The sequence below is a fragment of the Paraburkholderia sp. BR13439 genome (assembly GCF_040948805.1).
Classification (GTDB): Bacteria; Pseudomonadota; Gammaproteobacteria; order Burkholderiales; family Burkholderiaceae; genus Paraburkholderia; species Paraburkholderia youngii.
Genome location: NZ_JBFPKN010000013.1, coordinates 230202 through 272541, shown reverse-complemented (window position 1 = coordinate 272541; position 42340 = coordinate 230202). Strand labels below are relative to the sequence as shown.

The window sequence follows — 42340 nt, the reverse complement described above, 5'->3', positions numbered from 1 at the left end:
TTGAGCTGTCTTCTTTGCCTACTTTCTTTGCAGCAGCAAAGAAAGTAGGTGCCGCCCCGCACAGGGGCAACGCTAATAGACCGATAACACAACAAGGAAAGGCCAAAGAAGCCAGAACAACGACAAAAAAGCGCCGCCCCCGCCGGGGCATATAATGTCCCCCGAACTGCGCTCCGCGAAAAAAATGCCTGACCTCCTCTCCAATCTAAACCCCGAACAACACGCCGCCGTAACGCTCCCGAACGAGCCCGCCCTGATCCTGGCGGGCGCCGGCAGCGGCAAAACCCGCGTCCTGATCACCCGCATCGCGTGGCTGATCCAGCAAGGCCTCGCGTCCCCCGCGACCGTCCTCGCGGTGACCTTCACCAACAAAGCCGCCCGCGAAATGATGGCGCGCCTCTCGGCGCTCTTGCCGATCGACACGCGCGGCATGTGGATCGGCACGTTCCACGGCCTGTGCAACCGGATGCTGCGCGCGCATCACCGCGACGCCGGGCTGCCCGCCACGTTCCAGATTCTCGACACCGCAGACCAACTGTCGGCGATCAAGCGTCTGTTGAAGGGCCTCAACATCGACGACGAAAAGTACCCGGCGAAAAATCTCCAGTACTTCATCAACAACGCGAAAGAGCAGGGCCTGCGCCCCAAAGACGTCGACGCCACCGACAACTTCAACCGCAAGTTCGTCGAGCTCTACGAAGCCTACGATCAGCAATGCCAGCGCGAAGGCGTGGTCGACTTTCCCGAACTGCTGCTGCGCTGCTACGAACTGCTCGCGCACAATCCGCCGCTGCGCGCGCATTACCAGGCGCGCTTCAGGCACATCCTGGTGGACGAGTTTCAGGACACCAACAAGCTGCAATACGCGTGGCTCAAGCTGCTCGCGGGTCAGCAAAACGCGATCTTCGCGGTTGGTGACGACGACCAGTCGATCTACGCGTTCCGCGGCGCGAACGTCGGCAACATGCGCGACTTCGAGCACGAGTTCAACGTGCGCAATCTGATCAAGCTCGAACAGAACTACCGCTCGCACGGCCATATTCTCGATGCCGCGAATCAGCTGATCGCGAACAACTCGCGCCGCCTCGGCAAGAATCTGCGCACGGACGCCGGCCACGGCGAACCGGTGCGCGTCTATGAATCGGCGACCGATTCGCAGGAGGCCGGCTGGATCGTCGAAGAGATCCGCGCGCTGATCAACACCGGTCTGTCGCGCAGCGAAATCGCCGTGCTCTACCGCAGCAACGCGCAGTCGCGCACGATCGAGCACACGCTCGTCAACGCGGGCATCGCGTACCGCGTGTACGGCGGCCTGCGCTTTTTCGAGCGTCAGGAAGTCAAGCACGCGCTCGCGTACCTTCGCCTGATCGACAACCCCAACGACGACACCGCGTTCGGCCGCGTCGTCAATTTCCCGACCCGCGGCATCGGCGCGCGTTCGATCGAACAGCTCGCCGACGCGGCGCGTCTGTACAACTGCTCGATGGCCGCGGCGATTCCGTACGTCGCGGGCAAGGCGGGCTCGAGCCTCGCCGCGTTCGCGAACCTGGTCGGCAAGATGCGCGCCGACACGCAGCAGATGAGCCTGCCGGAGACCGTCGAGTACGTGGTCCGCGCGAGCGGTCTCGCCGACTTCTATCAGAACGAGCGCGAAGGCCAGGAGCGGCTCGAGAACTTGCAGGAACTCGTCAACGCGGCCGCCGCGTTCGTCAGCGAGGAAGGCTACGGGCTCGATACGCCCGCGCGTTCGATCCCGCTGCGCCCAGGCGCCAGCGCCGCGCCCGAACTCGCGGTCGCGACCGACGATCCGAACACGGTGGTCCTCGACGCCCCGGGCATCGCCGATCCCGCGCAAAACCCCGACACGATGACGCCGCTCGCGGGCTTCCTGTCGCACGCATCGCTCGAAGCGGGCGACAACCAGGCGCAGGCCGGCCAGGAAGCGGTGCAGCTGATGACGGTGCACGCGGCAAAGGGGCTCGAATTCACCGCGGTGTTCATCACCGGTCTCGAAGAAGGGCTGTTCCCGCACGAGAACAGCGCGATGGAGGCGGACGGCCTCGAAGAAGAGCGGCGTCTCATGTATGTCGCGATCACGCGCGCGAAGGAGCGGCTGTATCTGTCGTTCGCGCAGAGCCGGATGCTGCACGGTCAGACCCGCTACAACATCCGCTCGCGTTTCTTCGACGAATTGCCGCAGGAAACGCTGAAGTGGCTCACGCCGAAGGTCGAGGCGGGCTCGCGCTGGGGCGGTCGCTCGGACAACGCCGGCTACGGGCGCGACTGGTTTGCACGGCCGGGCTACGGCGGCGGTTCGGCGGCGGCGGTGACCTCGGCGCCGGCACCCGCCTTCGCGAACGAGCAGCGCGCGGCCGAAACGGGCTTTCGCGTCGGCCAGCAGGTGTTCCACACGAAGTTCGGCGAAGGCACGATCACCGCACTCGAAGGCAACGGCACCGACGCGAAAGCGCAGGTCCGCTTCAAACGGCACGGCGAAAAGTGGCTGGCGCTGGCGGTAGCTAAATTGCAGGCGGTCGAATGAGCAAGCCCTTGAACGTCAGCCACGGTGCACGGCGTCCCCTCGGCATTCTGGCCGCGTTGCCGCAGGAACTCGGTGACCTGATCGAAGCGATGCGCGCCGAGTCCGGCGTGCGCACGGTCAAGTACGGCCAGCGTGACTACCACGTCGGCACCGTGCACGGCACGCCGTGTGTCGTCACGCTCGCGCGCGTCGGCAAGGTCGCGGCGGCCGCGACGGTCAGCGCGCTGATTCACGCGTTCGATGTCGATGCCGTCGTGTTCACCGGTGTCGCGGGAGGGGTCGGGGTCGATGTGCATGTCGGCGATATCGTCGTCGCGAGCACGCTGATGCAGCACGATGTCGATGCGTCGCCGCTGTTTCCGCGCTTCGAGGTGCCGCTGCTCGGCATGTCGCGCTTCGCCGCCGATACAGCACTCGCCGATCGTCTCATGCTCGCATGCGAGCAGTTCGTCGCCGAAGAGGGCGCGGCATGCGCGGCCCGGTTCGGCACGCGCGAGCCGCGTGTGCATCGCGGCTTGATCGTCAGCGGCGATCAGTTCGTCGCGAGCGCGGCGGCCGTCGCGGCGCTGCGCAACGCGCTGCCCGACGCGCTCGCGGTCGAGATGGAGGGCGCGGCGATCGCGCAAGTCTGCTACGAGTACGGCGTGCTGTGCGCGGTCGTGCGCACGATCTCCGATACCGCCGACGACCACGCGCCCGGATCGTTCATGTCGTTTCTGACCGGCATCGCGGGCACGTATTCGAACGCGATCCTCGCGCGCTTTCTGGGCACGCGCCACGCCGCGGGCTGAGCGCCCGCTGGTTTATTTCTTCGTGCCGTCGCCGAGCGCGTCGCGCACCTGCTGTAGCGCGGCCGGATCTTCGATCGTTGGCAGATCGCCCGGCTCGCGTCCCTCGGCGAGCGCCGCGATAGCGCGGCGCAATAGCTTGCCGGAGCGCGTCTTCGGCAGCATCGATACCATCACCACGCGTGCGGGCCGCGCAATCGAACCGAGATGGCGGTCGACCGTCATCGTCAGCTCGGCCGCCAGCCGCGCTCGCTCGCTCGGGTCGCCTTCACTTTGCGCGCCGCGCAGCACGACGAAGGCCATCGCCGCCTGACCCTTGACCGGATCGGTCACGCCGACCACCGCGACTTCCGCGACGGCCGCGTGGCTCGACAGCGCCTCCTCGATCTCGCGCGTGCCGAGCCGATGGCCCGCGACGTTGATCACATCGTCGGTGCGGCCGAGGATCGTCACATAGCCGTCTTCGTCCTGCACGCCCCAGTCGAACGTCGAATAGACCTGCTGGTTCGGCACGCTCGACCAGTAGGTGCCGACGAAGCGCTTGTCGTCGCCCCACACCGTCGACATGCAGCCCGGCGGCAGCGGATAGTCGAGCGTCAGCACGCCTTTCTCGCCGGGCGCACAGGGCTCGCCGGTCAACTCGTCGCGCACGGTCAGGCTATAGCCGACCGACGGCACGCCCGGCGAGCCGAACTTGGTCGGCAGTACCTCGATGCCACGCGGAATCGCGAGCATCGGCCAGCCGGTTTCGGTCTGCCAGTAGTTGTCTATCACCGGCTTGTTCAGCGCGCTCGAGATCCATTCGGCGGTCGGTTCGTCGAGCGGTTCGCCGGCGAGAAACAGCGTGCGCAGGCTCGACAGATCGGCTGCCTTCATCAGCGCCGGGTCCTGCTTCTTCAGCACGCGTATCGCGGTCGGCGCGGTGAACATCAGGTTGATCTTGTGCTGTTCGACGAGGCGCCACCAGATGCCGCCGTCCGGGCGAATCGGCGTGCCTTCGTACATCACGGTGGTCAGCCCCGCGATCAGCGGCGCGTACACGATGTAGCTGTGGCCGACCACCCAGCCGACGTCGGACGCGGTGAACATTGTGTCGCCGGACTTGCCCTCGAAGATGTATTCCATCGATGCCGCGAGCGCGACCGCATAGCCGCCGACATCGCGCTGCACGCCCTTCGGCTTGCCGGTCGTGCCCGACGTGTATAGCACGTACGACGGCTCGTTCGATTCGAGCCATTCGCACGGCACGTGGGCGTCGAAGAACTGTTCGCGCAGCGGCTCGTAGGCGACGAGGTAGGGCGCATTCAGGCGCTCGGGCGCGAGCTGCCGGTCGATCAGCAGCACGTGCGGCGTCTTGTGCTTCGCGCGCGACAGCGCTTCGTCGACGAGCGGCGTGTAGTCGACCACTTTGCCGCCGCGCGCGCCGGCGTCGGCGGTCACGATCAGCACCGGCTTGGCGTCGTCGATACGCGCGGCGAGGTTCGGCGCCGCGAAGCCGCCGAACACGACCGAGTGGATCGCGCCGAGCCGCGCGCAGGCGAGCATCGCGAACAGCGCCTCGGGGATCATCGGCAGATAGATCAGCACGACGTCGCCGCGCTTCGCGCCCAGCGAACGCATGACCGCGGCCATGCGGTTGATTTCGGCGTACAGCTCGGCGTAAGTGTACTGGCGCTCGATGCCGGTTTCGGTCGATACGTAGACCAGCGCGTTTTGCTGTGCGCGCTCGGCCAGATGGCGGTCGACCGCGTTATGACAGAGGTTCGTGCGGCCGCCGACGAACCAGCGCGCGAATGGCGGCTTCGAGCGGTCGAGCACGGTGCCGAATGGCGTGTGCCAGTGAATCCGCTGGGCTTCTTCGCGCCAGAAGGCTTCGGGGTGTTCGATCGAGCGGCGGTGGAAATCGCGGTAGCGGGTCATCGGCGGCGATCCTCGTGCGGCGGGAGTGGACGGGGGTATGAAACGGCCGTGCAATTTGCGCGCCCGGCGCGGCGCGGGTTATCCGCACAAGCATAGCTACGGGCGGGAGGGTGAGCAAGCTGGTTCGCCGCAAGGGCGAAGAGCAACAGGAAAAAATCGTTGTTCCTCAGATTCATCCGTCGCCCATATCCAGGTTTCTCGATGCCAGGTAGGGTGGAGACGGCCAACGTGGCACATCGCTTTTACCCCAAACATGGAGGTTTGCTTGCCCAATCGATACGCTTCCGAGCGTGGTAGTCCGCGTGTTCCGGCCTGCGCGAGGTCTCAGGTGTTTCTACGCTTTGATGGTCGTTTTTTGATCATGAGTGGTCAGGTTTCCCGCAACTATGCGGCAGTGTCCGGCAGAACGGATAGCAGGGGCAAATCCGATTATTCGTCGATGCGTCAGCGCGAAGAGGGTGTGGGTCCGATTCCGCCCGGTCAATACTGGATTGATCCTTCGCAGATGTGGGAGAACCATTGGTACAACCTTGCTCCGCGTGCCGCATGGGGCGATCATCGGATCACGATTCATGTCTATCCGGGAACTCAGACATTTGGACGCGGAGGGTTCTTTATTCACGGTGGCACGCATGCGGGGAGCGCGGGTTGTGTCAACCTGCATGCTGGGATGGAAACTTTCGTGCGCGACCTGAAGGAGGCGGGGACGCCGTCGCCGCATTGCTACATTCCACTAACGGTCAGGTACTGACATGCGGAAAACCAGATTTGTCCGTGTTTTCGCTGGCGTAGTTTTACTTTCCATTGCAGTTGCTGTCGTCGCGTTCAACGTGGTCAACCTTAACGAAGCGTATGGAAACGGCGAGCCCTACTATTCGCGTACGACGAACATGGACAAGTGGACTGATCCTTTGCCAGTGCTGGGCGTCGTCGACGGTGTTGCGGTTGTCGTAGTTGCCGTGGGTTTTTTTACGTGGAGACGGATGCGGGTCTAAGGCGCGGGTGGTCTTCTTTGCGGTGTTGGCCTTTGCTTGCTGGCTTGTCGGTCTATTGGCGTTGCCCCTGTGCGGGGCGGCACCTACTTTCTTTGCTGCTGCAAAGAAGGTAGGCAAAGAAGACAGCTCAAACCGCTAACTCTTAAGCGGGTCCCTCGGTCCGCGTGAGGTAGTGGTGCATCTGGAATCCGTGCCCCCGCACACTCGACGGCAGTGACAAAGCCGTCATCCATCCCACTCCGCACTTCGTGCGTCGCGGACGGGTCTGCCTGGGGAACCGGCGGGCTTGCCCGCGCAGCGGGAGCCCTCGGCTGCGCCTCGGCGAGGCGCCGAAACAACGAGGGGTTTTGGAGCGGGGATTCGGCGCGCGGAGCGCCGCCGGAAGAATGACTGCCGTGTCACGAACGCGGAATGTGCGGGAGCACGGATTCCAGATGCACCACTACCTCACGCGGACCGAGGGACCCGCTTAAGAGTTAGCGGTTTGAGCTGTCTTCTTTGCCTACTTTCTTTGCAGCAGCAAAGAAAGTAGGTGCCGCCCCGCACAGGGGCAACGCTAATAGACCGATAACAAAGCAAGGAAAGGCCAACACCCTGTGAAGAACGAAAGGCCCATCCCACAGCGATATCACCCCTTCACCCGCTTCTCTTCAACATCCGGCAACAAAACAGTGAGCACCCCAATCAACGGCAAAAACGAACAAACCTTATAAACAAACCCAATACTGGTAGCGTCAGCCAACTGCCCAAGCACCGCGGCGCCAACGCCGCCCAACCCAAACGCAAAACCAAAGAACAACCCGGCAACCATTCCCACCTTCCCAGGAATCAATTCCTGCGCATAAACAAGAATCGCCGAGAACGCGGAAGCGAGCACCACCCCGATCACAACAGTCAGCACCCCGGTCCAGAACAGACTCGCATACGGCAGCAGCAGCGTGAAAGGCGCGACGCCAAGAATCGACACCCAGATCACATATTTACGCCCGATCCTGTCGCCGATCGGCCCGCCGATCACCGTCCCCGCCGCGACCGCCGCGAGGAACACGAACAGATGAATCTGCGCGGCCTGCACCGACAGATGGAACTTGTCGATCAGATAGAACGTGAAATAGCTGTTGATGCTCGCGAGGTAGAAGTACTTGGAGAACACCAGCAGCACCAGCACGCTCATCGCGAGGATGATCTTGTTACGCGGCAGCGCCGCCTGCGCCGCGTGGCCACGCGCCTTCCTGACCGACGGATGCCGCTTGTACCAGCGGCCGATCTGCGTGAGCACGACGATCGCCACGAGCGCCGCCGCCGAGAACCACGCAATGCTGCGCTGGCCATGCGGAATCACGATCAGCGCGGCAAGCAGCGGCCCGAGCGACGAACCCGCATTGCCGCCGACCTGGAACAGCGACTGCGCGAGACCGTGACGGCCGCCCGACGCCATCCGCGCGACCCGCGACGACTCCGGATGAAACACCGACGACCCGCAGCCGACCAGCGCCGCGGCGACCAGCAGCACGCTGAAGTTCGGCGCAACCGACATCAGCAGCAGACCAGCAAGCGTGAAGCCCATGCCGACCGGCAGCGAGTACGGCTTCGGATGCTTGTCGGTATAGCTGCCGACGAGCGGTTGCAGCAGCGACGCGGTGATCTGGTAGGTCAGCGTGATCAGACCGATCTGCCCGAACGACAACGAAAAGTTGTCCTTGAACATCGGGTAGATGGCGAGGATCAGCGACTGGATCATGTCGTTGAGCAGGTGCGAAAAGCTGATTGCACCAAGCACGGAATACACGGTGCGCTGCACCTTGGCGGCCGCCGGCACGGCGGCGGCCGGGGACGCGCTCGCCCCCGTGGCGGATGCGCCGGCGAGGGCGCTTTTATCGAGGCTGGTTTCCATACGCGAGTAGAAGAAAATCAGGCAAATGTGAGAGAAAAAATCGGCGCTGGAACCGGTGCGGCAGCGCGCTTCGTAGGCGCGTTCCGCAAACCGCTGCGTCATTTGGTCGCGGCAACCGGCGTTTTGACTATTCAGCCGAAGTTTAATGTGGCCGGAGCGAATTGTAAGGACAAGTTTTGTCGCGAATCGGACATGGGGCCGGATGACTTCGCTTTCGCTGGCGAATGGCGAATCGTCTGCTCTGCGCTGTCGAGGCATTTGTGGCGGGTTTTTGTCTGCGGTATAAAGCGCTCGCGAATGCGCGGCTCACGAAGCGGCGCGTCGAACATGGGACCGGGAACGGCCGGCGGCGCGCGATCCGTCGCCGTCTGATCGCGCGACATTCAAGATCGCGCGGCAGGCTGCCGTAGACCCGGGAGAGACAAGCGGGGACGCCGGAACCGACCTTTCCGGCGCGTCGACACGTGGGGATTGGGGATTATGGAAGCAGTGGCACACAGCGCGGCGGCAACGAAGTTCAACGGCCTGTCGGTAAAGGCGACGCTGCGGATCGCGTTCGCGATCCTGCTCGCCGGCACACTGCTGATCGGCGTGTTTTCGCTGCTGCAGATCGGCCGGCTGAACGCGTCCGCGCAATCGATCTACGACCAGGGCCACGTCGCGAGCCGCGCCGCCGAGGAAGCGCGCGGCCACATGCTGCGCGCGAGCCGCGCGCAAAAAATGCTACTGACTGCAACCACCGCGAAGGAGCGCGACGAACTCGGCGCCGACATCGAGCGCGGCCTCGCCGGTCTGAACGAACAACTGCGCACGCTGCAGCAGTACGTCGATCCGTCCGACGCGAGGGCGGTCGCCGCGCAGAAGGCGTTCGCCGCGGCGATCGGGACCTGGAGCACCCATCTGCGCGACTTCGTCACGCTCGTGAAAGCGCAGCCGCTCGATCTGTCGCAGATGAACTGGCAGGTCGGCACGCAGGACGTGTCGCTGCTCGTCGAAACCGGCAAGCTCGAAAAGCTCGTCGACGAACTGGTCACCCAGCGCGGCACCGCCGCGAAGGCGACGATCGACGCGTCCGGCTTCATCTACCAGTCGTCGTTCGTGATGATCGCGGTGATGACGCTCGCACTGATCGTGCTCGCGTTCGGCATCGCGGCGTGGGTCGTGCGGCGGCTCACCGCGCAGCTCGGCGGCGAGCCCGCGTACGCGAAGGAAATCGCGCGCCGCATCGCCGCGGGCGATCTGTCGAACCGCATCGCGCTCGGCGGCAAGGACCGTTCGAGCATGCTGTTCGCGCTGTCCGATATGCAAAGCGGACTCGCGACGACGGTCGCCGACATCGCGTCGAGCGCCGATGCGATCGCGACCGCGTCCGGACAGATTTCGATGGGCAACCTGGACCTGTCGCAACGCACCGAGCAGCAGGCGCTCGCGCTGGAGCGCACCGCGAGCAGCATGGAACAGCTGACGTCGACGGTGCGTCAGAACGCCGACAACGCGAAGCAGGCGAGCACACTCGCGAACAACGCGTCGGAGATCGCCGAGCAGGGCGGCGCGGTCGTGAGCCGCGTGGTCGCGACGATGAACGACATCAACGACAGCGCGCACAGCATCGGCGACATCATCGGCGTGATCGAGGGAATCGCATTCCAGACCAACATCCTCGCGCTGAACGCGGCCGTCGAGGCGGCGCGCGCGGGCGAGGAGGGGCGCGGCTTTTCGGTGGTGGCGGCGGAAGTGCGCAATCTCGCCCAACGGAGTGCTGCGGCCGCGAAGGAGATCAAGGGCTTGATCCAGACGTCGGTCGAGCGCGTCGGCAACGGCTCGACGCTGGCCGCGGACGCCGGTCAGACGATGGACGAAGTCGTCAAGGCCGTGAAGCGCGTGACCGACATCATCGGCGAGATTTCGGCGGCGTCGTCCGAGCAGAGCGCCGGTATCGAGGCGATCAATCTCGCGGTCACGCAGATGGACGCGGGCACGCAGCAGAACGCCGCGCTGGTGGAGGAGGCCACCGCCGCGGCCCGCTCGCTCGACGATCAGGCGCGCGGGCTGAAGGCGATGGTGGGGCAGTTCCGGCTGTAAATAGCTGCGCGGTGGGAGCTGGGGGCCGCTCGCGGCCGTACTGCCACCATGCAGGTCGTGCCCGCCGCCAGCATCAGATCGGCCGGCATCGAGTCGATCTTCACGCGCACCGGCACGCGCTGCGCGAGGCGCTTCGGCCGGATCGCTGACGCGCACGAGCGGCAGCCTGGCTTCCTCGAAATAGCCATACACCCAGAACGAGTGACTATCGACGATCGCGAGCTTCGCGGCGCCTGCGGTCGCATAGTCGCAGCGGAACACCGCGAGGTTCGTCGAAAGCTGAGAACATTTTGGGCGGTCGCCCATGTACGGACTGCCTGTCGCACGGTAATTATCTGACTGCTGCCAACCCCGGCAGCGACTTCAGATAGACCAACGACACACCTATGTCCCTGTCCGTATTTGAGATGCACTCCGTGGAGCTGTTCTGCCAGCGGCCACCGGGTGCCTGTTATGTCATCTGCGACGAATGGCGCTATAAAGCGTGCCTCGGCAAGGCCGCAGACCGTCAGAAGGCCAAGGCGGAGACCCGGGAATTTCTTGAGATTGCCGAACTGAATCACAGGAAGTGGGAGGAGGACCGGGAACTGGTCAGGCGGATCCAGAAGAGTGGCTGGCTGTTTTTCCATAGCGCGCGGCACCGTAACCCTGACACCGATGGCTGGTGGGTCATCGTTGCTCTTCTCGAAGAGGTTCGCCGGGGCAAACTGCTTGCCATTCGAGGTCCGCGTAATGGCCTGTTTCCGTCACCTTACCGCAGCACGCCGTTAAGAAATCCCGTAGCGAGGACCGGCAGTCATCCGGACGGCGAACCCATTCGGTCCGTCAAGTATGATCCGGCCACCTGGCAAGCCCAGTTAGCCGCTGCGCGCGCAGCCAGGGCGACATCGCCACACATCGAGATACCACAGGCACTGACCAAGGCGCAGCGGTGGCAGACGCGCAAGGCGCTGATTGCGACGGGCAATGCGGCCATGTCCGGGCGCGTGCGGGCGGCGGCTGAACGGCTCGCGCGCAACAATGTCGCGGTGGAGAAGGCCAGACTCTCCGATCATGTCTACGAGCCGTCCGGGCCGGTGCCGGAAGGGTGGGCGAACCGCAGCGGGGATAGGGAGTTTCTAGATCGGTATGGCTTGAAGCCAAAAGACCTGAAGATCAAGGGCTCGGACTTCAGGGCGCAGCTATACGAACCGGATGCGGCGGTCTTCGGTAACGATATGAAGCCCGCCCTCGCGTTCAAGGGAACCGAAATGACGAGTCTGGCCGACTGGTCGAACAACCTCAGCCAGAGCATGGATATGGAATCGCCCTATTACAACAGAGCCGTCAATATAGGTAAGAATTTAGCCTTCTCAACAGAACCTATCGACATCACAGGTCACTCGCTGGGCGGTGGCCTGTGTTCGGCTGCATCCGTCGCCAGCGGCAAGGAATGCTGGAGCTTCAACGCCGCCGGTCTGCACCCGAAGACGGTCGAACACTACGGCGGCCAGGTCACGCCATCGAACATCAATGCCTACCATGTGAACGGCGACATTCTGACCGTCGCACAGACCTGGACTCCGCTGCCCGGTGCAGCCGGTACTCCCTATCTCCTTCCCGGCAGCGGCTCGCCCGTGTCGCGGCACTTCATCACGCAGGCAATTGACGGCATTGAGCAGCAGAAGGCGGAGGACATCACCGTACTTGAAACACTGTCATAACGAGGCTGAAAGCGATGAAAAGACTCAGCCGAATCCTTATCCTGCCGGTGCTGTTACTGGCGCTATCCCCTGTGGTTCATGCAATGAAAAAATTTCCCGCCACTGATTTTTTTAGCGGCCCGCAACTCGAACTGGCGCAGGCCATCGAACGCGGCGACATGGAGCAGGTCCGGCGACTGGCACCAAAGACGGATCTGAACACGCCCGGACGCAAGAACATGACGATGCTGTTTTTTGCGTTCCAGGAGGCATTGCAGCGCGACCCGCATCGGCTCGCGGTTGCGTCGGAGGTGGTGAAGGCCGGAGCCGATCCCTTGCAGGAAGTGCCGGATTTTGGTGACCCACTCGGAGTCATGCTCAACAGCTCTCACCCGGAATTCCTGCATGCCATGCTGGACGGCGGTGTTGATCCAAATTTGATTTCAGAAGGCACCCCGATAATTTTTGATGTTGCAAAGGAGTCGACATCCGCCTCACTCAAGCTGCTGGTGGAGCGTGGCGCGGATCTGAACCGGCGCGATTCGTTGCGTAATTCAGTGCTATTTGAAGCATTAATGAACAATGCACTCGACCAGATCGACTACCTTCTCGATCACGGCGCGAACCCGTCCACTTACAACATCAACGGCGTATCGTTCCCATTCGCGCTTTCTCATGACATCAACAGAAACGCCCCCGCGCCTGATTCACCGGCCTACAGGAAGCTGGTCGAAATCCGGGATCGCATCATCAGGATGGGCGTGAAATGGCCTCCCGAGACTCCGGAACAGATAAGAGCACGTTGGGGAGCCAATCCTCCGCGCCGGCTCGATGACAGCAAGCTTCCGCTGCCTTGAGGCAGCTTCACGCTGGCGAGAGGGTAGGATTCTTTAAACCGCCTCGCACACGACAAGGCGGATAGGGCTGAAGGCGATGATGAGGCAGTTCCGCCTATAAGAAAGCGGCGCCGGCGTCAGCTCGCATTGGTCGACGGTGAGTGGGAGCCCGAACCCGTCCCCGGCCGCACGACCACCGTGCAGGTCGTGCCCGCCGCCAGCATCACATCGGCCGGCACCGAGTCGATCTTCACGCGCACCGGCACGCGCTGCGCGAGGCGCACCCAGTTGAAGGTCGGATTCACGTCCGCGAGCAGTTCGTGGCTTTGCGGATTGTCGCGGTCGTAGATGCCGCGCGAGATGCTCTCCACGTGGCCTTGCAGCGTGCCGCCGCTCATCAGCCGCACTTCGGCCAGATCGCCGATGCGCACGTGCGGCAGCTTGGTTTCCTCGAAGTAGCCATACACCCAGAACGAGTGACTATCGACGATCGCGAGCTTCGCGGTGCCGGCCGTCGCATAGTCGCCGCGGAACACCGAGAGGTTCGTCACGTAGCCGTCAACCGGCGACACGACGCGCGTGCGCTCGAGGTTCAGCTTCGCGGCGTCGAGCGCGGCGAGTGCCTGCTGATAGGCGGCATCGGCGGCGGACGCGGTATGCGTCGCGTTTTCGCGGGCCTCCTTCGACACCACCTGCGAATCCATGTCGGCACGCCGTTGCGCGTCGTCGCGCTTCATCTGCAATTCGGCCTTGCGCGCGGCCACCGCGGCCTGCGCCTGCTCGACAGCGATCTGATAGTGCGACGGATCGATCTGCATCAGCAGGTCGCCCTTCTTCACGAACTGGTTGTCCTTGACCGGCAGATCGACGATCGCGCCCGACACGTCCGGCGCGACGTTGACGATTTCGGCGCGTACGCGGCCGTCGCGCGTCCACGGTTCGTCCATGTAATGGACCCACAGCACGCGGCCAATCAGGATCGCGACGATGAAAATGACGGCTGTCGCGATGAAGCCCACAAGATTTCGGATGGTCATGTTTCGACTCTGATCAACGATAAGCGGCGAGGCCGAGAAGGCCGCACACGGACACGAGCAAGCTCGCCCGGAACAGGGAGGGATGCCACACCACGCGATAGAGGCCCGTACAGGCGATCACGCGATCGAGTAGCCAGGTCAGCGCGGCGCCCGCGATGAACAGCAGCAGAATGGCCGGCACGTAGGCATCGAGCACGGCGATATCACGCGGCATGAGAAGCTCCTTCTTCTTCTGAGATGTCCGCCCGCGCGCCGATCGCCGAGGCGAGCGGCGACTGCGGATCGAGCAGCGCGGTAAGAATGAAATGCAGTTGACTGAGAATGCGCAGCAGTTGATGGCGTTCTTCGCGCGATGGCGTGAAGCCGGCCATCAGTTGCTGCACTTGTTCGATCGCATCGGCGGTCGCCGCGAGCGCACGCGCGAAGTGCTGTTCCCGCGGCCGCTCGAACAGCGCCGCGAGCGCATCGCGCAGCGAGCGCAGTGCGACGCGCCACGGCGCCGCCTTGTGGTAGCGCGCCTCGTTGGGCAGCGTCGCGATTTCGCGGCGCAGGTCGATCACCGCGTTGCCGACCTCCAGCACCGAAAACAGCCAGCGCAGCGTGTCGCGCTTCGTTTCGGGCTCGTTCTGCGACAGCGAGTTGATCTGGAACATCAGATCGCGCGCGCCGCTCTCGAAGCGCGAGCGCACGCGCGCAAGACTCGCGCGGCCAGCCAGCACCACCTGGCGGCGCAGGTCGACGAGCAGGCGGTTGCGCAGCCACGGCGTGGACGGCGGCAGCAGCACCGCGAAAGCGATCGACGCCACCAGCATCGACAGCACCAGCGCGAGCGCGTCGTTCATGAACGAGCTCGGGTCGTAGTGAATCACGTTGTCGGGGCCGGCGAGGAAGCAGAAGAAGATGCAATAGCCGACGCCGTAGCCCGCGAGCTTCGCACGCGTGGTCATGAACACGCCGAGCAGCAGGAACGGCGTGAGCGCGACGCACAGCATCACGAAGCCGTCGATGTGCGGATACACGCCGAACACCGCGGTCATGCCCATCAGCGTCGCGAGCACCGTGCCACCGGCCATCTGGAAGGCGGTGCGCTTCGGGTCCGGCGACGACGACGCGAGCGCGCACACGGCCGCCGCGTCCAGCGTCAGCGTCGAGCCGCTCGGCCACGCGGTCGCGATCCAGAACGCGCCGAGCACCAGCATCACGATGGCCGCGCGCAGGCCCGCGACGCCAGCGGCGATCGCGTTGGTTTTCGGTTCGTAGCGCTCGATCCAGCGTTCGCGCGCGTGCGTGTCGACCGCGAGCGACGCGTAGGTCGCCGCGTACGCGTGCAGGTCGTCGATGAAGCGGTACAGTAGTTCGGCGCCCGTGTCGAAATCGAGCAACGGCGCGTCGGGATGCGTTTCGAGCTCGTCGCGCGTCGCGCGCACGCGTTTCGGCAATTCGCTCCTGTAGGTGTCGAGCTGCGCCGCGGCGTGCGCGGCGTCGACCGCGCTCAGCACCGGCTCGCCCGACTTCGCGAGCAACGGCGCGATCTCCTTGAAGTACGGCTCGAGCGCGTCGATCGCAATCGACGCGCCGTGGGTGCCGTTCTCGCGCAGACGGTTCATCAGCTGATGCAGCGCGTGAAAGCGCGTCGACGCGGTCATGAACTCGCTGTTCAGACGCGCGAGGCGTCCGCCGCGCATCCGCGAATCGGGACCTTCGAACATGGCGATGCTGCGCGCGGCCTCGAAGCCGACGATGTCGGCGACGAAGCGCGCATTGGTCGCCTCGATCTGCGCGCGGTCGTTGCGGCCGGCCAGCGACGCCGACACGTATTCGACGAAGGCCGAGAAGCGCGCGCGCACGGTGCTGCGCATCTGCTGGCCGGCGAATTGCGGAAACACGAGGCCGCTTACCGCGCCCGCGCAGATGATGCCGATCACGACTTCGGCGACCCGTGTGAGCGCGCTGAGAAACGCGCCGTCCGGATGCTGCCACGCGGGGATGCCGATCAGCGCGGCTGTGTAGCCGGCCAGCACGAAGCCGTACGAACGGAAGTTGCGATTGCGCGCGGCGCCGGCGGTGCAGATGCCGACCCAGATCGCGGTCGTAATCAGAAACAGCTCCGGCTGCTGCGCGAACAGGCCGATCAGCGCGAGCATCACGACCAGACCGACCAGCGTGCCGCAGATCCGGTAGAAGCTCTTCGCGAACACGGCGCCGCTTTGCGGCTGCATCACGATGAACACGGTGGTCATCGCGGTGCGCGGCTGCGGCAGATCGAGTTTCATCGCGATGCCGAGCGCGAGGAAACACGCGGCGAGCGATTTGAACAGGTACATCCACACGAGGCCGTCGGTGCGCGCCCACTGGGCGGCGGCTTCGTAGAGCGCGGGGAACGACGCGGGGCGCGCGGTCGACGGGGAGGGCGACGAGGACATGGCCTTTCTTACTCGGACGCGGGCGCGTTCGGGGCGCGCGAGGCGGTGGTGGCGGTGGTGACTGCGTTCGTGCTGGCGTTGGCGTTCGCATCCGCCTTCGCCTTCGCCGTGCCGTTATCCGCCGAGCCGCGCTTGCCTTCGTTGCTGCCCTTGCCATGCGCCGGCAACGTTTCGTTATCCCGCGGACCGTTGGCCGGATCGTCGAGACCGCCGCCGAGCGCCGTCATCAGCGACGCATGCGCGCCAAGACGCTCGGCCTGCACCTTGGCGACGCCTTCCTGCGCACGCAGCAACTGGTTTTGCGCGACCAGCACGTTCAGATAGTCGGTCAAGCCGCGCCGGAAGCCCTCGCGCGACAGATCGTAGTTCCTGCGCGCGGCAGCGACCGAGCGGTCGGCGTCGTCGGCCTGGGTGGTCAGCGAACGGATGCGGATCACCTGGTCGGAAATGTCCTTCAGCGCGGTGACGATCGACTGGTTGTAGCGCTCGACCGCTTCGTCGTAGCCCGCCGACGCGGCGCCGAGCTGCGAGCGCAGCCGGCCGCCGTCGAAGATCGGCAGCGTCAGCGCGGGGCCCACGCTCCAGCTATGCGACGGACTCTTCAGGAACTGGAACAGCGGCCCCATCGCCGCATAACCGCCGATCGACGCGAGCAGGTTGATGTCCGGATAGAACCCGGCCTTGGCGACGTCGATGCCGCGCGCCTGTGCGGCGACCGTCCAGCGCGCCGCGACCACGTCGGGGCGGTGGCCGATCAGATCCGCGGGCAGCGCGGCCGGCAAACCGGCGGGCGCGGCGAGCGACAACGTCGGGCGCTGGATCGCGTCGCCGGCGCCTGGACCCTTGCCCGCGAGCGCGGCCAACTGATTGCGTCCGAGCGCGATCTTTTCCTGGATCGCGTCGATCTGGCGCTCGTACTCGGGCATCGGCGTTTCGGCCTGGCTCACTTCGAGCTGCGTGCCGATGCCGCCCTTCAGGCGCCGGTTCGCGAGGTCGACGATTTGCTGCTGTTGTTGCAGCGTGGCCTTCGCGATATCGAGCAGCGCGTAGTTCAGCGACATTTCGATATAGGTGCGCACGACGTTCGCTTGCAGCTCGAGCTGCGCGGCGCGCGCGTCGGCGGCGCTCGCGTGTGCGAGGTCGAGCGCGCGCTCGGCGGCGTTCTTGTCTTTGCCCCAAAAGTCGAGGTGATAGGAGAGGCCGAGCGTGCCGGTGTTGTTCCACGACTGCTCGCCAGCTAGCGGCCCCGGCCCGTAGAACACGTTGTCGGGCCACTGCTCGCGCTGGATCGACAGGCTGCCGTTGACTTGCGGCGCGAGCGCCGCGCGCGCGACACCGGCCATCGACGCCGCCTCGCGCACGCGCGCCTGGGCGACCGCGAGACTCGGATTGCCGCCCTGTGCGTCCGCGATCCACCGGTTCAGCTGCGGATCGTCATAGGCGCGCCACCAGTCGGCGGCGGGCCACTGCGCATCGGCGTTGGCGGCGCGAATCGCGTTGCCGGCGTCGAGCGATGAAGGATTGATCGTGCGCGTTTGCGGCGCCACGCCCCCGGGACTTGCGCATCCGGCGATTGTTAATAGGATCGTAAGAACCGAGGCTGCGGCGATCCCTTTGTGTACCGGAGACTGCACGATTTCCTCCAAATTTGACTATAGAACCTTGTGCGCAATTATATTTTTCGATCAATTGCGGAATAACCGGTAAAGATGCAAGGCATTTTTACGAGACATGAGATAATGGCCATTGCTGATCGTGTAACAATCGCTGCCGATTTTTCGCAAATGTGCTGCATGGGATCGGAGCAAGGGCTAGAGCGCCAACTCCGGTCGACAGAGGAAGGTATGGACACGCTTCAAAACATGCGCGTATTCGTCCGCGTCGTCGAAGCGGGCAGCTTCACGGGCGCCGCGCAACATCTGAATACGACGACGGCCTACGCGTCGCGCGCGGTTTCCGATCTGGAAGCGCATCTGCGCACGCGGCTGTTGAACCGGACCACGCGCCGCATCGCGCTGACCGAAGCGGGCGAGCGCTATCTGCAGCGCTGCGAGCAGATCCTCGCGTACGTGGATCAGGCGGAGGCCGAGGCGAGCGACGCGCACGCGCGCCCGTCCGGCAAGCTGAAGGTTCACGCGATGACGAGCTTCGGCCAGCACTACGTGGTGCCGGCCGTGAGCCGTTACCAGCAGCGCTACCCGGACGTGCATGTCGAACTGACGCTCGCGCAGCGCATGCCGGATCTGCTCGACGAAGGCTTCGACGTGTCGCTGACGCTCGCCACCGTCCTGCCGGACTCGGGGCTCGTGTCGCAGCGCATTGGCAGCGCGTTCAGCATTGCGTGCGCGTCGCCTGCGTATCTCGAGCGGCGCGGCGTGCCGCAAACACCCGCGGACCTCGCGCAGCACACCTGCCTGCAGATGGTGACGCCGGTGTACCCGCCCGACAAATGGACCTTCGACGGCCCGAACGGCGAGGAAGTCGTGTCGCTCGGCTCGGCGACGTTCCAGGTGAACGTGGCCGAGGCGATGGTCGTGGCTGTCGCCCAGGGCATGGGCATCGCGCTGATTCCGATCTACTCGGCGATTAGTGGTTTGCGCAGCGGTGAACTGGTGTGGCTGCTGCCCGAGTACACGTCGCAGCAGATGAATCTGTATGCGCTGTATCCGTCGCGGCAGTATCTCGATGCGAAGATCCGCACATGGGTCGAATTCCTGCGCGACGAGTTGCCCTCGACGCTGGCGGCGGATCAGGAAGAATTGCGGCAGTTCGCGCGAACCTGAACGTTCTGCTCGTCAAGCGTTGACGTTCGAAGGGCGCGCGACATGACAGCCTGTTACACACGCGCCGCGTCGCAACATTTCTTTACTTCTGCCGCGCAGTCGATTTGTTAACGTGTCGTTCACGCGTCGCCGCTCTGGCCGGACGCGCTGGATTCGCCGCCGTTCGGCACCTCGCAACCACTGAAGGACGACACATCCATGGATACGCACCTGATGATCGGCTTGGCCGTCATGTTCGGATTGATCGGCGTCGCCGCGTCGCGCGATTTGCTGCGCCGCATGCGTGTACAGCAGCCGCGGCTCGTGCCGGTCGAAGTCGAGTCACAGGATGCGCCGCGGCGAGAGCGGTGAGCGGGCCCGCTAGAACCAGCTAGATCTCGACGACCTTGTCCCACGCAAACAGCGGGTTTTCCCACTCGCGCGTGCGCCGGTCGAAATAGCCGCGCGGATTGCACACCACACGCGTGCCGTCCACCACATAGTCGAACGATGTATGCGTGTGGCCGTGAATCCACAACGCGACAGGCGCGCGCACGAGCTCCGGCAGGTGATTGACGAAGCCCGCCGACACGCGGTCCTCGGCAAAGCGCTCGGCGAGACTCAGCCGATGCGGTGCATGGTGCGTGACCACGATCGTTTGGCCGGCGAATGGTTTGGTCAGCTCGCTTTCGAGCCACGCGCGCGCATGCTGGTGCAGCGCGAGCGAATCGGCCGGCGTGAAGTCGCGCGCGGCATCGCGAGGGTCGTGCGGCCAGTTCATCTCGATCAGCCCGCGATAATCGAGCATGACGCGCCGCGCGGCGACGATCGATTCCTCGATTGCTTCGGGCGTCGCGCCGTACAGCGCAAAGTCTGTCCACAACGTCGTGCCGAGCACGCGCCAGCGTCCCTGGCTATCGACGAGCGTGGCGTTGTTCAGCACGTGCACGTTATCGACCTGTGCGGCCGCGTCGAGCGTCGCGCTCTCCAGCGCGCCGAACTCGCCGTCGTAATACTCGTGATTGCCCGGTACGTAGACGACCGGCACCGTGTCGTCGAACGCCTGCGCGGCCCAGCGCGGGCCGGCCGCGTGGTTGTGAATGTCGCCCGCCAGCACGACCAGATCCGCCTGCGCATGCGGGATCAGTTCAGGCTCGTCGTTTTCCAGATGCAGATCGGACAGCACGCGAATCTTCACGGACGCGACTCCTGCGAAACGCCGCCGCGCCGGATCGCGGTGGCTTCAAACATTAGCGTAGCACCTTGCCCGGATTCATCAGGTTCAGCGGATCGAGCGCCTGCTTGATCGCGCGCATCATCCGCACCTCGACGTCCTGTTTGTAGTGCGCGGCTTCGTCGATCTTCAGCTGGCCAAGTCCGTGTTCCGCGCTGATGCTGCCGCGGTGCCCATTCACGCTGTCGTAGACGATCCGGTTGATCGGGCTCTGGTACTGGCGCAGAAACGCCTTCGCATCGACGCCCTCGGGCGCCTGCACGTTGTAGTGCAGATTGCCGTCGCCGAGATGGCCGAACGTGACCATGCGCGCGCCCGGCGCGGCTTGCGCGATCGCGGCATCGGTCGCTTCGATGAAGTGGCCGATGCGTGAGATCGGCACCGCGATGTCGTGCTTGATGTTCAGGCCTTCCTCGGCCTGCGCGAGCGGAATGTGCTCGCGCAGATTCCAGAACGCGCGCGACTGCGCGAGGTTTTCCGCGACCACGGCGTCTTCGACGAGACCCTGTTCGAGCGCGGTTTCCATCAGCCCCTCGAACAGCCTGCGCGCGTGCTCTTCGCTTTCGCTGTCCGACAGTTCGAGCAGCACGATTTGCGCATGCGGTTCGGCGAACGGATAACGCATCTGTTCGAAATGCCGGCCAACGAGGCGCAGGCAGAAATCCGACATCAGTTCGAAGCCGGTCAGGAGCGGCCCGGCGACGCGTTGCGTGAGCGCGAGAAAATCGAGCGCCGCATGCGGCGATGCGAGCGCGGCGAGCGCGGTCACGCGCGCGGCCGGCTGCGGATGCAGCTTCATCACCGCGGCGGTGATCAGGCCGAGCGTGCCTTCCGCGCCGATGAACAGGTCGCGTAGATCGTAGCCGGTGTTGTCCTTGCGCAGCCCGCGCAGGCCGTCCCACAGGTCGCCTTGCGGCGTCACCACTTCGAGGCCGAGGCACAGCTCGCGCGTGGTGCCATAGCGCAGCACGCCGGTGCCGCCCGCGTTGGTCGACAGATTGCCGCCGATCGTGCAGCTGCCTTCGGCGGCGAGGCTCAGCGCAAACAGACGCCCGGCCGCTTCGGCGTGCTTCTGCACGTCGGCGAGGATCACGCCGGCTTCGACGGTGATCGTGTTGTTGTGCGGATCGATGTCGCGCACGCGATTCAGGCGACGCAGGCTGATGACCGCCTGCGCGCCGCTGGCGTCAGGTGTCGCGCCGCCTGCGAGGCCGGTGTTGCCGCCCTGCGGCACCAGCGCGACGCGATGTTCGACCGCGAGCCTGACGAGCGCGGCGGCTTGCGCGGACGTGGCCGGGCACAGCACCGCGCAGGCCGCGCCGGTGTAGCGGCGGCGCCAGTCGGTCAGAAAGGGAGCGGTGTCGTGCAGATCGGTCAGGACGTGAGCCGCGCCGATGGCGTCGCAGCAGGCGGCGAGAAAAGCGGTGTGTTTCATGTGGATCGGTTGACGGTTTTGAGGCTTGGACGTCAGCGGGGCGGGGTTGGTTCGCCGGTGGTTTGCTTTGCAGCCTGCTTTGCGGCTTGCTTCGCGGCTCGTTTCGCGGCTCGTTTCGCCGCGCGCTTGAACGGCCCGACATACGCGAGCGCGCAGGCGAAGAAGACCACGGCGAGCGCCGCTTGCAGCCAGCCGAGCCGCGCGCCCAAGCCATGATCGCTCCAGCCGCGCACGACGCCTTCGGCGAAATACAGCAGGATCAGCATCGACGCCCATTGCATCGTATAGAGCCGACGTCGCCACACGCCGGGCAACGCGGAGAGCAACGGCAACGCCTTCAGCACGAGCAGCGAGCCGCCAGGCCGCAATGGCGCGAGCCACCATTCCCATGCGACCGCCAGCACGATCATCGCGACCAGTGTGAAAGCGGCGACGAGCGCGGCGGCCGCTTTGGGCTGCACGGGTACGATGGTTGTGGTTGCCGACGTGCTTGCGAATTCCGCGCCGCAGGCGTCCCGACGGGCGTCGTCGCGTTCGGTTGGTTGCGGATGCGGGTCGTTCACGGCTTTGCGCTCACGGCCGTTCGGACATCGACGCCGCCGTGCGCGCAACGCGCGCACCCAGCGCAATGGCCAGCGTCCGTTCGTCGGCGGAGATGCCATGGCCGGCCGTGCCCGCGCGCGCGAAATGCGACGCGCCGTACGGCGTACCACCGGTTTGCGTGGTGGTCAGCGTGCTCTCCGTGTACGGAATGCCGACGATCAGCATGCCGTGATGGAGCAGCGGCAGCATCATCGACAGCAGCGTGGATTCCTGGCCGCCGTGCAGGCTGCCGGTCGACGTGAACACGCAGGCCGGCTTGCCCGACAGCGCGCCGGATAGCCACTGCGGCGTGGTGCCGTCGAGAAAGTATTTGAGCGCGGCCGCCATGTTGCCGAAGCGGGTCGGTGAGCCGAGCGCGAGGCCCGCGCATTCTTCGAGGTCACGCAGCTCGACGTACGGGGGTCCTTCGGCGGGGATGTCCGGCTCGCTCGCCTCGCAGACCGTGGAAACCGCCGGTACGGTGCGCACGCGCGCCTGCATGCCGGGGACGCTGTCGACGCCGTGCGCGATCGCCAGCGCGAGCTCGCGCGTGGCGCCGTGACGGCTGTAATAAAGCACGAGAATGTCTTTCATAGGCCTCATCATTGAACGGGTATTATAGGGGTTCGGTCCGTTGCACAGGCCATTCATAGCCGTTCGGCCAGGAGGTTCGGCCAAACGCCGCAAGGGATTCCCGCAGTCCCGTTCTGACGGTTCAGCAAGCAAGGAGGCAGGTTTGTTGGTTAGGGTGCGTTTCGATCTCGACACGCTCAAACGGCTCGCGCAATTCGCCGCGCAACGCATCGGCGAGGACCGGATTCCGCAGGTCGCGGGCAGCCTGACGTTCACCACGATGCTCGCGCTCGTGCCGCTCGCCACCGTCGCGTTTGCGCTGTTCACCGCGTTTCCGATCTTCAGCTCGTTCCAGGCGTCGCTGCAGTTCTTTCTTGCCGATCACCTGATGCCCGCGCAACTGAACGATCAGATCTTCAAGTATCTGAACCAGTTCGCGTCGAAGGCCAAAGGGCTGACCACGATCGGCATGATCATTCTGTTCGTCACCGCGGTGATGACGATGATGACCGTCGAGTCCGCGTTCAACGTGATCTGGCGCGTGCGCAAGGCGCGGCCCGTCGCGCAGCGCATTCTCGTGTACTGGGCGATCATCACGCTCGGTCCGATCCTGATCGGCGTGAGCCTGTCCATCTCGTCGTATCTGTTCACGCAATCGATGTCGTTTAGCGCCGCGCAGCGCATCACACCGCTGATCGAATGGGCGCTCGCGAGCGCCACGCTGCCGTTCACGATGCTCGCGTTCACGATTCTTTACGTTTATTTGCCGAACTGCCGCGTCGAATGGCGCGACGCTGTGGTCGGCGGCGTGATCGCCGCGGTCGCGTTCGAGCTCGCCAAGCGCGGTTTCGGCTACTACGTGCGCCGTATTCCGACCTATACGGCGGTGTACGGCGCGTTCGCCGCGGTGCCGCTGTTCCTGGTGTGGATGTACCTCTGCTGGTTCATCACGCTGACCGGAGCGATGATCGCATCGGCGTTGCCGGCGATCCGCATCGGTCAGTTTCACCGCCCGGTGTTCTATGGCAGCAATCTGTTCGATTCGCTCGAATTGCTCGCGCGGCTGTGCGAAGCGCGTGAGGGCGGCAGACGTGGCTACACGATGCCCGAGCTTGCGCGCATGCTTCGCCGCGACAAGGATACGACGCTGATGCTGCTGCAGCGTCTCGAGGAGATCGAATGGATCGCGCGGCTGGAGGAGGACCATACCGGCCCGCACTACGTGCTGCTCGCGAACCCGGCGCAGGTGACCGTGCAGCGGCTGTACGACCTGTTCGTGATCGACCGCGCGGAGCTTACGTATCAGCTCGAACTCGACTCCACGCGGGTTGACGGCGGCATGCTGCTCGCCGCGCTCGACAACGACCAGCTGAAGGTGACGCTCGCCGCGCTCCTTGCCTCGCGCGCGGCGGCAAGGGCGGCGCGACCCGGAAACGAGCGCGTGGCGGCTTCGATGCCGCACCAGGCGGCGTGACAGGGCGGCTCGACTTCGAGCCGCGTTGGTAAAACTACAACGAAATCTTCCCCACGCAGATGTCCTTGAACATCACCCAGTCGCCCATCAGGCTGTAAAGGGGATGACGGAAGGTGGCCGGCTTGTTCTTTTCGAAGAAGAAATGGCCGACCCACGCGAAGCCATAGCCGCACACCACGGCCGCCGGCAGCCATACCCAGTTGCCGGTGGCGAGCGCCATCGCGAGAAAGCCAATGACTCCGAGCGAGCCGACGAAATGCAGCCGCCGCGACGCGATGTTGCGATGCTCGCTCAGGTAGTACGGATAAAACTCCGCGAAGCTCGCGAAGTGATCGGTATGTGCTGTATGAGCCATAACGGCCTCCGGAGGCTGAAAAAGACAGCTTCAATCATTCTCCGGCGATCGCCTGCCTAACGCAACCTGGCCATTCGGCCGATGGCGCGGCGGGTTCGGCGTGGATATCGTCGTGATTCAGCGCGCTTAGTGCAGTGCCCGCGTGGCGAAGCTGTACAGCGCATCGAGCGTCGCGTCGGGTTGCTCGGTCATCAACGCGTGGCCCGCATCGAGCGTGACGGTGTCGACCGGCGTGCCCGCCTGCGCGAGCGCATCGGCGAGCGCTTTCGCCGCGCGCGGCGGCGTCATCGCGTCGCGGCGGCCGACGATCAGGCGCGTCGCGCAACGCACCTGCGCCGCGCGGGCGAGGCCGTCCGCATAGGTATGGCAGGCGGTGAAATCGGTGTGGAACAGATGCGGCTCGCCGCTGGCGGACACGTGCTCCATCAGCCGCTGGTTCATACCGTGCAGCCAGAAGCCGGGGCCGGGGCACGAGGGCTTCGCGGCGAGCGTCGAATGCGACCACTGGTTGACCATGTCGATCGCCTCGGGCTCGCGATTGAGCGCCGCGTCGAGCAGCGCGTCGGAGACCGTCATCGGCAGCGCGGTCGCGAGCAGCGCAAGATGCGTGGCGCGCTGCGGATAGCGGCCGGCGAAGTCGAGCGCGATCAGCGAGCCCATGCTGTGACCGGCGACGAACGCACGCGTGACGCCCACGGCATCGAGCAGCGCGGCGAGCCAGTCGGCCAGCGCGGCGATGCTGGCGAGCGCGGGGCCGGCGCTGCGTCGGTGGCCCGGCAGGTCGAGCGCGAGCACGCCGAAGCCGTGATGCGCGAAATAGCGGCTTTGCAGTGCCCACACGCTGTGATCGTGCTCGGCGCCGTGGATGAACACGGCGGTCGGCAGGCCCGCGTCGAAGGGTTTGCCGCCGGTGTAGGCGTAGGCCGGTTTGCCTTGGACGGTGACGATCATGGGGACTCCGGGCGGGCGGGGGCGTTCGTGGCGGTGGGCGTCGCAGCGGCGGTTCTTTGCGCGGCCTTCAGCGCGCGCTTGAGATCGTCGATCAGGTCATCCGGATCTTCGAGCCCGATCGACAGACGGATCGTGCCTTCGGTGATACCGGCCGCGGCGAGCGCGGCGGCATCCATGCGGAAGTGCGTCGTCGATGCCGGGTGGATCACCAGCGAGCGCGCGTCGCCGACGTTCGCGAGGTGCGAGAACAGCGTCAGCGCTTCGATGAAGGCGCGCCCGGCCGCGCGGTCGCCGCGCAGGTTGAAGCTGAACACCGCGCCGGCGCCGCGCGGTAGCAGCCGCTTCGCGAGCGCGTGGTCGGGATGCGTCGGCAGCTCGGGATAGGCAACCGATTCGACCACCGCATGAGCGGCGAGAAACTCCACCACGCGGCGTGTGTTGGCGACGTGCCGCTCCATGCGCAACGGCAGCGTCTCGATGCCTTGCAGCAGTTGCCACGCGGCCTGCGGATGCAGGCACGCGCCGAAATCGCGCAAGCCTTCGCGCCGCGCGCGCAGCAGGAACGGCGCGACGGTGCTTTCCTCGGCGAACACCATGCCGTGGAAACCGTCGTATGGCTCGGTGAACTCGGGAAAGAGGCCGGAAGCCTCGAAGTCGAACGTGCCGCCGTCGACCAGCACGCCGCCGATCGTCGTGCCGTGGCCGCCGAGAAACTTGGTCGCCGAGTGGTAGACGAAGTCGGCGCCGTGCTCGAACGGGCGCAGCAGGTAGGGCGTCGTGAAGGTCGAATCGACCAGCAGCGGCACGCGGTGCGCGTGTGCGATCTGCGCGAGCGCGGCGATGTCGAGCACCTCGAGGCCCGGATTGCCGAGCGTTTCGCCGAATAGCAGGCGCGTGTTGGGGCGCAGCGCGGCGCGCCACGCGTCGAGGTCGCCGGGCTTCACGAAGGTGGTCTCGATACCGAAGCGCCGCAGCGTGTAGTGCAGCAGATTGTGCGAGCCGCCGTACAGCGCGCTCGACGCGACGATGTGGGAGCCGGCGCCCATCAGCGTCGCGATCGCCAGATGCAGCGCGGCCTGGCCGCTCGCGGTGCCGATCGCGCCGGCGCCGTTTTCGAGCGCGGCGACGCGCTCTTCGAACACGGCGACGGTCGGATTCGAGATGCGCGAGTAGACGTGGCCGGCGCGCTCCATGTTGAACAGCGCGGCGGCGTGGTCCGAGTCGCGGAACGAAAACGACGTGGTCTGGTAGATCGGCGTCGCGCGCGCGCCGGTGGTGGGGTCGGGGGCAGCGCCGGCGTGCAGCGCAAGCGTATCGAAACGGTTGGCGGACATCGTGTGCGGCGGGCCGCGAGGGGCCACGCGAATGATCAGGGTAGGCCGGCCATCCTATCATTGGCGCGCGCCGCTTCAAGCGCGGTTTTCCCGTGGGGTGGACCACGGATTTGTGCGGCTCGTGCCGGGAGCGGGGCATGCTCGCTATCTGGAAGTCAGATGAATTGGAGCCCCCGAAACCCCGCCGAGCCTTGGCTGGCGGGCCGCTTTCCTTTTATGGGCCTTTCCGATAGGATCGAAACAACCATTTAATGCACTGCAAGATTGGCGGTACCAGGAGATAGATCATGCGAGTCAGCGACATTCTTAAAGTCAAGGGCAACACCCTTTTTACGGTCACGCCGGATACCACGCTGCATGACGCCGTCATTACCATGGCCGAGCACGACATCGGCTCGCTCGTCGTGATGGAGTACGGCGACCTCGTCGGCATGCTGACGTTTCGTGAAATCATTCTGACCTTGAGGGAAAACGGCGGCAGCGTCGGTACCTCGACGATCCGCAAGGTGATGGACGACCATCCGCTCACCTGCACGCCCGAAACCGACGTCAACGAAGTGCGCCGCATGATGCTCGAGCATCACGTGCGTTATCTGCCGGTCATGGAAAGCCGCACGCTGATGGGCGTCATCTCGTTTTACGACGTCGCGAAGGCGGTGGTCGAGGAGCAGGGGTTCGAGAATCGCATGCTGAAGGCCTATATCCGCGACTGGCCGGAAGAGCAGGAAGGACAGGATCAGCAGCCGGCGCGTTGATGCGCGTGGCTCGAAGGTCGCGCTCCGGCCGTCGCCGCGAGCGCGAATCCCCCGACAGGGCGCGCGCGCAAGCGGGCGCTTTTTTGTGTCCGGGCCGGTGCCCGGATCTGGAGCGCGCGTCGCACCGGCCCGTTTGTCCGCCGCTCCGCGCGCTTCATCGCCATTTTCCGCGCCGTTGTTCTGACTTCATGAACGATCGTCCGTTGCCTGCCGCCCGCCGCGCCGCTCGCGCGCACGAAGCGCACGAATCCCAGTTCCGCCTGCTCCGCCAGCGCCGTTTCGCGCCGTTCTTCTGGACACAGTTTCTCGGCGCGATGAACGACAACGTGTTCAAGATCGGCTTCACGTCGCTCGTCACCTATCAGGCAGCGCGGTTTTCGGGCGTCGATCCGAAAACCGCGGCGTTCCTGATCTCCGCGATTTTCATTCTGCCGTTCTTGCTGTTCTCGGCCACTTCCGGCCAGATCGCGGACAAGTACGACAAGGCCTTGCTCACGCGTCTCGTCAAGACTTTCGAGATCGCGGTGATGCTGGTCGGCGGCGCGGGCTTCTGGCTGCATAGCGCGCCGCTGCTGTATCTGTGCACGTTCCTGATGGGCGTGCATTCGACCGTATTCGGGCCGGTCAAGTACTCGTATCTGCCGCAGCATCTGTCGAAGGCCGAATTGGTCGGCGGCAATGGCATGATCGAGATGGGCACCTTCGTCGCGATCCTGGTCGGCACGATCGTCGGCGGCGCGGGCGCCGGGTTCGCCGAGCATGGCGCGGTGGTGCTCGCTGGCGCGTGTGTCGCGATCGCGCTGATCGGGCGCGGCGTGTCCGGCTTCGTGCCGGCTACGCCCGCGCCGCAGCCCGGCTTGCGCATCAACTGGAACCCGGTCAGCGAAACGTGGCGCAATCTGAAGCTCGCGCACGAAAACCGCACGGTGTTTCTGAGCCTGCTCGGCATCTCGTGGCTGTGGTTCGTCGGTGCGACGTTCCTCGCGTCGTTTTTCAATTTTGCGAAGGACGTGCTGTCCGCCGATCCGGACGTCGTGACCGTGCTGCTCGCCACGTTTTCGATCGGCATCGGCATTGGCTCGCTGCTGTGCGAACGGCTGTCGAAGCGGCGGATCGAAGTCGGCCTCGTGCCGCTCGGCTCGATCGGCATGAGCGTGTTCGCGATCGATCTTTTTTTTGCGAGCCATGCGCTGCCGCCGGTGGGGCATCTGCTCAGCGTCGGGGAATTTCTCGCGCGGCTCGCGCATTGGCGCGTGCTCGCCGATCTGTTCCTGCTCGCGATGTTTGGCGGCTTCTACAGCGTGCCGCTGTATGCGCTGATTCAGAGCCGTAGTCAGCCGAGTCATCGCGCGCGCATCATCGCCGCGAACAATATCCTCAACTCGCTGTTCATGATCGTGTCGGCGTTGATGGCGATGGGCCTGACCGCCGCGGGCTTCGGCATTCCGGCAATTTTTCTCGTCACCGCGCTGCTGAACGTGGTGGTCGCAGGCTACATCTATTCGCTCGTGCCCGAGTTTCTGCTGCGCTTCGTTGCGTGGCTGCTCGTGCATACGTTTTACCGGCTCCGGCTCGTGCACGCCGAGCGGATTCCGGAGCGCGGCGCGGCGGTGCTCGTGTGCAACCACGTCAGTTTCGTCGATGCGATCGTCATCATGGCCGAAAGCCCGCGGCCGATCCGCTTCGTGATGGACCATCAAATCTTCCGCTCGCCGTTCGTCGGCTGGCTGTTCCGGCACGCGAAGGCGATTCCGATCGCGCCCGCGCATCAGGACGCGGCGCTGCTCGCGCGTGCGTACGATCTGTGCGCGCGGGCGCTCGCGGACGGCGAACTCGTCTGCATCTTTCCCGAAGGCAAGCTGACGCGCACCGGTGAACTGAACCCGTTTCGCCACGGCGTCGCCGAGATCGTCAGACGCACGCCGGCGCCGGTTATTCCGATGGCGCTGCGTGGTCTGTGGGGCAGCGTGTTTTCGCGCGCGGTCGATGCCCACTGGCCGCGTCCGCTCAGAAAGGGCGTGATGAGCCGGCTGAGCCTCGCGGTCGGCGAGCCGATCGACCCGGCGCTCGCGACGCCGGAAACACTGCAGCAGATCGTGACCGAGCTGCGCGGCGCGCGCAGATAGCCTTGGGTCGGTGCGCGGATGCCGAGGTCGCTAGCTCGTCCACTATCACCCGCATTCGGCCGCGCTGTCGCCACGCCGGTCTTCGGGGCGAGCGGGCTGGCATAATAGCGTTCTCCCCGAATTTCTTTGGACGACGCTCATGTCCGGCAACACGCTCGGTACGCTTTTCACTGTCACGACCTTCGGCGAATCGCACGGCCCCGCTATCGGCTGCGTGATCGACGGCTGCCCGCCGGGCATGGCGCTCAACGAAGCCGATATCCAGTTCGAACTCGATCGCCGCAAGCCGGGCACGTCGCGTCACGTGACGCAGCGCCAGGAAGAGGACAAGGTCGAGATCCTGTCGGGCGTGTTCGAAGGTCACACCACCGGCGCGCCGATCGCACTGCTGATCCGCAATACCGACCAGCGCAGCAAGGACTACGGCAACATCGCCGAGACGTTCCGCCCGGGCCACGCCGACTACACGTACTGGCAGAAGTACGGCATTCGCGATTACCGCGGCGGCGGCCGCTCGTCGGCACGCCTGACGGCGCCGACGGTCGCGGCGGGCGCGGTGGCGAAGAAGTGGCTGCGCGAGAAGTTCGGCACCGAGATTCGCGGCTATATGGCCGCGCTCGGCGAGATCGACGTGCCGTTCGTCGATTGGGCGCAGGTGCGCGAAAACCCGTTCTTCGTGCCGAATGCGCAGATCGTTCCGCAGCTCGAGACGTATATGGACGCGCTGCGCAAGGACGGTGATTCGATCGGCGCGCGCATCAACGTGGTCGCCTCCGGTGTGCCGGTCGGCCTCGGCGAGCCGCTGTTCGACCGCCTCGACGCCGACATCGCGCACGCGATGATGGGCATCAACGCGGTGAAGGGCGTCGAGATCGGCGCGGGCTTCGCGAGCGTTGCGCAACGCGGCTCGGTGCATGGCGACGAGCTGACGCCGGAGGGCTTCGTCGGCAATCACGCGGGCGGGGTGCTGGGCGGCATTTCGACGGGACAGGACATCACAGTGTCGATCGCGATCAAACCGACCTCGAGCATTCGCACGCCGCGCCGTTCGATCGACAAGGCGGGACAGCCGGTGGTCGTCGAAACCTTCGGGCGGCACGACCCGTGCGTCGGCATTCGCGCGACGCCGATCGCCGAGTCGATGCTTGCGCTCGTGCTGATCGACCACGCGCTGCGCCATCGCGCGCAATGCGGCGATGTGGCCGTGAGTACGCCGAAGATCGCGGCGAGCGCGCCGTAACGCTGACGCGGCCCCGAGATTGGCGGCGCACGAGCCGCCATGAAAATGAACAGGGAAGGGGACGGACGAAACGCGCGAGAATGCGCGCAGACGAAGGCGCGAACGCGCTATCGGAATTTGCCTTTGCGACGCTGCCGCTTATCGCACAGCGCCGCAAAAGCAAACAGCACAACAATTACATGTTCGGATAGTTTGGACCGCCACCGCCTTCCGGCGTGACCCACACGATATTCTGCGTCGGGTCCTTGATATCGCAGGTCTTGCAGTGCACGCAGTTCTGCGCATTGATGACGAGCCGCTCGTTGCCTTCGTCGTTCTTCACGAACTCGTACACGCCGGCCGGGCAATAACGCGACTCCGGTCCGGCGTAAGTCTGCCAGTTCACGTTGACCGGCACGGTCGGATCTTTCAGCGTCAGGTGCGCCGGCTGATTTTCCTCGTGGTTCGTGTTCGAGATGAACACCGAAGAGAGCCGGTCGAACGTCAGCTTGCCGTCCGGCTTCGGATACGTGATCGGCTTGCACTGCGAAGCCGGCTTCAGCATCTCGTGATCGGAATGCTGGTGATGCAGCGTCCAGGGCACGTTACCGCCGAGCAGCTTCTGCTCGACGCCGACCATCAGCGTGCCGAGGTAGAGACCCTTGCTCATCCACTGCTTGAAGTTACGCGCGCGATACAGCTCGGTGTAAAGCCACGACGTCTTGAAGGTTTCCGGATAAGCGGTCAGTTCGTCCGACTGACGGCCGGCCCGTACGGCGGCGAATGCGGCGTCGGCGGCGAGCATGCCGGTCTTGATCGCGGCGTGCGAACCCTTGATGCGCGACGCGTTCAGGAAGCCCGCGTCGTCGCCGACAAGTGCGCCGCCCGGGAACACCAGCTTCGGCAGCGACATCAGACCGCCCGCGGTGATCGCGCGCGCGCCGTACGACACGCGCTTGCCGCCTTCGAGAATCGCGCGGATCGCCGGATGCGTCTTGTAGCGCTGGAATTCCTCGAACGGTGACAGATACGGATTCGAATAGCCGAGGCCGACCACGAAGCCGACCACGACCTGGTTGTTGTCCATGTGATAGAGGAACGAGCCGCCGTAGGTGTCGTTTTCGAGCGGCCAGCCGGCCGTGTGCATCACCAGACCCGGCTTGTGCTTCGCGGGATCGATCTCCCACAGCTCCTTGATACCGATGCCGTACACCTGCGGATCGACGCCGTCGCGCAGCTTGAACTTCTCGTTCAGCTGGCGGCCGAGGTGGCCGCGCGCGCCTTCGCAGAACAGCGTGTACTTCGCGTGCAGCTCCATGCCGAGCTGGAAGTTCTCGGTCGGCTCGCCGTCCTTGCCGATGCCGAGGTTGCCGGTCGCGACGCCTTTGACCGAGCCGTCGTCGTTGTACAACACTTCAGCCGCCGGAAAGCCCGGGAAAATCTCGACGCCGAGCGCCTCGGCCTGCTGACCCAGCCAGCGCGTGACGTTCGCGAGGCTGATCACGTAGTTGCCGTGGTTCTTGAAATTGTCCGGCAGCGCCCAGTTCGGCACGCTCTTCGCGCCCGTCGCCGACAGGAACAGGAAGCGGTCTTCGGTCACCTCGACCGTCAGCGGCGCGCCTTTCTCCTTCCAGTCCGGGATCAGCTCGGTCAGCGCGCGCGGGTCCATCACCGCGCCCGACAGGATATGCGCCCCGATCTCAGAGCCTTTTTCGAGTACGCAGACGCCAAGCTCGACGCCTTGTTCGGCGGCGCGCTGCTTCAGACGAATGGCAGCCGACAGGCCCGCAGGGCCGCCGCCGACGATGACGACGTCATACTCCATCGACTCGCGCGGGCCGTACTGCTCAATGAGACTTGCGGGGGTCATTGATGCTCCTCTTACCGTTAGAATGCTTTTTTCGGGTTCGTATTGTGGGCGATCGATCCCTACGCCGCAACCCAAAAGCCACAGATTAGCACGAGCGTACTATTTCATGATACGGTATAGACCCTTAGTCGCGGTCGTACCAAACCCCGTCAACCGCAGTTGTCCTTACAACCGAACAAGGAAAGACAATGGGCCGTTCGATCAATCTGGAAGGCAAGGTCGCGCTGATCACTGGCGCCTCGAGCGGGTTGGGCAAGCGCTTCGCGCAGGTGTTGTCGCAGGCGGGCGCGAAGGTCGTGCTGGCGAGCCGACGGACCGAGCGGCTCAAGGAACTGCGCGCGGAAATCGAGGCGTCCGGCGGCGCCGCGCACGTGGTGTCGCTCGACGTGACCGACTACCAGAGCATCAAGTCGGCGGTCGCGCACGCGGAGACCGAAGCCGGCACCATCGATATACTCGTCAATAACTCGGGCGTGTCGACTACGCAGAAGCTGTCCGAGGTCACGCCGGCGGACTTCGAATACGTGTTCGACACCAATACGCGCGGCGCCTTTTTCGTCGCGCAGGAAGTCGCCAAGCGCATGATCATGCGCGGCAACAACGCGCAGAAGCCGTCGTATCGGATCATCAACATCGCGTCGATGGCGGGCTTGCGCGTGCTGCCGCAAATCGGCCTGTATTCGATGAGCAAGGCCGCGGTCGTCCACATGACGAAGGCGATGGCGCTCGAGTGGGGCAAGCATGGCATCAATGTGAATGCGATCTGCCCCGGCTATATCGACACCGAGATCAACCACCACCACTGGTCGACCGATCAGGGGCAGAAACTGATTGCGATGCTGCCGCGCCATCGGGTGGGCAAACCGGAGGATCTCGACGGGCTGCTCCTGCTGCTCGCGGCGGACGAATCGCAGTTCATCAACGGCTCGGTGATCGCCGCCGACGACGGTTTCGGGCTCGCGTGAGCGCGCAGTCAAACGTTTCAACAGTCAGGCAGCAAAGGAAGAACGGAAGTAAAGCATGAGCGATTTTCACGCAGTTTTCGAAATGACGATGCCGATCCGCTGGGGGGACATGGACGCCTTCGGTCACGTCAACAACACGGTTTATTTTCGCTACATGGAGCAGGTGCGGATTTCCTGGTTCGAACAGATGGACTTTCTCGGCGAGCGCCCGGACGGGCAGGGACCGGTGATCGTCAATGCGTCGATGGAGTTTCTGAAGCAGCTGCACTATCCGGGTGACGTGATCGGCCGGATGTCGGTGGCCACGCCGGGGCGCAGCAGCTTCGATACGGCTTTCGAGCTCCTGCGTGCCGATGAGCCGGATACGCTCTATGCGCGGGGCGCCGCGCGATGCGTGTGGATCGACTACGCGGCGGGCAAGTCGATGCCGGTGCCCGATGTGCTGCGCGCGGCCATCGAGAGCGCCGCTCTCGTCAAGGCGGCCTGACGGCGCTGCCTGAGCGTGGTCGCGTGCTTCATCCTTCCTTTCTCTGTCAATCCCCGAGCAGCCGTTGCAAGAGCTCGGTCGCATTGCCCGTATCGTATTTACGCATGAGCCGCGCACGGTAGACGTCGACCGTGCGCGGGCTGATGTCGAGCACGCGGCCGATCTGCTTGCTGGTCTTGCCCGTCACCAGTTGCGCGGCGATTTCGCGCTCGCGCGGCGTCAGTTCCACCGCGACCCGGCGGGTCGCGCTCAGGTCCTCGAAGGTCCAGACACCTGCCGCATGCGGGTCGGTGCGCTGCTGCGCGCGGCCCGTCACGTGACACCAGAACAGCTCGCCGTTCGCGCGTTTCATGATGCGGTCGTCCGCGTAGCTGCCTTGCGCGGTCATGATCGGCGGAATGCGCGCGCCGATCCGCTCGAACTCATCCGCCGATGGGTACAACACCTGGAATGACTGACCGATCAGCGCGTCGCGCGCGTAGCCGAAAATCGACGCGAGCTCGTCGTTGCAGTCTTCGATGGTCCGCTCGCGCGACAGCACGAGTCCGATCGGCGCGAGGTGAAATGCAGTGCGGTAATCCAGGGCGGGCATGGGCGGGGCGGCAAGTACTTATGTATTTTTGCGTATTGTGCCGTATGGCGGGCCCAGCGTACTCTTTCGGGCAGATGACAACGCGGCGCATGCCGCGGATGACTACTAGAATGACGTAGCGGTATCGTGAGGCGACGTGAAGTTCGCCAGTTGCGATATCAGCCGCAATGATCCGGCGGCCTGCGTACAGGTTTCGGGTTTCCATAGAGGAAGGGACATACAGATGAACAAGGTCTATCCAGGCGCCGCCGAGGCGCTGAAGGACATCGTCAAGGACGGGCAGACGTTCGCCGTCGGCGGCTTCGGCTTGTGCGGCATTCCCGAGGCGCTGATCGCGGCGCTGCGCGATTCGAAGGTGCGGGGCATCACCTGCATCAGCAACAACGCGGGCGTCGACGGTTTCGGTCTCGGCCTGCTGCTCGAGACGCGTCAGATCAGGAAGATGATCTCGTCGTACGTCGGTGAGAACAAGGAGTTCGAGCGCCAGTACCTGGCCGGCGAACTCGAGCTCGAATTCACGCCGCAAGGCACGCTCGCCGAGAAGCTGCGTGCGGGCGGCTCTGGCATCCCGGCGTTTTTCACGAACACCGGCTTCGGCACGCAGATCGCCGAGGGCAAGGAGACCCGCCAGTTCGGCGAGAACCACTACGTGCTCGAACATTCGCTGACCGCCGATATCGCGCTGGTCAAGGCATGGAAGGCCGACAAGGCCGGCAACCTGATCTATCGCCGCACCGCGCGCAACTTCAATCCGATGTGCGCGATGGCGGGCCGCATCACCGTCGCGGAGGTCGAAGAGATCGTCGAAGTGGGCGAGCTCGATCCGGACGCGATCCACACGCCTGGCATCTTCGTGCAGCGCATCGTGCTGAATGCGCATCCGGAAAAACGCATCGAACAACGCGTCGTCCGCGCGAAAGGAGACTGATCATGGCATGGACTCGTGACGAAATGGCCGCGCGCGCGGCGAAGGAACTGCAGGACGGCTTTTATGTGAACCTCGGCATCGGCTTGCCGACGCTGGTCGCGAACCACGTGCCGGCGGGCGTCGAAGTGTGGCTGCAGTCGGAAAACGGTCTGCTCGGCATCGGCCCGTCGCCGACCGAAGACGAAGTCGACGCCGACCTCATCAACGCCGGCAAGCAGACGGTGACGACGCTGCCCGGTTCGTCGATTTTCTCTTCGGCGGATTCGTTCGCGATGATTCGCGGCGGCCACATCAATCTGGCGATTCTCGGCGCGATGCAGATCAGCAAGAAGGGCGATCTCGCGAACTGGATGATCCCGGGCAAGATGATCAAGGGCATGGGCGGCGCGATGGACCTGGTCGCGGGCGTCAAGCGCGTGGTCGTGCTGATGGAGCACGTCGCCAAGGGCGATCAGCACAAGATCCTCGAAGAATGCACGCTGCCGCTGACGGGCGTCGGTGTGGTCGATGAGATCATCACCGATCTCGGCGTGATCGAAGTGACCGAAAACGGCTTGAAAGTGACCGAACTTGCGCCGGGCGTGAGCGTCGACGAAATCAAGGCGAAGACCGGCGCGCCGCTCGATGTGAGCGCGGTGAGCTGACGCGGGTTGAGACGCCGCTGCGCGCGTCGATGCGAGCGCGGCGGCAACGATGCTTTCCGGACGGGCGAGACGCGAGTCTCGCCCGTTCTATTTTTGGCGCGCGGCGCCGGATGCGCCAGACGGTTTGCACGATCTTCCTAAGCCTTCTGGCCGATGCTTGCCGCGCGACGAAGCGGTTTACAATCGTTCGCAGCCCAATCCGCAGCGTCTTTGCAAGGACACCAGATGACCGCAACGACTTATGCTTCCACCACCGGGCGGCCAGCGCCGCGTCAACGTTACGTGCAGTGCGCGAGCGCGGCCGGCCTGCATCGCGTCGCCTATACCGAGTGGGGTGATCCGGACAATCCGCGCGTGCTGCTGTGCGTGCACGGACTGACACGATCGGGGCGCGATTTCGACCGACTCGCTGCCAACTTCGCGGACACCTATCGCGTGGTGTGCCCGGACGTGGTTGGCCGGGGCTTGTCGTCGTGGCTCGCGAACCCCAACTTATATGCGATACCGCAGTACGTCGCCGACATGGTCACGCTGATCGCGCGGCTCGACGTCGACACCGTCGACTGGTTCGGCACTTCGATGGGCGGCCTGATCGGCATGGGGCTCGCCGGTCTGCCGGACACGCCGATCCGCAAGCTGCTGCTGAACGACGTCGGGCCGCATCTGGAGCCGGTCGCGGTCAAGCGCATCGGCGATTATCTGGGCAAGCCCGCACGCTTCGATACGCCGCAGCAGGGTGTCGACTACGCGGCGCAACTCGCGCAGGGCTTCGGCCCGCTGACGCCTGACGAATGGCGCGAAATCAATACGCCGTTGCTGCGCGAAGAGGAAGGTGCGTGGGTGCTGCGCTATGACCCGCGCATCGCCCAGCCGTTCGCGGCGGTCAACGAGGAAGCGGCGAAGCTCGGCGAAGCGGCTCTGTGGCATTCGCTCGCGTCGTTTCAGGGGCCGGTGCTCGTGGTGCGCGGTGAGCAGTCGGATTTGCTGTCGCGTGAAACGGTCGCGAAGATGGTGGGGGCCGGGCGTGCGGTATCGAGCGTGGAGATCGCGGGCGTCGGTCATGCGCCGGCGTTTCTCGCGGCGGACCAGATCGCGCTCGCGAGGGAGTTCTTCATCGGTTCGGCCGCGAACGGGTCATAATATTGAGTTCCGCATGAAGCTTTTATTAACAGTGTCGTGCGGCGTGCAGTTCGATCAACCCTCAGCTCAGGACATTTCATGGCAGTCATTCGTTATCACGTCGGCAAGCGTCTCTCGGAAATGGCCGTGCACAACGGCACCGTGTACCTCGCGGGTCAGATCGCCGAGGACGACGAGCAGGACATCACCGGCCAGACGCGCGAAGTGCTCGGCCACATCGACCGTCTGCTCGCTGAAGCGAACAGCGACAAGTCGCTGCTGCTGTCGGTGCAGATCTATATCTCGGACATGGCGCATTTCGCCGGCATGAACGCCGTGTGGGACGAGTGGGTCGCGCAGGGTGACACGCCGCCGCGCGCCACCGTCGAAACAAAGCTCGCGAATCCGAAGTGCCTCGTCGAAATCGTCGTGATCGCGGCGCAGCGCAGCTGATTTGCGGTTGAGAGGCCGCACCGTTGTTGATTTTCCGTTGAATCGTCTGGCCCGGCGGGCCGTCGCACCATGAATACCGAAACCGTTCCGAACGCGCCTCATCCCCATCGTTCCTTCGACGAAGCGATGGCGTTCGTGCGCGAACATGCGGGCGAGGTGCGGCTGTCGTCGGGCGAGTTGCTCGCGGATCACGCGGCGGGCACCGCGTCGATCATGCGCAAGCTCAACGTCGATCCGCCGGCGGTGCTGGCCGCGGCCCTGTTCGCGCTGACACCGCATCTGCACGATCCGGAGCGCGTGATCGCCGACAACTTCGGCGAAGAGGTCGCGCAACTGGTCGGCGACGTGCGCAAGCTGCTGCGGCTCGGCACGGTCAGTTTGCGTGCGGCGCAAAACGCGATGCCCGAGGCCGGGCGTGACGCGCAGGCTGCGCGCCGCGCGCAGGTCGAGGCGCTGCGCAAGATGCTGCTCGCGTTCGCGCAGGACATTCGCGTCGTGCTGATCCGGCTCGCGTCGCGGCTGCAATCGCTGCGTTACTACGCGGCCGCGAAGATCACGCCGTCGCCCGACGTCGCGCGCGAAACCCTCGATATCTACGCACCGCTCGCGAACCGCCTCGGCATCTGGCAATTGAAGTGGGAGCTCGAGGATCTCGCGTTCCGTTTCGAGGAGCCGGACACCTACAAGCGCATCGCGAAGCTGCTCGACGAGAAGCGCGTCGAGCGTGAGAGCTATGTCGCACAGGCGATCGAACGCCTGCAGCAGGAGCTGGCCGCCGCGCACATCCGCGCCGAAGTGAGCGGTCGGCCGAAGCATATCTACAGCATCTGGCGCAAGATGCGCGGCAAGCAGCTCGACTTCGCGGAGCTGTACGACGTGCGCGCGTTTCGCGTGATCGTGCCGGACATCAAGGACTGCTACACCGTGCTCGGCATCGTGCACAACCTGTGGCAGCCGGTGCCGAAGGAGTTCGACGATTACATTTCCCGGCCGAAGCCGAACGGCTACAAGTCGCTGCACACGGTCGTGATCGGCGACGACGGCCGCGCGTTCGAAGTGCAGATCCGCACGCAGGAAATGCATCGCTTCGCCGAATACGGCGTGGCCGCGCACTGGCGCTACAAGGAAGCGGGTGCGCGCGGCTATGGCGGCACGTTCACCGCGAGCGAGAAATACGACGAGAAGATCGCCTGGTTGCGACAGCTGCTCGCGTGGAAGGACGAGGTGTCCGAGGGCGAGCATGGCGAAGTGGGCGCGGTGCAGCCATGGGAGCAGTTGCGGCAGGCCACGCTCGACGACGATCACATCTACGTGCTGACGCCGCAGGCGCGCGTGATTCCGTTGCCGCACGGCGCGACGCCGATCGACTTCGCGTATCACCTGCACAGCGAGCTTGGGCATCGTTGCCGCGGCGCGCGCGTCGACGGCGTGATGGTGCCGCTCAACACCGCATTGCAGAATGGCCAGACGGTCGAGATCGTGGCGGTGAAGGAGGGTGGTCCGTCGCGCGACTGGCTCAATCCGCAGCTTGGCTATCTGCAAAGCGGGCGAGCGCGGCAGAAGGTGCGCGCGTGGTTCAACGCGGTCGAGTTGCAGGAGCACATCGCGAACGGTCGCGCGATGGTTGAAAAAACCCTGCAGCGCGAAGGCAAGACCTCGGTCAATCTCGATCAGCTGGCCGCGCGGCTTGGTTTCAAGACCACCGACGACCTGTTCTCCGTGGTCGGCAAGGAGGAATTCAGCCTGCGGCTCGTCGAGCAGGCGCTGCAGGACGCGCCGCCGCCCGAGCCCGAGCTCGAGGCGCCGGAAAAATTCGAGAAACGCAGCAGTGGCGCGAGCGTCGCGCGCGGCGCGTCTACCGGCGTGCTGGTGGTCGGCGTCGATGCATTGCTCACCCAGCTCGCGCGCTGCTGTCGGCCCGCGCCGCCCGACGACATCTGCGGCTTCGTCACGCGCGGCAAGGGCATGTCGGTGCATCGCAGCGACTGCGCGACGTTCCGCCGGATGGCAGAGCGCGCGCCGGAGCGCGTGCTGCAGACCGCGTGGTCGGCGGACGTGATGAGCGGTCGCGGCCAGTCCGTCTACCCGGTCGACCTCAGCATCGAGGCGACGGACCGACAAGGCTTGCTGCGCGATATCTCCGAAGTGTTCGCGCGGGAAAAGATGAACGTGATTGGCGTGAAGACGCAAACGCGCCGCAATGCCGCGTTCATGCAATTTACCGTCGAGGTTTCCAGCTCTGCGCAGATCCAGCGCGCGTGCACGTTGCTAGGCGAAATCACGGGCGTGGTGCGGGCGACGCGAAAGAACTGAGGCGCGGACGATTGGAAAAGGCGTGCCGACGGTGAGACGAATTAAAGTCGCTGCATAAAAGTACTTGCCAAGCTGGGCTGTACCCCATATACTCTCGTTTCTTCAGGCTCGTAGCTCAGCTGGTTAGAGCACCACCTTGACATGGTGGGGGTCGTTGGTTCGAGTCCAATCGAGCCTACCAACGAAATGGAATTCCGGTCTCGCCGGGGTTTCTCAAGCTGCAGTAAGCGCTTTGAGCGCAAAAAGGCGAATACGGTTATGACACCGCGAACGTTGACCGAAACCACTTCGGAGCGACGCTAGTCGAGGACCTCTTTCGCCAGTGATGTTTGCGTAAAATGTGAATGCGGCCCCTCGAAAGTGGGGCCGCATTTTTTTTGTCTTTTTGACCCTGGTTGTATGTGCCGCCGCCGGTCGGCACCACGGAGAACGCAATGGTTTCGATACGTTTGCCTGACGGTTCTGTTCGACAGTACGAGCATCCGGTGACCGTCGCCGAAGTGGCCGCCTCGATCGGCCCTGGCCTCGCGAAAGCCGCACTCGGCGGGAAGATCGACGGGGAGTTGGTCGATACGTCTGCGCTGATCGATCGCGACGTGGCGCTCGCCATCATCACGGAGAAGGATGCAGACGGACTCGATATCATCCGCCACTCGACAGCACACCTGCTCGCGTATGCGGTGAAGGATCTGTACCCCGAAGCGCAGGTTACGATCGGCCCCGTCATTGACAACGGTTTCTATTACGACTTCTCGTACAACCGTCCTTTCACGCCGGAAGACCTCGAAAAGATCGAAAAGCGCATGCAGGAGCTCGCGAAGAAGGACGAGCCGGTGTCGCGTCGCGTGGTGTCGCGCGACGAAGCGGTCGAGTACTTCAAGAGCATCGGCGAAAAGTACAAAGCCGAAATTATCGAATCGATTCCCGCCAGCGACGAAATCAAGCTGTACTCGCATGGCGGCTTCACGGACTTGTGCCGCGGTCCGCACGTGCCTTCCACCGGCAAGCTGAAGGTCTTCAAGCTGATGAAAGTCGCGGGAGCCTACTGGCGCGGGGACTCGAAGAACGAGCAGTTGCAGCGAATTTACGGCACGGCCTGGACGAAGAAGGAAGACCAGGAAGCATATCTGCACATGCTCGAAGAGGCCGAGAAGCGCGATCATCGGAAGCTGGGCAAGCAGCTCGACCTGTTCCACATGCAGGACGAGTCGCCGGGCATGGTGTTCTGGCATCCGCGCGGCTGGACGCTGTGGCAGCAGGTCGAGCAGTACATGCGCCGTCGCGTGAATGACGCCGGCTACCTTGAAATCAAGACGCCGTTGATCATGGACCGCTCGCTGTGGGAAGCGTCGGGACACTGGCAGAACTATCGTGAAAATATGTTCACGACCGAATCGGAAAAGCGCGACTACGCGATCAAGCCGATGAACTGCCCCGGTCACGTGCAGGTGTTCAACCACGGTCTGCGCTCGTATCGCGATCTGCCGCTGCGCTACGCTGAGTTCGGTTCGTGCCATCGCAACGAATCGTCGGGCGCGCTGCATGGACTGATGCGCGTGCGCGGCTTCGTGCAGGACGACGCCCATATTTTTTGTACCGAAGACCAGTTCATCAGCGAATCGATCGCGTTCAACACGCTGGCGATGAGCGTCTACCGCGACTTCGGCTTCGACAACGTTGAGATCAAGCTGTCGCTGCGTCCGGATGCGCGCGCCGGCACCGACGAAACGTGGGATCGCGCGGAGCAGGGGCTGCGCGAGGCGCTGACGGCCTGCGGCGTCACGTGGGAAGAACTGCCCGGCGAGGGTGCGTTCTACGGCCCGAAGGTCGAGTATCACATCAAGGACGCGCTCGGCCGCTCGTGGCAGTGCGGTACGCTGCAACTCGACATGGTGCTGCCGGAGCGTCTGGGTGCCGAATACGTCGCCGAAGACAATAGTCGTCGTCGCCCGATCATGCTCCACCGGGCA

General features: G+C 64.6%; 36 protein-coding genes, 1 tRNA gene and 1 pseudogene (1 of these 38 running past the window's edge). 22 read left to right on the top strand and 16 right to left on the bottom strand.

Annotated elements, in window-relative coordinates; all coding sequences use genetic code 11:
* Positions 1-184: 184 nt before the first annotated feature.
* Positions 185-2542: a UvrD-helicase domain-containing protein gene (locus AB3X96_RS25350; protein WP_368591866.1), complete on the top strand. Its 2358-nt coding sequence runs from the start codon at positions 185-187 to the stop codon at positions 2540-2542.
* Complete coding sequence (locus tag AB3X96_RS25345; protein WP_368591865.1) at positions 2539-3333, top strand: 5'-methylthioadenosine/adenosylhomocysteine nucleosidase; 795 nt, start codon at positions 2539-2541, stop codon at positions 3331-3333. The genes AB3X96_RS25350 and AB3X96_RS25345 overlap by 4 nt, the downstream gene beginning before the upstream one ends.
* A 12-nt stretch (positions 3334-3345) precedes the next feature.
* Here AB3X96_RS25345 and AB3X96_RS25340 read toward each other — a convergent pair whose 3' ends face one another.
* A complete protein-coding gene (locus AB3X96_RS25340) occupies positions 3346-5250 on the bottom strand; it encodes a propionate--CoA ligase (RefSeq protein WP_368591864.1) in 1905 nt (634 codons plus the stop codon).
* A 328-nt stretch (positions 5251-5578) separates the two neighbouring features.
* Between AB3X96_RS25340 and AB3X96_RS25335 the strand changes: the two genes are divergently transcribed.
* The gene (locus AB3X96_RS25335) at positions 5579-6001 is read left to right on the top strand and encodes a tlde1 domain-containing protein (protein WP_368591863.1); all 423 of its coding nucleotides are present in this window, start codon (positions 5579-5581) and stop codon (positions 5999-6001) included.
* A gap of 1 nt (position 6002) precedes the next feature.
* Positions 6003-6245: a hypothetical protein gene (locus AB3X96_RS25330; RefSeq protein ID WP_254906013.1), complete on the top strand. Its 243-nt coding sequence runs from the start codon at positions 6003-6005 to the stop codon at positions 6243-6245.
* Positions 6246-6873: 628 nt separating this feature from the next.
* Here the strand turns inward: AB3X96_RS25330 and AB3X96_RS25325 are convergent.
* Positions 6874-8139 (bottom strand): MFS transporter, encoded by a 1266-nt coding sequence (locus AB3X96_RS25325; RefSeq protein ID WP_368591874.1) that lies wholly within the window; start codon positions 8137-8139, stop codon positions 6874-6876.
* Positions 8140-8619: 480 nt separating this feature from the next.
* Between AB3X96_RS25325 and AB3X96_RS25320 the strand changes: the two genes are divergently transcribed.
* A complete protein-coding gene (locus AB3X96_RS25320; RefSeq protein ID WP_368591862.1) occupies positions 8620-10221 on the top strand; it encodes a methyl-accepting chemotaxis protein in 1602 nt (533 codons plus the stop codon).
* Here the strand turns inward: AB3X96_RS25320 and AB3X96_RS25315 are convergent.
* Positions 10176-10494 (bottom strand): annotated as a pseudogene (locus AB3X96_RS25315) (efflux transporter periplasmic adaptor subunit); the annotation flags it as partial. The gene AB3X96_RS25320 and the pseudogene AB3X96_RS25315 sit on opposite strands and share 46 nt — an antisense overlap.
* Before the next feature lie 113 nt (positions 10495-10607).
* Between AB3X96_RS25315 and AB3X96_RS25310 the strand changes: the two are divergent.
* The gene (locus AB3X96_RS25310; protein WP_368591861.1) at positions 10608-11924 is read left to right on the top strand and encodes a hypothetical protein; all 1317 of its coding nucleotides are present in this window, start codon (positions 10608-10610) and stop codon (positions 11922-11924) included.
* Between the two features lie 14 nt (positions 11925-11938).
* Positions 11939-12760 carry an ankyrin repeat domain-containing protein gene (locus AB3X96_RS25305; protein WP_368591860.1) on the top strand — a complete coding sequence of 274 codons (822 nt, stop codon included), beginning with the start codon at positions 11939-11941 and terminating at the stop codon, positions 12758-12760.
* Between the two features lie 116 nt (positions 12761-12876).
* Here AB3X96_RS25305 and AB3X96_RS25300 read toward each other — a convergent pair whose 3' ends face one another.
* The 4 genes from AB3X96_RS25300 to AB3X96_RS25285 are packed head-to-tail and all read right to left on the bottom strand — an operon-like array spanning position 12877 to position 17833.
* On the bottom strand, positions 12877-13776 hold the full coding sequence (locus AB3X96_RS25300) for an efflux RND transporter periplasmic adaptor subunit (RefSeq protein ID WP_368591859.1): 900 nt from the start codon (positions 13774-13776) through the stop codon (positions 12877-12879).
* A 13-nt stretch (positions 13777-13789) separates the two neighbouring features.
* Entirely contained in the window at positions 13790-13990 is a 201-nt protein-coding gene (locus tag AB3X96_RS25295; RefSeq protein WP_368591858.1) for a DUF1656 domain-containing protein, read from the bottom strand.
* The gene (locus AB3X96_RS25290; RefSeq protein ID WP_368591857.1) at positions 13980-16199 is read right to left on the bottom strand and encodes an FUSC family protein; all 2220 of its coding nucleotides are present in this window, start codon (positions 16197-16199) and stop codon (positions 13980-13982) included. The genes AB3X96_RS25295 and AB3X96_RS25290 overlap by 11 nt, the downstream gene beginning before the upstream one ends.
* Before the next feature lie 8 nt (positions 16200-16207).
* Positions 16208-17833 carry an efflux transporter outer membrane subunit gene (locus AB3X96_RS25285; RefSeq protein WP_368591856.1) on the bottom strand — a complete coding sequence of 542 codons (1626 nt, stop codon included), beginning with the start codon at positions 17831-17833 and terminating at the stop codon, positions 16208-16210.
* Positions 17834-18043: 210 nt separating this feature from the next.
* Between AB3X96_RS25285 and AB3X96_RS25280 the strand changes: the two genes are divergently transcribed.
* Together AB3X96_RS25280 and AB3X96_RS25275 are read left to right on the top strand one after the other, a co-directional pair.
* The gene (locus AB3X96_RS25280; protein WP_176108063.1) at positions 18044-18982 is read left to right on the top strand and encodes a LysR family transcriptional regulator; all 939 of its coding nucleotides are present in this window, start codon (positions 18044-18046) and stop codon (positions 18980-18982) included.
* Positions 18983-19180: 198 nt separating this feature from the next.
* The gene (locus AB3X96_RS25275; protein ID WP_013089940.1) at positions 19181-19333 is read left to right on the top strand and encodes a hypothetical protein; all 153 of its coding nucleotides are present in this window, start codon (positions 19181-19183) and stop codon (positions 19331-19333) included.
* A 19-nt stretch (positions 19334-19352) separates the two neighbouring features.
* Here AB3X96_RS25275 and AB3X96_RS25270 read toward each other — a convergent pair whose 3' ends face one another.
* From AB3X96_RS25270 to wrbA, 4 genes are read right to left on the bottom strand one after another with little or no spacing between them, the layout of a single operon-like run.
* Positions 19353-20159: a metallophosphoesterase gene (locus AB3X96_RS25270; RefSeq protein WP_368591855.1), complete on the bottom strand. Its 807-nt coding sequence runs from the start codon at positions 20157-20159 to the stop codon at positions 19353-19355.
* 52 nt (positions 20160-20211) lie between these two features.
* Positions 20212-21630, bottom strand: a complete 1419-nt coding sequence (locus tag AB3X96_RS25265; RefSeq protein ID WP_368591854.1) for an FAD-binding oxidoreductase — start codon at positions 21628-21630, stop codon at positions 20212-20214.
* A gap of 32 nt (positions 21631-21662) precedes the next feature.
* Positions 21663-22193: a DUF2069 domain-containing protein gene (locus AB3X96_RS25260; protein WP_368591853.1), complete on the bottom strand. Its 531-nt coding sequence runs from the start codon at positions 22191-22193 to the stop codon at positions 21663-21665.
* Positions 22194-22203: 10 nt separating this feature from the next.
* The gene (gene wrbA, locus AB3X96_RS25255) at positions 22204-22806 is read right to left on the bottom strand and encodes an NAD(P)H:quinone oxidoreductase (RefSeq protein WP_176108068.1); all 603 of its coding nucleotides are present in this window, start codon (positions 22804-22806) and stop codon (positions 22204-22206) included.
* 142 nt (positions 22807-22948) lie between these two features.
* On the opposite strand from wrbA, the gene AB3X96_RS25250 reads away from it, so the two are divergent.
* Positions 22949-24259: a YihY family inner membrane protein gene (locus AB3X96_RS25250; RefSeq protein WP_176380424.1), complete on the top strand. Its 1311-nt coding sequence runs from the start codon at positions 22949-22951 to the stop codon at positions 24257-24259.
* Positions 24260-24293: 34 nt separating this feature from the next.
* On the opposite strand, the gene AB3X96_RS25245 is transcribed toward AB3X96_RS25250, so the two are convergent.
* From AB3X96_RS25245 to AB3X96_RS25235, 3 genes are all read right to left on the bottom strand, one after another.
* The gene (locus AB3X96_RS25245) at positions 24294-24614 is read right to left on the bottom strand and encodes a DUF962 domain-containing protein (protein ID WP_176108070.1); all 321 of its coding nucleotides are present in this window, start codon (positions 24612-24614) and stop codon (positions 24294-24296) included.
* A 126-nt stretch (positions 24615-24740) separates the two neighbouring features.
* On the bottom strand, positions 24741-25565 hold the full coding sequence (locus tag AB3X96_RS25240; protein ID WP_368591852.1) for an alpha/beta fold hydrolase: 825 nt from the start codon (positions 25563-25565) through the stop codon (positions 24741-24743).
* A complete protein-coding gene (locus AB3X96_RS25235; protein WP_368591851.1) occupies positions 25562-26899 on the bottom strand; it encodes an O-acetylhomoserine aminocarboxypropyltransferase in 1338 nt (445 codons plus the stop codon). The genes AB3X96_RS25240 and AB3X96_RS25235 overlap by 4 nt, the downstream gene beginning before the upstream one ends.
* Positions 26900-27186: 287 nt before the next feature.
* Between AB3X96_RS25235 and AB3X96_RS25230 the strand changes: the two genes are divergently transcribed.
* From AB3X96_RS25230 to aroC, 3 genes are all read left to right on the top strand, one after another.
* Positions 27187-27654, top strand: a complete 468-nt coding sequence (locus tag AB3X96_RS25230; protein ID WP_176108073.1) for a CBS domain-containing protein — start codon at positions 27187-27189, stop codon at positions 27652-27654.
* A gap of 188 nt (positions 27655-27842) precedes the next feature.
* Positions 27843-29780: an MFS transporter gene (locus AB3X96_RS25225; protein ID WP_368591850.1), complete on the top strand. Its 1938-nt coding sequence runs from the start codon at positions 27843-27845 to the stop codon at positions 29778-29780.
* A gap of 139 nt (positions 29781-29919) precedes the next feature.
* Entirely contained in the window at positions 29920-31020 is a 1101-nt protein-coding gene (gene aroC, locus AB3X96_RS25220; RefSeq protein ID WP_368591849.1) for a chorismate synthase, read from the top strand.
* A 175-nt stretch (positions 31021-31195) separates the two neighbouring features.
* On the opposite strand, the gene AB3X96_RS25215 is transcribed toward aroC, so the two are convergent.
* Positions 31196-32869: an electron transfer flavoprotein-ubiquinone oxidoreductase gene (locus tag AB3X96_RS25215; RefSeq protein WP_176382171.1), complete on the bottom strand. Its 1674-nt coding sequence runs from the start codon at positions 32867-32869 to the stop codon at positions 31196-31198.
* A 188-nt stretch (positions 32870-33057) separates the two neighbouring features.
* Here AB3X96_RS25215 and AB3X96_RS25210 point away from each other — a divergent pair, with 188 nt between their 5' ends.
* Both AB3X96_RS25210 and AB3X96_RS25205 read left to right on the top strand, forming a co-directional pair.
* Positions 33058-33834, top strand: a complete 777-nt coding sequence (locus AB3X96_RS25210) for an SDR family oxidoreductase (protein ID WP_013089927.1) — start codon at positions 33058-33060, stop codon at positions 33832-33834.
* Positions 33835-33889: 55 nt separating this feature from the next.
* The gene (locus AB3X96_RS25205; protein ID WP_018435249.1) at positions 33890-34321 is read left to right on the top strand and encodes a thioesterase family protein; all 432 of its coding nucleotides are present in this window, start codon (positions 33890-33892) and stop codon (positions 34319-34321) included.
* A 46-nt stretch (positions 34322-34367) separates the two neighbouring features.
* On the opposite strand, the gene AB3X96_RS25200 is transcribed toward AB3X96_RS25205, so the two are convergent.
* Complete coding sequence (locus AB3X96_RS25200; RefSeq protein WP_018421157.1) at positions 34368-34913, bottom strand: LuxR C-terminal-related transcriptional regulator; 546 nt, start codon at positions 34911-34913, stop codon at positions 34368-34370.
* 223 nt (positions 34914-35136) lie between these two features.
* Between AB3X96_RS25200 and AB3X96_RS25195 the strand changes: the two genes are divergently transcribed.
* The 7 genes from AB3X96_RS25195 to thrS form a co-directional block, all read left to right on the top strand.
* A complete protein-coding gene (locus AB3X96_RS25195) occupies positions 35137-35841 on the top strand; it encodes a CoA transferase subunit A (protein WP_176382169.1) in 705 nt (234 codons plus the stop codon).
* A 2-nt stretch (positions 35842-35843) separates the two neighbouring features.
* Positions 35844-36485 carry a CoA transferase subunit B gene (locus AB3X96_RS25190; RefSeq protein WP_013089923.1) on the top strand — a complete coding sequence of 214 codons (642 nt, stop codon included), beginning with the start codon at positions 35844-35846 and terminating at the stop codon, positions 36483-36485.
* Between the two features lie 225 nt (positions 36486-36710).
* On the top strand, positions 36711-37625 hold the full coding sequence (locus tag AB3X96_RS25185; RefSeq protein ID WP_368591848.1) for an alpha/beta fold hydrolase: 915 nt from the start codon (positions 36711-36713) through the stop codon (positions 37623-37625).
* Between the two features lie 78 nt (positions 37626-37703).
* On the top strand, positions 37704-38057 hold the full coding sequence (locus AB3X96_RS25180; RefSeq protein ID WP_368591847.1) for a RidA family protein: 354 nt from the start codon (positions 37704-37706) through the stop codon (positions 38055-38057).
* A gap of 69 nt (positions 38058-38126) precedes the next feature.
* On the top strand, positions 38127-40370 hold the full coding sequence (locus AB3X96_RS25175; protein WP_368591846.1) for a bifunctional (p)ppGpp synthetase/guanosine-3',5'-bis(diphosphate) 3'-pyrophosphohydrolase: 2244 nt from the start codon (positions 38127-38129) through the stop codon (positions 40368-40370).
* Between the two features lie 104 nt (positions 40371-40474).
* Positions 40475-40551: transfer RNA gene (locus tag AB3X96_RS25170), tRNA-Val, on the top strand.
* A 253-nt stretch (positions 40552-40804) separates the two neighbouring features.
* Positions 40805-42340, top strand: partial view of a threonine--tRNA ligase gene (gene thrS, locus AB3X96_RS25165; protein ID WP_176368087.1) — the 5' portion only. It continues 372 nt past the right edge of the window; 1536 of the gene's 1908 nt are visible here — the first part of the coding sequence; it begins with the start codon at positions 40805-40807; its stop codon lies beyond the right edge, outside the window.

Coding starts and splice junctions, on each gene's coding strand:
- AB3X96_RS25330 (WP_254906013.1), top strand. CDS start 6,003: ATGCGGAAAACCAGATTTGTCCGTGTTTTCGCTGGCGTAGTTTTACTT.
- AB3X96_RS25320 (WP_368591862.1), top strand. CDS start 8,620: ATGGAAGCAGTGGCACACAGCGCGGCGGCAACGAAGTTCAACGGCCTG.
- wrbA (WP_176108068.1), bottom strand. CDS start 22,806: ATGAAAGACATTCTCGTGCTTTATTACAGCCGTCACGGCGCCACGCGC.
- AB3X96_RS25185 (WP_368591848.1), top strand. CDS start 36,711: ATGACCGCAACGACTTATGCTTCCACCACCGGGCGGCCAGCGCCGCGT.
- AB3X96_RS25275 (WP_013089940.1), top strand. CDS start 19,181: ATGGATACGCACCTGATGATCGGCTTGGCCGTCATGTTCGGATTGATC.
- AB3X96_RS25225 (WP_368591850.1), top strand. CDS start 27,843: ATGAACGATCGTCCGTTGCCTGCCGCCCGCCGCGCCGCTCGCGCGCAC.
- AB3X96_RS25210 (WP_013089927.1), top strand. CDS start 33,058: ATGGGCCGTTCGATCAATCTGGAAGGCAAGGTCGCGCTGATCACTGGC.
- AB3X96_RS25235 (WP_368591851.1), bottom strand. CDS start 26,899: ATGTCCGCCAACCGTTTCGATACGCTTGCGCTGCACGCCGGCGCTGCC.
- AB3X96_RS25295 (WP_368591858.1), bottom strand. CDS start 13,990: ATGCCGCGTGATATCGCCGTGCTCGATGCCTACGTGCCGGCCATTCTG.
- AB3X96_RS25280 (WP_176108063.1), top strand. CDS start 18,044: ATGGACACGCTTCAAAACATGCGCGTATTCGTCCGCGTCGTCGAAGCG.
- AB3X96_RS25325 (WP_368591874.1), bottom strand. CDS start 8,139: ATGGAAACCAGCCTCGATAAAAGCGCCCTCGCCGGCGCATCCGCCACG.
- AB3X96_RS25340 (WP_368591864.1), bottom strand. CDS start 5,250: ATGACCCGCTACCGCGATTTCCACCGCCGCTCGATCGAACACCCCGAA.
- AB3X96_RS25240 (WP_368591852.1), bottom strand. CDS start 25,565: ATGATCGTCACCGTCCAAGGCAAACCGGCCTACGCCTACACCGGCGGC.
- AB3X96_RS25215 (WP_176382171.1), bottom strand. CDS start 32,869: ATGACCCCCGCAAGTCTCATTGAGCAGTACGGCCCGCGCGAGTCGATG.
- AB3X96_RS25245 (WP_176108070.1), bottom strand. CDS start 24,614: ATGGCTCATACAGCACATACCGATCACTTCGCGAGCTTCGCGGAGTTT.
- AB3X96_RS25195 (WP_176382169.1), top strand. CDS start 35,137: ATGAACAAGGTCTATCCAGGCGCCGCCGAGGCGCTGAAGGACATCGTC.
- AB3X96_RS25300 (WP_368591859.1), bottom strand. CDS start 13,776: ATGACCATCCGAAATCTTGTGGGCTTCATCGCGACAGCCGTCATTTTC.
- AB3X96_RS25190 (WP_013089923.1), top strand. CDS start 35,844: ATGGCATGGACTCGTGACGAAATGGCCGCGCGCGCGGCGAAGGAACTG.
- AB3X96_RS25310 (WP_368591861.1), top strand. CDS start 10,608: ATGTCCCTGTCCGTATTTGAGATGCACTCCGTGGAGCTGTTCTGCCAG.
- aroC (WP_368591849.1), top strand. CDS start 29,920: ATGTCCGGCAACACGCTCGGTACGCTTTTCACTGTCACGACCTTCGGC.
- AB3X96_RS25205 (WP_018435249.1), top strand. CDS start 33,890: ATGAGCGATTTTCACGCAGTTTTCGAAATGACGATGCCGATCCGCTGG.
- AB3X96_RS25350 (WP_368591866.1), top strand. CDS start 185: ATGCCTGACCTCCTCTCCAATCTAAACCCCGAACAACACGCCGCCGTA.
- AB3X96_RS25265 (WP_368591854.1), bottom strand. CDS start 21,630: ATGAAACACACCGCTTTTCTCGCCGCCTGCTGCGACGCCATCGGCGCG.
- AB3X96_RS25180 (WP_368591847.1), top strand. CDS start 37,704: ATGGCAGTCATTCGTTATCACGTCGGCAAGCGTCTCTCGGAAATGGCC.
- AB3X96_RS25345 (WP_368591865.1), top strand. CDS start 2,539: ATGAGCAAGCCCTTGAACGTCAGCCACGGTGCACGGCGTCCCCTCGGC.
- AB3X96_RS25290 (WP_368591857.1), bottom strand. CDS start 16,199: ATGTCCTCGTCGCCCTCCCCGTCGACCGCGCGCCCCGCGTCGTTCCCC.
- AB3X96_RS25230 (WP_176108073.1), top strand. CDS start 27,187: ATGCGAGTCAGCGACATTCTTAAAGTCAAGGGCAACACCCTTTTTACG.
- AB3X96_RS25305 (WP_368591860.1), top strand. CDS start 11,939: ATGAAAAGACTCAGCCGAATCCTTATCCTGCCGGTGCTGTTACTGGCG.
- AB3X96_RS25175 (WP_368591846.1), top strand. CDS start 38,127: ATGAATACCGAAACCGTTCCGAACGCGCCTCATCCCCATCGTTCCTTC.
- AB3X96_RS25200 (WP_018421157.1), bottom strand. CDS start 34,913: ATGCCCGCCCTGGATTACCGCACTGCATTTCACCTCGCGCCGATCGGA.